Source organism: Serratia sp. K1WW1 (assembly GCF_055790865.1).
In genome coordinates this window covers 2304439-2361228 of record NZ_CM147697.1, presented here as the reverse complement: position 1 = coordinate 2361228, position 56790 = coordinate 2304439, and the positions used below count along the sequence as shown (strand labels likewise).

Genomic DNA, 56790 nt, shown 5'->3' with positions numbered 1-56790 from the left:
ATATCTTAATATTAATCACAATGAATGACATTTAGGTTTCCGGATTAAAAATTGAGCACATAAAAAAGCGCAGCCTTTGTGCTGCGCTTCTCTGTTATGCTGAAAACTTAGCTGTTCAAGCCTGCAGCAAGCCGCTGGCCAAATAATCACCACTCGTCTTGACGCCCGGTAACACAAAGAAATAGCCGCCACCGATAGGCTTGACGTATTCCTCCAGCGCTTCGCCGTTCAACCGTTTCTGCACCGTCAGAAAGCCCTGCTCCAAGTCAGCCTGGTAACAGACGAACAGCAGGCCCATCTCCAGTTGCCCTGAATTGGAAACGCCCAGCGAATAGCTGTAGCCACGGCGCAGCATCAGGCTGCTCTGGGTCTGCGGCGTTCGCGGGTTGGCCAACCGAATATGGGCATCCATGCGGATCAGCTTACCTTCCGGGTCTTTGGCATAGTCCGGTTCGTCGTGCTCGTGCTTCATCCCCAACGGCGCACCGCTGTGTTTTTCACGGCCAAAGATGGTTTGCTGCTCCTGCAACGGCGTCCGATCCCAAAATTCGACGTGGAAACGAATAATACGCGCGGCCTGATAGCTACCGCCAACGGCCCAGGCAGGTTCCCCCGCTTTATCACCGACCCACACCACCTGATCCATCAACGGCTTATCGCTGGTTTTTGGGTTGGCCGTGCCATCTTTGAAGCCCAGCAGGTTAATCGGCGTCTCTTTGCCCCGGCTGCGGGCCGAGTGAGCCGAGATAAAACCTTCCCGCTTCCAGCGCACGCTGAGCAAGTCTGGCGAATGCTTGATGATATCGCGCAGCGCGTGGATCACCGTTTCATTGGTATTGGCACAGATTTGCAGCAGCAGGTCACCATGACACAGGGCAGCATCGAGTGAGTCGTTGGGGAAACGCGTCATGGTTTGCAGGTGCAGCGGTTTCTGCGCCTGTAAACCAAAGCGCTCATCAAACAGCGAGGTGCCAACGGAAACGGTGATGCTCAGGTTATCGGGGTAGATCTCTGGCCCCATAATGCCCGAATCCAACGGTGGCAGCTTGGGATCGACCTCCGGTGCCTTACCGCCGCTGGTGAGGAACGCGATACGGCTGGTTAACAGACGAAATAGCCGTTCAAGATCCTGCTTGTTGGTCGCCAACACGTCGAAAGCCACCAGCATCATGGCCGCTTGCTGCGGCGTCAAAATACCGGCTTGGTGCTGGCCGTAGAACGGTTGTTTTTGCCAGCGTTCGTCCTGCGAGGTAGCCAGCGGCTCTTCTGCTGCCCGGGCCAAGGATGGCCCTGCCAACGCCAGAGCTCCGCCCATCATGCCCAACCCCTGCAACAACCGCCTGCGCGAAGGCGAAGCGGCCTGCTCATCTTGAGGAAACGGCCCGTTATGCGGGCCGGTCTTGTTGTTCATCATGCTAAGCCTTAATCCAGACCCAGCACGCCACGCAGCTGTGACAGGTCTTCTGCCAGCGTAGTGATCGGCCCTTTCAGCGCATTACGATCCGCGGTGGTCAGCTTCTCGTAAGACTCATAACCCTCTGCGGTCTTGTATTTAGCCAGGATGGTGTCGACGGTTTTAAAGTTGGCGTCGATCTCCGCCAGCAGTGGCTGGTTGGCCTTTTCCAACAGCGGACGCAACAGGTTGACAATCTTCTGGGCGCCATCGACGTTGGCCTGGAAATCCCACAGGTCGGTACGGCTGTAGCGATCCTCTTCACCGCTGATCTTGCTGGCCGCGACTTCTTCAATCAGGCCAGCAGCGCCACCCACCACTTTGCTCGGCGGGAAGGTCAATTCACCGATGCGTTTTTGCAATTCCAGCGTGTCTTTGTACAGTCCATCGGCATACTCATTCATGCCCTTGGTGGTGTTGTCGGCAAACAGCGCTTTCTCCAGACGGTGGAAGCCGGTGAATTTCGGATCTTCGGCTTTTTTCTCGTAGTCGTCTTCACGGGCGTCAATGCTGCCGTCCAGATCGGAGAACAGCTCGGCAATCGGTTCGATACGCTCGTAGTGCTGACGGGTTGGCGCATAAAGCTTGCGGGCCTGGGCCACATCACCGGCTTTGATCGCATCGGTGAACAGCTTGGTCTGCTTGACCAGCCCTTCAACTTCCTTGGTGACATAGACTTTATATTCGGCAATCGGGCCAACCAGATCCATCACATTCGGTTTGCCATCAGCTACCGCACCCGCAGCCGTGATGACAAGCTTGCCTTTAGGGTTGCTCAGCAGCCCACAGGTCATATCGTATTCACCCGGCTCGAGGTTTGCCGTCATTTTCTGGGTGAAACCCGGCGCGATATTTTCACGCTCTTCCACCACCATCACGCCTTTGAGGATTTCCCACTCCAGGTTCTTCTGGCTGGTGTTATGCACCACAAACTGGGTTTTACCGGCGGGCAGGGTCAACTGCATCGGCTCACACTGTTTGTCGTTAACGGTCACCAAAACCCGAGGGATATCCGCCGCCAGCGCGTTGAGGCTCAGCGCGAAAGCAGGAACGGCCAGTAATGCGGCATGCAGTGCCTTGCGGCGAAATAACGGAGTAGACATACGGAATTCCCTAGTAAATTAGTGATGTGTCTTGCGTTGCGCCGGGATCGCAGAGGACTCCGTACGCAGCGGCAGGAAAAAGAAAATCAGAGCAGGGATCAGATACAGGAAATAGACCGCCACTTCGCTGACCGATGGCGCTTCCTGATAGCCGAACATTCCCTCTAACAGGGTGCCCAGCAGTGAATGCGTGGATAGCTGGTTGCTGAGGTCGAACGCGATGTCCTGGAAGTGGTTCCACAGTCCAGCCTCGTGGAAGGCACGGATCGCCCCGGCGGCCAGGCCCGCAGCCACGAACAGAATAAACAGGCTGGTCCATTTGAAGAACTTGGCCAGGTGCAGTTTGATGCCGCCCCAATAGATCAGCATACCCACCACGATGGCGCACGCCAGCCCGAGCATCGCACCGATTGGCGCGGCAATGCCCACATCCTGCTGAAACGCAGCCAACAAAAAGAAAACCGACTCCAGCCCTTCACGGGCAACGGCAAAAAACACCATCGCCACCAGCGCCCACCCTTGCCTTTTGCCTGAGTTGAGGGCGTTATCGATCGCCCCTTCAAGATGCACCTTCACCGAGCGGGAAACCTTGCGCATCCAAAACACCATATAGGTCAGGATGCACACCGCCACCACCGCGACCAGCCCTTCAAACAGCTCTTGCTGTTTTTGCGGAAACTCGCCGGTGGTTTCATTGATGAAGATACCTAACGCCAGACACAGAGCAACGGCGACGATTACCCCAATCCATACCACACCAAGCCATTGACCGCGTTGAGTCCGCTTCAGATAGCTGGCGATCAAACTGACGATCAGCGCAGCCTCCAGCCCCTCACGGAACATGATAAGGAAAGGAACAAACATAGAATATTAACCCCTGAAAAGGCGTTTGTAGTCAGCCGCTGGCGCTGAGTCGACCAGGCTGCGGCAATGTAAAGAAAAGTAAACCAGAACGATAGTGATTATCATTCTACTGAAAAGAAAAACAAGAGGCGGAAGTGTGATTTTTATTAATCAAATGTCGCTAGTTGTTACAGCTTGGTGAGCGTAATGAGGAGGAAAGCAGATCTCTCCCCGATTGCCGGGGAGAGATTAAGGCGGATTTAGACCGTTTTGAACTCGGCCTCTGCCAGATCAAAACGTTTGGTGATGGTTGCCGAAGGCTGGCGACCCATCAGGCTAACCACCACGATGGCGATGCTGCCAAACACAAAGCCTGGAATGATTTCATACAGATCCAGCCAGGCGTAATGCTTCCAGACGATCACGGTGATCGCCCCCACCAGCATACCGGCCAGCGCGCCGTTACGGGTCATACGCGACCACATCACCGAGATCAGCACCACCGGGCCAAATGCGGCACCAAAACCGGCCCAGGCATAGCTGACCAGACCCAGCACGCGGTTCTCCGGGTTAGCCGCCAGGGCAATCGCCACCAGCGCCACCACCAGCACCATCGCACGCCCTACCCACACCAGCTCACGCTGGCTGGCCCCTTTGCGCAAGAAGGCTTTGTACAGGTCTTCGGTGATCGCACTCGAACAGACCAGCAGCTGACAGCTCAGGGTGCTCATCACCGCCGCCAGAATGGCCGACAGCAGGATCCCGGCAATCCATGGGTTAAACAGCAACATGGCCAGTTCGATAAACACCCGCTCGCCGTTTTCCGCCACGTTACCCGCTTGATCCGGGTTATTGGCAAAGTAGGCAATGCCGAAGAAGCCAACCGCAATGGTCCCCGCCAGGCAGAGGATCATCCAGGTCATACTGATGCGGCGAGCGCTACGGATGGTGCGGTGGGAGTCCGCAGCCATAAAGCGCGCCAGAATATGCGGCTGCCCAAAGTAGCCCAGGCCCCAGCCCAGCAACGACAGGATCGCCACCAGATTCAGCCCTTTCATCATATCCAGATTGGCCGGGTTTTTAGCCGCGATCACCAACATCGAACTGTCGATGCCGCCCACGGCGATAATCACAATCACCGGCGTAAGGATCAGCGCAAAAATCATCAGGCTGGCCTGCACGGTGTCGGTCCAACTGACCGCCAGGAACCCGCCGATAAAGGTATACAGGATGGTGGCTGCCGCCCCGGCCCACAGCGCAGTGGCGTAGGACATGCCGAAGGTACTTTCAAACAGGCGCGCACCGGCCACAATGCCGGAAGCACAATAGATGGTGAAGAACACCAGGATCACGATGGCGGAGATCACCCGCAGCAGTTTGCTGTTATCTTCAAAACGGCTGGTGAAGTAGTCCGGCAGGGTCAAGGCGTTGTTATTGGCTTCGGTATGCACGCGTAACCGCCCTGCCACCAGCTTCCAGTTCAGGTAGGCGCCAATGGTCAGCCCGATGGCGATCCAGCTCTCCGAAATGCCGGAGAGGAAAATCGCGCCCGGCAGGCCCATCAGCAGCCAGCCGCTCATATCGGATGCCCCGGCAGAGAGCGCGGTTACCACGCTGCCCAAGCTGCGGCCACCAAGAATGTAGTCGTCAAAGTTGTTGGTGGCACGATAGGCCAGCAGGCCGATCACCACCATCCCAAGGATGTAGACCACGAAGGTCACCAGCATAGGTGTGTTCATTATCTTAAACTCTCCATTTTTTATTCCCTTCTCCCTTTCAAGCCGCCGTATGTTAGCAGCCTATTGAAAGTTATCGGGTATTTTTATGTCAGTAATTTCACCCGCCAGGCGCCGGAACGGGGCGCATTGCGATGGTGGCGGGCGAACAGCGTTTATACCCATCATGGTCTGAACGCTGGCTATCCTAGATGAGGCAATCAACAACCAACAAGACATTTAACAAAAAAGTCACACGAAACTCACGCCAGGTCACATTTATTCGCTGCCAGGGTTGCACTCGTCATAGTCGAAATGAGTTGCACTTCTTACTTAACCCTGATTAATACAGGGAAATAGGCCCATCCAGCACAGCAACCCGACTTATCAGGCCGTCGTCCGTAGCGCTCAAGATGTTAAAAGATCGATTGGAGTCACACTTCGCCACCAGCCACATTTAACAAGGTTGCACAAAGTTGCAACATGCAGGATATTGTCGGCATCAATAACCTCATTACACTCTGGAGCGCCCCTAATCTGGCAGGTTGGGAGGAGTTCCAAACACAGGAGCTGGATTGGCATGGGCACTACCACAATGGGCGTGAAGCTCGATGAAGCAACCCGCGATCGCATCAAGAGCGCGGCACAACGAATTGACCGCACGCCACACTGGTTAATCAAGCAGGCTATTTTCAATTATCTTGAACGTCTGGAGAGTGGTTCCGATCTGCCAGAAATTCCGACGCTGGCCGCTGCCGGCCAGGCAGAAGCGGATGACGTCACGCCACAGGTGCCAGAAGAGTCCCATCAACCCTTCCTTGAGTTTGCCGAACAGATCCTGCCGCAGTCCGTCACTCGTGCGGCTATCACCGCCGCCTACCGCCGCCCGGAAACTGAAGTGGTGCCAATGCTGCTCGAACAGGCGCGTTTACCTGCCGATCTGGCGCAGGCCACCCATAAACTGGCCTATGGCATTGCCGAAAAGCTGCGTAACCAGAAGAGTGCCAACGGCCGTGCCGGTATGGTGCAAGGGTTGCTGCAGGAGTTCTCACTCTCTTCTCAGGAAGGGGTGGCTCTGATGTGCCTGGCCGAAGCGCTGCTGCGTATTCCAGACAAGCCAACGCGCGATGCGTTAATCCGCGACAAAATCAGCAACGGCAACTGGCACTCCCACCTTGGCCGCAGCCCTTCGCTGTTCGTCAACGCCGCGACCTGGGGCCTGCTGTTTACCGGCAAGCTGGTGTCTACCCATAATGAAGCCAATCTCTCCAGCGCACTGAACCGCATCATCGGTAAGCGCGGCGAGCCGTTGATCCGCAAAGGGGTCGATATGGCGATGCGCCTGATGGGCGAGCAGTTTGTGACTGGTGAAACCATCGCCGAAGCGCTGGCCAACGCGCGCAAGCTGGAAGACAAAGGCTTCCGTTACTCTTACGACATGCTGGGTGAAGCCGCGCTGACCGAAGCCGATGCGCAGGCCTATCTGGTTTCCTATCAGCAAGCCATCCACGCTATCGGCAAAGCCTCCAATGGCCGTGGCATCTATGAAGGCCCAGGCATCTCGATCAAACTTTCAGCGCTTCATCCACGTTACAGCCGCGCCCAGTACGATCGCGTGATGGAAGAGCTGTATCCTCGCTTGCTGTCGCTGACGTTGCAGGCACGTCAATACGATATCGGCATCAATATCGACGCCGAAGAGGCCGATCGCCTGGAGATCTCCCTCGATCTGCTGGAAAAGCTGTGCTTTGAGCCACAGTTGGCCGGTTGGAACGGCATCGGCTTTGTTATTCAGGCTTACCAGAAGCGCTGCCCGTTTGCCATTGATGCGGTGATCGACATGGCCAGCCGCAGCCGTCGTCGCCTGATGATCCGCCTGGTTAAAGGCGCTTACTGGGACAGCGAAATCAAGCGCGCCCAGATGGATGGCCTGGAAGGCTACCCGGTGTATACCCGCAAAGTGTATACCGACGTTTCCTATCTGGCCTGCGCCCGTAAGCTGCTGGCGGTGCCGAACCTGATTTATCCGCAGTTTGCTACCCACAACGCCCACACCCTGAGCGCCATCTATCATCTGGCAGGCAATAACTACTATCCGGGCCAGTACGAATTCCAGTGCCTGCACGGCATGGGTGAACCACTGTACGAGCAGGTGGTAGGCAAAGTGGCCGACGGCAAGCTGAACCGCCCTTGCCGTATTTATGCGCCGGTCGGCACGCACGAAACGCTGCTGGCCTATCTGGTACGCCGTCTGTTGGAAAACGGGGCCAATACCTCATTCGTTAACCGTATCGCCGATGCCACCCTGCCGCTCGATGAACTGGTGGCCGATCCGGTCAGCGCGGTCGAGGCCATGGCGGCTAGCGAAGGCCGCATAGGTTTGCCACATCCGCGTATTCCGTTGCCGCGTGAGCTATATGGTGAAAAACGCGTTAACTCCAGCGGTCTGGATCTCGCCAACGAACAGCGGCTGGCTTCGCTGTCCAGCGCCCTGCTCACCAGCGCAAGCCAGCAATGGCGTGCTGAGCCGATGATCGATGCTCCGTTGGATGAAGGAGTTGAACAACCGGTGATCAACCCAGCCGAACCGGGTGATATTGTCGGCTATGTGCGTGAGGCCACCGAAGGTGAAGTCAGCCGGGCATTAGATTCCGCTGCCGCAGCCGGGCCGATCTGGTTTGCTACCCCACCTTCCGAACGTGCCGCCATTTTAGAACGCGCGGCAGAGCTGATGGAAAGCCAACTGCAAAGCCTGCTGGGGATCCTGGTGCGCGAGGCGGGTAAAACCTTCAATAACGCCATCTCAGAAGTCCGTGAGGCGGTTGATTTTCTGCATTACTACGCTGGCCAAGTGCGTGACGACTTCGCCAACGACAGCCATCGCCCATTAGGCCCGGTAGTCTGCATCAGCCCGTGGAACTTCCCGCTGGCCATCTTCACCGGCCAGGTTGCCGCCGCCCTTGCTGCCGGTAACAGCGTGCTGGCAAAACCGGCGGAACAGACGCCGTTGGTCGCCGCCCAGGCGGTGCGCATCCTGTTGGAGGCTGGCATTCCTCAGGGCGTTCTGCAACTGTTACCTGGCCAGGGTGAAACCGTAGGTTCCCTATTGGTCAATGATGCACGCGTACGCGGCGTGATGTTCACCGGTTCTACCGACGTTGCGGGCATTCTGCAACGCAATATCGCAGGCCGTCTGGACCCTCAAGGCCGCCCGACCCCGTTGATTGCCGAAACCGGCGGTTTGAACGCGATGATCGTCGACTCTTCTGCCCTGACCGAACAGGTGGTGACCGACGTTGTGGCCTCTGCCTTCGACAGTGCCGGACAGCGTTGCTCTGCCCTGCGCATCCTGTGTGTGCAGGAAGATGTGGCAGAACACACCCTGAAAATGCTGCGCGGGGCGATGGCAGAATGCCGGATGGGTAATCCAGAACGCCTGTCTACCGACATTGGCCCGGTGATCGACGCCGAAGCCAAAACCGGCATTGAACGCCATATCCAGGCCATGCGTGCCAAAGGCCGCAAGGTTTATCAGGCGGCAAAAAGCCTGGGAGATGATGAGAAAGAGTGGGCTCGCGGCACCTTTGTGAAGCCAACGCTGATCGAACTGGAAAGCTTTGACGAGCTGCAAAAAGAGATCTTTGGCCCGGTGCTGCACGTGGTTCGCTTCCAGCGTGCCAATCTGGGCGCGTTGGTCGATCAGATCAATGCTTCAGGCTATGGTCTGACGCTGGGTATCCATACGCGTATCGATGAAACCATCGCTAGAGTCACCGATCATGCCAAGGTCGGTAACCTGTATGTTAACCGCAATATGGTTGGTGCAGTGGTAGGCGTGCAGCCGTTTGGCGGTGAGGGATTGTCTGGCACCGGGCCGAAAGCCGGTGGTCCACTCTATCTGTACCGCCTGCTGGCCAGCCGTCCACAGGATGCCGTGCAGCGCACTCTGAATCGCCAGGATAACGAGCGTCCTCTGGAAGCCACCGTACGCCCTACGCTGCTTGTGCCGCATCAGGCCTTGGAACAATGGGCCGTTGCGGAGAACCATCGCGAGTTGGCAGTCCTGGCGCAACAATACGCCGAACTGGGCCAGGGTGGCACCGTACGTCCGCTGCCAGGCCCAACCGGGGAACGCAACACTTACGCCCTGTTGCCACGCGAACGCGTGCTGTGCCTGGCGGACAACAACGCCGATGCGTTGAACCAGTTGGCCGCCGTGCTGGCGGTTGGCAGCCAGGCGCTGTGGCCGGAGGCAGAATTGCAGCGTACGCTGTATCGCAGCTTGCCAGCCGCCGTACAAGCACGGATCGGTTTCACCAAGGATTGGGCGCAGGATAAAGTCGAGTTTGATGCGGCCATCTATCACGGCGACGCCGATCAACTGCGTACCCTATGTGAGCAGATTGCTCAACGTAGCGGTGCTATTGTCTCAGTGCAAGGCTTCGCTCGCGGTGAAACCAACATCCTGTTGGAACGCCTGTTGATCGAACGCTCATTAAGCGTCAACACCGCCGCCGCCGGGGGTAACGCCAGCCTGATGACGATCGGCTAATCGCCAAATTCGAGTAACATCACCAACCCCGCATCAACGCGGGGTTTTTTATTGTCTGAGGTATGAGACAGCTAAAACCGACAGGATGTGGAAACCGCTTGCCATTGATCCATAAAGATATCTACCAACCCAGAGAGCTCTTCTCGGGTTGCGCCATTGCGGGCTTGCACAGACATGCCCTGAATGACATTGGCAATGTACTTACCCAAAAGAGCGCAATTGGTGTTTTCCGGCAGGTCTCCCCGGCGGACACGCAGCTCCAGGCACTCGACAATTTTTTTCTCTGCGGAATTTCTTGGCTGACTAAGCTGGTTAAATAACGCCTCATCCTCAGCAGACATCCCAAAAGTGGCAACAACCATAAAACAGCCGGTGGGAGTCTCTGTGTCGGTAAACCAATCAACGCAGGTACGCAGCAACTGCTCAATCACCTGTGGCAAAGGGAGATCGTCCTGTTCAAGGATCACATCTCTGGCGTGGCCGTAAGTGGCCAGATACTTATCCACCGCAGCACAAAATAGGCCTTCCTTGCTACCAAACTCAGCATATAGCGAAGAGGGTTTGGTACCTGTTTCCTCAATCAGTTGAGACATCGACGTGGGTTCATAACCAAAGCGCCAGAACAAGCCCATAGCCTTCTCCAGCACATCATCGCGATCGAGTTTTTTAGGCCTGCCCCGTGCAGGCCGCTCCGGTAGGTCCTTTCTCATGTATAGGGCTCCTGGGCCTTGGCGACACCATTTATGTAACGATCACTATAAAATATTGCCCCAGTATATACCATGGTGTCACTTAAAATAACGATCATTACAAAATATGATTGCATCATCGCCACTCTGCGCGTATGGTCATTAAATAACGATCGTTACATAACCTGTAAGGGTCGTCCTGCGCAGTACTTTACTAAGGAATGGGATCATGAAATTACAGAGTTTATTGGCGATCGAAACACCGGTTATCCAGGCCTCCATGGTGTGGCTGAACTCAGCCGAACTGGCCGCTGCGGTATCCAACGCCGGGGGGCTGGGAGTACTAGGCCCGAATGCCGGACGCCAGGTTGCCAACGGCGGAATAGTGGCGACCGTAGAGGCTTTCCGCCAGGAAATAAGGAAAACCAGAAGCTTAACGGGTAAACCCTTTGCCGTTAATTACCTCCTGCCCATCGAAGGAGTTGATATCAGTTTTAAATACGCCGAGCCGTTACTGGAGGTCATCCTGCAGGAAAAGATTAACATCGTCATAACCAGTGGTAAGGATATTACCCAAGGTGAAGCGTACATCCGCAGGCTGAAAGAGGCTGGAGTTATCGTTATTCACCGCGAAATCTCGCCGACGGTTGAGAACTCCATCATGGCGGAAAACATCGGGGTAGATGCGATCATTGTCACCGGCCATGAGGCAGGAGGACACCTGAGTGAACACCGTATCAGCACCCTGGTTCTCCTGCCACAGGTCACCGATGTGGTCAAAATTCCGGTAATTGCCGCCGGAGGTATCTATAACCTGAAAACCGCAAAGGCCGCCATGGCAATGGGAGCTGCCGGGATCTATGTCGGCACACGCTTTATCACCACGTTTGAATCCCCTGCCAGCCTCAATACCAAACAAGCGATTGTCGACGTTCGCTCTGAAGAGTTGCTCGAAATTAATACCCCGGCAGGAGATATTCGCGTCATCGCCACCGAGAGTATCCGCGCCGGACGCGGCGAGAGCGAAGTGGGCATCATCAAGACAGGTATGTTAGACGGAGATCACCAATATGGTGTGATCACGGTGTCTGGTGCCGCAGGCGGCATTGGTGAAATTAACAGCGTTAAGGAAGTGGTCTGCGAATTCTCTTCCGCCTTTCATTAATTGATTCTGTTGAGTAATCGGTAACACCCCGAACATCCAAAGAGACCCTGCAAAATGAAGATGGCTGCCCCTATTGCGAGCCTCTTCGCAAACCCCGCATTGACGCGGGGTTTTTTATTGCCTGCATAAAAATCAGCCGATAACGTATTCACCTCCTTGCCAATAAATGTGTATAGTATGTATTATAAGGAATGAACAGGTGAACAGTTCAGAACTGATTAAACGACTCGAAAGCCATGGCTGGGTTTTACAACGGATCAAAGGCAGCCACCATCAATTCAAACACCCCAACTCATCGTTGGTGATCACCGTGCCTCATCCCAATAAGGAGGTGAAATTGGGAACGCTGCGGCAAATCATGAAGGATGCAGGGTTGCTTGATTCCTAGACCATTTCGCAACGACGAGGTAACACTATGTTTTATCCCGCTTATATACATGCCGAGCCAGATGGCAGCGCCAGCGGCTTTTTTCCCGATGTGCCCGGCTGCTACTTTGCCGGAGACAGTCTCGATCAAACCTTCCAGGACGCCAAAAGCGCTCTGGATGCCCACTTTGAATTATTGAGTGAAGATAATCAGGCCATTCCACGCCCGCAGGCGGTGTCCTTCCATCTGGCTCAGGGCAACGACGCCCTCAACGGCGGCCAGTGGTTGCTGGTGGATATTAATATGGACAAGTTCGATGGCCGGGCAGAACGCATCAATATCACGTTGCCCCACAGGCTGCTCAACCGTATTGATTCGCTGGTGCAACAGCATCCGGGCTATGGCAGCCGCAGCGCATTTCTCGCCGCCGCAGCGCGTAATGAGTTGTTAAAGGCAGGATAACGAGGTTAAGGGGGCATCGCCCCCTGACAAGATCACTGATTGAGAAACTTATCCAGAAACTGCTTGGTGCGCTGATGCTGCGGGTTGGCGAACAACGCCTTCGCTGGCCCCTGCTCGACAATGCGGCCATGATCCATAAAAATGGCGCGATCGGCTACGTCACGGGCAAAGCTCATTTCGTGGGTAACGATCACCATGGTGCGTTTCTCTTCTGCCAAGGCGCGAATGGTATTGAGCACTTCGCCAACCAGTTCAGGATCCAGCGCAGAGGTCGGTTCATCAAACAAAATGACCTCGGGCTGCATCGCTAACGCCCTGGCAATGGCTACGCGCTGCTGCTGACCGCCGGACAAACGTTTAGGATAGGCCTGCTCTTTACCGCTCAGCCCCACTTTTGCCAACAGGACACGCGCCAGTTTTTCAGCGCTGGCCTTGGCTTCTCCTTTAACAATCACCGGTCCTTCGATGATGTTTTCCAGCACCGAACGGTGGGGAAACAGGTTGAAGCTCTGAAACACAAAGCCCACCTGCTGGCGCAGGGCCCGTACCTGATTTTTTTGTTTGCTCAGCGGGCGAGCGCTGTCGATCAAGATGTCACCGACACGGATAGTGCCAGAATCCGGCACCTCCAGCAGGTTGATACTGCGTAGCAAGGTCGTCTTACCGGAGCCACTCGGCCCGATAATCGCCACCACTTCACCCGCGTTCACCTCAAGATCGATGCCGTGTAATACGGTCTGCCCTTTGAACTTTTTAACCAACTGTCTGACTTCGATGGCGCTCATCGGCTACTCCTGATCCTGACGGTTAACGTGCGCTTCCAGGCGGTTCTGCAACGCGGAAAGCAAGGTGGCCATCACCCAGTAGATCAGCGATGCCGCCAGATACATGGCGAACACTTCCAGCGTACGTGAGGTGATCAGTTGCGCCTGACGGAATAGCTCCGGCACCTGAATGGTCGCCGCCAGCGAGGTATCCTTGACCAAACCGATAAAGCTGTTGCCCAGCGGAGGCAGCGCGGTGCGAGCCGCCTGCGGCAGGATCACCCGGCGCAGGGTCTGCCAAGGCGTCATGCCGATACTGGCCGCCGCTTCCCACTGCCCTTTATCGATCGAGGAAATCGCCGCACGCAGCGTTTCCGACGTATAAGCGGCGGTGTTTAACGAAAGGCCGATTAACGCCGCCGGGAACGGATCCAGCTCGATGCCAAACTGCGGTAAACCGTAATAGATCATAAACAGCTGGGCGATCAGCGGCGTACCGCGAAACAGGGAAACGTAGATGCGTGACAGCCAGGAGATCGGCCATAACGGCGAAAGGCGCATCAGCGCCAGCAAAAACCCGAGGATTAAACCGAGCGCCATGCCACCCAGACTGAGCTGGAGGGTCAACAGCGCACCCCGTAATAAAAATGGCGCTGAATCCAGCGCCAGTTGAATACTCTCTTGCATTATTTAGTTACGTCCGCGCCAAACCATTTCTCAGAGATCTTCGCCAACGTCCCGTCTTTCTGCATTTCGGCAATCGCCTGATCGATAGCGGCCAGCAGTTCCGGATTGTTTTTACGCACCGCTACGCCAGCTTCCTGGCGAGAGAATGCCGGGCCAGCGACGGCCAGCGTATCACCGGTTTTCTTCACCAGATCCAACGCCGCCAGACGGTCGACCAAAATGGCATCGATGCGGCCTACGCGCAGATCCTGATACTTGGTTGGGTCATCGTCGTAGGTACGCACATCAACACCCTGCACATTGTCACGCAGCCACTGTTCGTAATTGGTGCCCAGACCCACGCCGACCTTCTTGCCCTTCAGATCGTCGGCCTTGGTAATAATGCCTTCGTTGCCTTTCTTCACCAGCGCCTGGATACCGGAAACGGTATATGGGGTAGAGAAATCGTACTTTTTCTTACGCTCATCGGAGATGGTGACCTGGTTGATTACCACGTCGATACGCTTGGACTCCAACGAGGCCAGCATGCCATCCCATTTGGTTGGATTGAGCTTGGCCTTCACCCCCAGATGTTCCGCCAGTGCATTTGCGAAATCCACCTCGAAGCCGGTCAGTTTGCCGTCCTCACCCTGGAAGCTGAACGGCGGATAGGTGCCTTCCAGCCCAACGATCAGCGTGCCGCGCTGCTTGACCTGATCGAGCAGGTTATCGGCCGCGTAGGTTTTCACGTTCAAGCCGGTGGTCAGCGCCACGGCCATCACACCCAGCAGCAGTTGACGACGAAATTTTGAAAAGACCATAGACACCCCATCTGTTGTTTATCTTTTTGATTTCATGACTTTAACAGTCATAAACACTTCATAAAGGAATATAACCTAATAACTATAGTTCTAAATGGAATAACAACTGTGCTCGGCATCAGACCTGCGGGTGATAGGCGAACAGCGCCGGTGCCCCACCGGTGTGCACAAACAGGATCGGACCTTCATCGCGAAAACGTTTCTGGCTGATGCCATCAATCAACCCCGCCATCGCCTTACCAGTATAGACCGGGTCCAGCAGCACACCTTCCTGCTGCGCCAACAGCTTCACCGCCGCCATACCTTCGTCATTCGGCATACCGTACTGCGGGGCAAAATAGTCATCCCACAGGGTTATGGGGGCCAACTCGTCAATATCCAGCGAACAGGCGACCGCTTTTTGCAACTGTTCAACCTTCGGTAACTGATCGATCACCTTGCGGGAAACGGTCACGCCAATCAGTTCGCTCTCCGGCAGCAGTTGCTGTAGCCCCACCGCCAGACCGGCGTGAGTCCCGGCACTGCCGGATGCCACCACGATCGAACTGAAGGCGACGCCATGGCTTTGCGCAGCAATTTCCAGCGCACACTGTACATAGCCCAATGAGCCGAGCGCATTGGAACCACCTACGGGGATGACATAAGGGCGGAAACCCTGGGCTTCCAAACGTGTGGCCAGATCTGCCAGTTGTACCTGCGGATCGTGCAAGGCATCGCACATCACCACTTCAACATTGAACAGATCGAGCAGCAGACGATTACCGTTACTGAGGTAGTTTTCCGCTTTGGTATCGATGGGGTTTTCCAACAGCGCAACGCATTGCAGGCCGAGCTTGGCCGCTACGGCGGCGGTCTGACGAACGTGGTTGGATTGAATGGCACCGGCGGTAACCAGGGTATCGGCCCCTTGGCGTACCGCGTCGGCGGCCAAAAACTCCAGCTTTCTCAGCTTGTTGCCACCCATCGCCATCGGTGTGACATCGTCACGTTTGATGTAAATTTCGCGGCCAAGGTAGTCTGAAAGGCGGGATAACTTTTCGAGCGGCGTGGCAGAGCCAACCAAATCCAGGCGCGGGAATTGCGCCAGTTGCTGTTGCAGATCCACAACTTCCCCCAGGGAATAAAATAACGGTGTTTGAGTGATAGATTTATCAGATGTGCTCTGAATAATCACTCTTTATTCGTGGGGAAGTCTGCGGGATAACCCGGCCAACCGACCGGGTCAGGTCGCTCAATAACTTTTTTGCCAGGCCAGGTACTGGTCGTATTTACGCAGCGCAATGCGGTAGTTATCGCTCGCCGCCGGTGGCAGATCGTCAATAATACGCTGATGGTTGAACGCGCTGGCAAACTGATCGGCAGGATAGTTGTGTGCCACCAGCATTTCATCCAGGCGTCGCAGGCGTACGACATATTCGCGGATGGTGCTGTGGTTCATCTCGGTCTGTTCAAACAGATACTGTTTAAACGCCATGATGTCGAAGTAGCTGGGGTGACTATTACAGGAGATTTCACTACAAAACCGGCATAGCGCGGTCAACTCGCTTTGCACGTTTTGCCAGACCAGATCGTCAATCGGCTGATCCATCCGGGCGATGGCTTCCTTATTGATGATCTTGCCACGGAACACCAGCGCCATGCGGTCGAGCACCTTCTCGCACTGGGAGCAATGGGTTTGGCTGTGTTTATAATCTTTCAGGTAGCGGCTGAGTGGCCGTTTCTTCAACTGTTTTCCTGGCATCATTTGCAGTCCATTTATTGCGGCAGTAATCAGGTTGGTTAGGGAGGCAGGCTTTGGGGTTCAGCTGTCCTGGGCCAGACGTGCCCGCAGGCGTTTAATTGCCTGGCTGTGCAACTGGCTGACTCGCGACTCACCCACATCAAGCACTGCGCCAATTTCCTTCAGATTCAACTCCTCCTGGTAATACAACGTCAGCACCAGTTTTTCGCGTTCCGGCAGCGCCTCGATGGCATCGATCACCCGCTGGCGCAGATTGCCTTCCAACAGTTGATGCAACGGATTGGCAGCTTCATGACCTTCCAGCACCGGTTCGGCGCTGTCGCCATGCTCTTCCTGCCATTCGTCGTAAGAAAATAGCTGGCTATTATTGGTGTCCAACAGGATCTGGCGATACTCGTCCAGCGAGACATCCAACCCCTGTGCCACCTCCATTTCGCTGGCCGGGCGGCCAAGCCGCTGTTCCAACTGCTGCATCATGCGCGCCACTTCCCGAGCGTTGCGGCGCACGCTGCGCGGCACCCAGTCGCGGCTACGTAACTCGTCGAGCATCGCACCGCGAATACGCTGCACGGCATAGGTCGTGAAGGCCGTTCCTTGCAGGGCATCGTAACGCTCAACGGCGTTCAACAGCCCGATCCCCCCTGCTTGCAGCAGATCGTCCAGTTCCACGCTGGCGGGCAGCCGAACCTGCAGGCGTAACGCCTCGTGGCGCACTAGAGGAACGTAGCGCAACCAGAGAGAATTTTTGTCCATGACGCCTTCGGCGGTATACAGATCGCTCACTATGTCTAACCTGCGGATAACGGAGTCATGGCTATTATCCGTAGCAGGCGCAATACCAATCGTCTGAACAGCCGCACAAAACGGGCTTTATTTGTGCCATGTAAAAAGCCAGACGGCAGCGGAAGACAAAAAAACCCTGCCGAAGCAGGGTTTGGATGACAGGCTAATCTGAAAGAGTCGATTAACGCAGCAGGGTCAGTACGTTCTGGGTAGACTGGTTAGCCTGGGCCAGAACAGAGGTGCCAGCCTGTTGCAGGATGTTGGCACGGCTCATGTTGGACACTTCGGTCGCGTAGTCAGCATCCTGAATACGAGACTGGGAAGCAGACAGGTTGTTCACGGTGCTGTTCAGGTTGTTGATAACAGAATCGAAACGGTTCTGTACCGCACCCAGGGAAGAACGCAGGCCATCAACTTGTGACAGAGCTTTGTCCAGTACTGCCAGTGGATCGGTGGTTTTCGGTTCGGTGCTCATTTCTGCACCTTTGGTGACTTTACCGTTGCTATCGGCAGTCGCTTTAAAATACTTAGCATCTGTACCAGTGCCTTCCTGGATGATGTAAGACTTACCGCCATCGTAAGATTTCAAGCCAGTGGTATCACCAGTAGCAGTGACTTTCTCAGCAGTCTGAGATACTGTTTTTGCATTTGTCAACGTGCTGACAGCACCTGAATCAGCGGCCAAAGCAGTAACTTTTCCGTCTGCACCCACCGTAGCTTTAAAGGTCTTATCACCAGTAGCCGTTGTTGCGTAGATATCACCGCTATCATCTTTAACAAAGTGATCGAAAGTGTCACCACCTGGAACTGCGGTACCATTCAGGTCCAAGTTAAGCATTTTACCGGTTGCAACTTCAGTGGTGTCACCGTCGATCTTACTAACATCAATTCCATTCGCTACGCTGAATTTATCCAGGCCCAAAGTGCTGGCATTGATATTTTTCAGATCGATATCGATGGTTTCACCATCGTTGGCACCAACTTGAATGGTCAGTTTTTGGTCGCCGCTCAGCACTTTCACGCCGTTGAAATCGGTCTGCTCTGAAATACGATTGATTTCGTTCAGACGCTGGGTGATTTCGTCCTGGATTGACTGCAGGTCGCTGGATGAGTTAGAACCGTTCTGAGACTGCACGGTCAGACGACGGATGTTCTGCAGGTTGTCGTTGACTTCGTTCAGTGCGCCTTCAGTGGTCTGCGCCAGAGAGATACCGTCGTTAGCGTTACGGGAAGCCTGAGTCAGGCCCTTGATGTTAGCGGTGAAACGGTTAGAGATCGCCTGACCCGCAGCATCATCCTTCGCGCTGTTGATACGCAGACCGGAAGACAGACGCTCTATAGCGGTCCCCAGAGAAGACTGAGATTTGTTCAGGTTGTTCTGCGCCATCAACGACAGGCTGTTGGTATTAATTACTTGTGCCATAATTTGCTTTCCTTACGAATCAGTTGCGACGTTCGCATTCACAATTAAAGGGTTCGGACCTTGTTGGTCCACGGCGTCAACCACCGTCTCCTCAGGTATCGGCGCTCCCCCCACAACCTTTAGATTTTTTTTCCGTTTTTTTCACTTTTCGCCAATGGCGCGAATAACGCTGTTTTTCCCTCTTCTACTGCGCCATCGTTTTTTCTATTTATCCGTAAACTTTTTCAATACTGAGCCGATAACGCATAGAGCGTAAAAGTCATTGACCATAGGAGAATCACGAATGGCATCGATTAGTTCATTAGGCATCGGCTCAGGGCTGGACCTCAACGGCTTGCTGGACAAGCTGAGCAAGGCGGAACAACAACGTCTGACACCTTATACTACCCAGCAAACCAGCTATAACGCCAAGCTGACCGCCTACGGCACGCTGAAAAGCTCGCTGGAAAAATTTGATAACCTGAGCAAGGATTTGGCCAAGCCAGAATTCTTTAACAATACGACCGCCACCACTCACGATCAGTTTAACGTGACGACCACCGCCAAATCGGTCCCGGGTAACTACAGCGTCGAGGTGCTGCACCTGGCACAGCCGCAAACCTTGACGACAAAGGCCGATATTAAAGATCAAGCGGAGAAACTGGGCACTAGCGGCGCCAGCGATCGTTCGATTTCAATCACCGCCGGCAACCCACCCAAAGAGGTCAAAATCCCGCTAGGTGACGATCAAACCTCACTGCTGGAAATGCGCGATGCGATTAACGGCGCCAAGGCAGGGGTGAACGCCACCATCATGCGCGTGGGCGACAACGACTATCAGTTGGCCATTAGCTCCTCCACCACCGGCGAAAACAATACGGTCAAGGTGCAGGTTAACAATGACGATAAACTGGGGGCGATCTTAAATTATGATCCTACCAGCACCAGCAACGCGATGAAGGAAACGGTCAAAGGCCAGGATGCTGAACTGACCATTAACGGCACCACCATCAAGCGCAGCACCAACTCGATCGCCGATGCCCTGCAGGGGGTGACGCTGGATCTGAAAACCATCACCAAACCGGGCGAACCGCAGAACCTGGTGGTCACCGCCGATAAAAGCGGCACCTCGGACAAGGTCAAGGCTTGGGTTGATAGCTATAACTCGCTATTGGATACCTTTAATTCCCTGACCAAATACACCCCGGTGAAGAGTGGCGAAGAACAGAGCGCCAAAAACGGGGCATTGCTGGGCGACAACACGCTGCGCGGCATCCAATCCTCAATCAAGAGCGCGCTGAGCGCCGCACAGGACAACCCGGAGCTGAAGGGCCTGGGTAACCTGGGTATTACCACCAATACCAAAACCGGCAAACTGGAATTAGACAGCGAAAAGTTGAAAAAAGCGATCGATGAAAAACCCGATCAGGTGGCCAATTTCTTCGCTGGTGATGGCAAGGAGAGCGGTATGGCAACGGAAATCCACAATGAGATCCAAAACTATATCAAGGCCGGTGGCGTGATTGAGAACTCGACCAAGAGTATCAATACCAACCTCGACCGTTTGAATACCCAAATCACCCGCGTGACCGAAAGCATTCAAAGCTCCATCGATCGTTACAAACAGCAATTTGTTCAGTTGGATACCATGATGTCGAAGCTAAATGGTACCAGTAATTATTTAACCCAACAGTTCACGTCTAAATAGGCGCGTTAACCAGGTAAAAATAGCATGTACAACCGCAGCGGAACCCAGGCTTACGCCCAGGTTAGTGTAGAAAGTGGCGTGATGGGTGCCAGCCCGCACCAGCTCATCGTGATGCTATTCGACGGGGCGCTCAGCGCCCTGCTTCGTGCACGCATCCTGATGGAACAGGGGAATATCGCCGGCAAGGGGCTGGCGATCTCAAAAGCCATTAATATCATTGATAACGGGCTAAAAAATGGCCTCAATCATGAACAGGGAGGGGAGATCGCCGATAATCTCGCAGCCTTATATGACTATATGAAACGCCGTCTGATGCAGGCCAACCTGCACAATGATGTCGCGGCCCTTGACGAAGTCAGCGGGCTGCTGGAGAACATTGCCGACGCCTGGCGCCAAATTGGCCCCAATTATCAACCCGTTCAGGACGGCGTATAATGGAACACCACCAACAACTGCTATCGGCCTATCAACAGATCCACACCCTGAGCGAGCAGATGATCACCCTGGCGCAGGCTGGCCAGTGGGATGCGCTGATTGACATGGAGATGATCTATGTCCAGGCGGTAGAAAAAACCGCCCAACTGGCGGGTATCCCTGAGCCATCGTCGAGCTTGCAGGATATTTTACGCGGTAAATTGCAGCAAATCCTCAAAAACGAAACCGAACTGAAGCGACTAATGCAGCTACGCATGGACGAGTTAACGGTTTTGATCGGGCAGTCTACCCGCCAGAGCGTGGTCAACAGCACCTACGGTCAATTCCATGACCGCGCTTTGCTGCTTGGTGAGCCGCAACCAAGATAAATCTTATGTTTTACCGTCTATCCCAAGTAATTAATAGGATAAAACACTATTATTATCCCGATGCACCATAATATAAACGCATGAGATTTGAATAATTCGTATGGCAGGTAATGCATGAAAATGCAAACCGCTGGCACTATTGCCGATTTAATGGATAACACTTATCCCGACACGGACGTTTTCTGTTCAACAGGAAACTGATTCTTGACAAGTAAATTACCGAGTTGTGATCGGCAACAGGCGAAAAAATGTTGCTCCATCCCCCAGCAAAGCGTAAAGATATTCGTAGATAATAACGATGAAATGAATATTGATGGAACGCTTAATTAATTTTTGTTCTGGGATCGGTGCCTCAGCACACATCATTCAGCATACTGAACTGCGACTTCCGTCGCTCTATTTTGAGCAGACGCATCTGTTTTTGATCCAGCAAGGGCAAACACGTATACGGTGGCAGCAACGGGAGGTGGTAGCTCGCGCTGGGGAGCTGTTGATCGTAGAAGGTGGGCTAACCGCCGACGTGATTAATAGCCTTTCAGACAGCGGAATATTCAGTTGCCAACTGCTGATTTGCGATCCCTTGCTGTTTGATACGGTAGCCAATACGCCTATCGCGCCGCCTATCCCTTTCACCGGCGTCACTACGCTGACGAAGCTGCCCTGCCCGTTCTTGCACAGTTTTGAAACCGCGGCGCTGGCACTGACGCTGCACGATCGTTTTCCGCAGATGATTATCCGCCATAAAATGTGCGAAATCCTACTGTGGTTGGCACACCTTGGGATCCGCTTCACGCATCAGGAAGCCAATAATCTGACCCAGCAGGTGCGCCGCTTGCTGGCAAGCGATCCGCAACGGATTTGGACCGCCGCCGAAGTGGCTGAACATCTGATGATGAGCGAGGTGGTGCTGCGGCGTAAACTGTCGGCAGAGAATAGCGCCTTGCGCAGCCTGATGATCGACGTACGTATGAGCCGCGCGCTGCTGTTATTGCAGGCCACAGACTGGCCGATTTCCGCCATTGCACAATATGTGAGCTATGAGAGTTCTTCTCGTTTTGCCGAACGTTTTCGTAAACGATTCGGCTTCGCACCTACCGCCATCCGTGGGCATCAGCGAATTATGCAGCCCACCGCCGCGCAGCCTCCGGCATATCCATGGCTAAATACGGTAGAGGAATAGATGCTGGATTTAACAACGGCAGGCTAAGGATGTGACTAAGGCCACCCTGAGTGGCCCTTACATCAGTTGAGTTTAACTAACACATAGGTCAATACGGCCAACACAATTAACATGACAATGCTGAAAAAACGCCATCTTACTTCACTTTTAGTGCTCATCACCTTTCCCGAATAAATACTATTAGCGCGATTATTTCCTGGAAAAAATAACATTCTTGCCAAAGCTGTGTATCGTTCACCTTATCCATAACGACATCAGCATACTCCAAAGCACGGTCGAAAAAATAACAACCACCGCACAACAGGAATTAGGTCGTTCAATAAAACAGAGATATTTCTTAAAGTTACACAGTTCGCATCTCTCTGCCAGTGCTTGAATGAGACTCAATCGCCCCACCGCCAGCCAATACTTTTTACGTGAGCGACAAGCGACAGACAACGACTCCATTTAAAAATATAAGATAGATCCTGGTCGATATAAGGATAAATCTAATTTATATCCCGGTTAATTGACATTTAGGACAATAACTACAAATATTAGCTTAATTAACCAATTTCAAGGAGGATAAGATAATGGAGTATTTGGTAGCATCGCTGACTGTTTTATGCCTTTTTTCCTTTAAGAAACACGCCAAAGTTATTGATAGTAAAAAGATTGGTGTTGCCCATAAAAAACACCGCCGACGCTCAAGACACCGGCTCGCCATGATTTATTGATTGGGCAAATGGGTCGAAAACCATAGAAAATCACATTAGGGGGGCTTACGCCAATACAGAACAGATTATCTGTTGTGCGTTATAGCCGCCCTGTATTTACCACTACACCGCCATATTCATCACGTCTTGATAAGCCGCAACCAGTTTATTACGCACCTGCACTCCCAGTTGCAAAGAAACTGAAGATTTTTGCAGATCGACCATCACGTCGTTCAAACTGATACCCGGCACACCCAATTCAAAATTCTGTGCTTGCTGGCGTGCAGTTTGTTGAGTCTCGCTGATCTTACCGAGAGCCGCCTTTAACTCATTGGCAAAGCTGGCTCCCTGCACCGGATCGTTTTGTCGCAGCGCTCCGGCCTGCACCGCCGTGGCTTGCAACTGCTGTAACACTCCTTCAATACCCTGAATTGCCATCATGCCCTCGTCACTTCATTCATACCCTATGGATTTCAAACGGCGGCCTGAAAGACGGCGGGAAAACCGCGCCTTCATTCGCCTGCATGATCCCGATGCTGCACACCCTACCACAGTGTTTTCCGGCTAAAGCGGCTAATTAACTGCAAAAACACCGGTTTATCGGGCCATCGAAATTGGCCCCAAGAGCAAATAATGGCATGCCCAAAAATGGGGGCGCTTTTGTTAGGCCGTAAAGAACTGTGTATTCAGGGAGTCTGTTTTGTCATCACACAACAACGCTAGCCATACCTCGAACCCACCAGAGTGGGTACCAGCATGAATGGTGAAAGCCGTGATAACGGCCTGCTGGCCCTATGGAATCGCCTGCGTGCCAACCCTAAAATTCCACTGCTGATCGCGGCCTCGGCGGCGATCGCCATCGTGGTTGCGCTGATGCTATGGGCCAAAAGCCCGGATTACCGCGTGCTGTACAGCAATCTCAACGATCGCGACGGCGGCGCTATCGTCACGCAACTCACGCAGATGAACATCCCCTATCGCTTTACCGAGAACGGATCGGCATTGATGATCCCGGCGGAAAAGGTGCATGAAACCCGCCTGCGTCTGGCGCAACAGGGGCTGCCCAAGGGAGGTGCCGTCGGCTTTGAGCTGCTGGATCAGGAAAAATTCGGCATCAGCCAGTTCAGCGAACAGATCAACTACCAGCGCGCGCTGGAAGGCGAACTGTCACGCACTATCGAATCCCTGGGGCCGGTACAGAATGCCCGTGTGCATCTGGCACTGCCTAAGCCTTCGCTGTTTGTACGCGAACAAAAGAACCCCTCTGCTTCCGTGACGCTCACGCTGCAACCTGGCCGCACGTTGGACGACGGCCAGATCAATGCCGTGGTGTATATGGTGTCCAGCAGCGTGGCCGGTTTGCCGCCGGGCAACGTCACGGTGGTCGATCAGGCTGGCCGCCTGCTGACCCAATCCGACGGCACCGGGCGCGATCTCAATGCCGCACAGTTGAAGTACGCCAATGAGGTTGAGAACCGCTATCAGCGCCGTATTGAAGCCATTCTGGCACCGATTGTCGGCAGCGCGAACGTGCGTGCACAGGTAACGGCACAAATCGATTTCTCCACCCGCGAGCAAACCGACGAACAGTACCAGCCCAACCAGCAGCCGGATAAATCTGCGATACGCTCCAGACAGCTCAGCCAGAGTGAACAGAACGGCGGGCAACAGATCGGCGGCGTACCGGGTGCCCTTTCCAACCAGCCGAGTGCAGCACCGACTGCACCGATAGAAACACCAAAAACTTCGGCTGCGGGCAATACTAATACGCCTGCCACGGCAAACAATGCCAATAACAGCACGCGTACCGGGGCTAGCGGTAACGTAGCGCAAAACAGTCGCCGTGATGAAACCACCAACTACGAGGTGGATCGCACCATTCGCCATACCCAGCACAAGGCTGGAACCGTGGAACGCCTGTCGGTTGCCGTGGTGCTCAACACCCTGGGGACCGATAAAGACGGCAAACCGCAGCCGATGAGCAAAGAGCAGTTGGCCCAGGTGGAATCGCTGGTCCGTGAAGCGATGGGTTACTCCAGCAGCCGTGGCGATACGCTTAATGTGGTCAACACTCAGTTCAACGATGTAGAGCAGACCGGCGGCGAGTTGCCTTTCTGGCAGTCACAGTCGTTTATCGATCAGTTGTTCAACGCAGGCCGCTATTTGCTGGTGCTGCTGGTGGCCTGGATTTTGTGGCGCAAGCTGGTTCGTCCGCAGCTGCAAAGCCGTCAGGTGGCGCAACAAGCTGCTGTGGCCGCTGCCAATACGCCAGCCATTCGCCCGGCTGAGGTGAACAAGCCAAGTCATGAAGAGCAGGCGCTGCATAAGAAATCACAGCAGCGCGTCAATGCTGAAGTCCAGGGCCAGCGGATCCGCGAACTGGCAGATAAAGATCCACGCGTGGTGGCCCTGGTGATCCGTCAATGGATGAGTAACGAACTATGAGCCTGACAGGTACCGAAAAGAGCGCCATCCTGCTGATGACGCTGGGTGAAGATCGCGCCGCCGAAGTCTTCAAGCACCTCTCGTCACGGGAAGTGCAGCAGTTGAGTGGCACCATGGCCAGTATGCGCCAGGTGTCCCACAAACAGTTGGGGGAGGTCCTCAGAGAGTTTGAAGACGATGCCGAACAGTATGCCGCGCTGAGCGTCAATGCCAGCGACTACCTGCGCTCGGTGCTGGTTAAAGCCTTGGGTGAAGAACGTGCCAGCAGCCTGCTGGAGGATATTCTCGAATCACGCGAAGACACCTCCGGCATGGAAACGCTCAACTTTATGGAGCCGCAGAGCGCGGCCGATCTGATCCGCGACGAACACCCGCAGATCATTGCCACCATCCTGGTTCACCTCAAGCGCGGCCAGGCGGCGGACATCCTGGCACAGTTCGAGGAGCGCCTGCGCAACGACGTGATGCTGCGTATCGCCACCTTCGGCGGTGTACAGCCAGACGCCCTGGCAGAGCTGACCGAAGTGCTGAACAATCTGCTGGACGGCCAGAACCTCAAGCGCAGCAAAATGGGTGGCGTCCGTACCGCCGCCGAGATTATCAACCTGATGAAAACCCAGCAGGAAGAGGCGGTTATCGGTGCCATGCGCGACTACGACGGCGAGCTGGCGCAGAAGATCATCGACGAAATGTTCCTGTTCGAAAACCTGGTCGAAGTGGACGATCGCAGCATCCAGCGCCTGTTGCAGGACGTGGAAAGCGAATCCCTGTTGATCGCCTTGAAAGGGGCCGAACAGCCACTGCGCGAGAAGTTCCTCAAGAACATGTCGCAACGTGCCGCCGATATCCTGCGCGACGATCTGGCCAACCGTGGCCCGGTGCGCATGTCTCAGGTGGAAAACGAACAGAAGGCTATCCTGTTGGTGGTACGTCGCCTGGCAGAAACAGGCGAAATGATCATCGGTGGTGGCGAGGACACCTATGTCTGATCGCCTCAACACCCTGCCCTGGCAGCCCTGGTCGCTTAACGATCTGGCGGATCCCAAACCGGTGCTGGAACCCGAAAGCCCACCTGAGGTGATCATCATCCCACAGGACGACAGCATCAACGAACAGCAACGGCTGGAGATGCTGCGTTTGCAGGCCCAACAGCAAGGTCAGCAACAAGGCTTTGCCGAGGGCCAGCAGAAAGGCTATGACGCCGGTTTCCAGGCCGGGCTGGAGGAAGGCCGTCAGCAAGGCATTCTGGCGGGCCAACAGCAGCAGCAACCGATCACGGAACATTGGCAGCAGTTGGTCACCGAGTTCCAGCACACGCTGGACGCGCTCGACAGCGTGATTGCCTCGCGCCTGATGCAGTTGGCCCTGACGGCGGCCAAACAGGTCATCGGCCAGGCGCCGGTGTGCGACGGCACCGCCCTGCTCGGCCAGATCCAACAGTTGATCCAACAAGAACCAATGTTCAGCGGCAAACCTCAGTTGCGCGTACACCCGGATGATTACGAACGGGTAGATCAGCAGCTTGGCATGACCCTCAGCCTGCACGGCTGGCGGCTGCTGGCCGACGGACAATTACACCCAGGCGGCTGCAAGGTCAGCGCAGAAGAAGGCGATCTGGATGCCAGCCTGGCCACCCGCTGGCATGAACTGTGCCGTCTGGCCGCACCGGGAGAGCTGTAATGACCGTTCGTCTCGGCCGTTGGCTGAACTCGCTGGACAGTCTGGAAAAACGCATCGCCCGTGCGCCCGCGGTGCGCCGCTATGGCCGTCTGACGCGAGCTACCGGGCTGGTACTGGAAGCCACCGGTTTGCAGTTACCGCTGGGGGCCACCTGCCTGATCGAACGCCATGACAGCGGTGTGGTGCAGGAGGTAGAAAGCGAGGTGGTCGGTTTTAACGGCCAGCGGCTGTTCCTGATGCCGCTGGAAGAGGTTGACGGCATCGTGCCCGGCGCCCGAGTCTATGCACGCGTCTCCCCCGAAGGGCAAAGCGCCAGCAAACAGTTACCCCTTGGCCCGGCATTGCTTGGCCGGGTGCTCGATGGCGGTGCCAAACCGCTCGATGGTCTGCCAGCACCCGATACCGGCTACCGCGCGCCGCTGATCACCGCCCCGTTCAACCCGTTGCAGCGCACCCCGATCGAACAGGTACTCGACGTGGGCGTGCGTACCATTAACGGGCTGCTCACCGTGGGCCGCGGCCAGCGCATGGGCCTGTTCGCCGGTTCTGGCGTAGGTAAAAGCGTGCTGCTCGGCATGATGGCGCGTTACACCCAGGCCGACGTGATCGTCGTCGGGCTGATCGGCGAACGTGGCCGCGAAGTGAAAGACTTTATCGAAAACATCCTCGGCACCGAGGGAAGAGCGCGTTCGGTGGTGATCGCTGCACCGGCAGACGTTTCCCCGCTGCTGCGCATGCAAGGCGCCGCCTATGCCACCCGCATCGCCGAAGATTTCCGCGATCGTGGCCAACACGTGCTGCTGATTATGGATTCCCTGACCCGTTACGCCATGGCGCAACGTGAAATCGCCCTGGCAATCGGTGAACCCCCGGCTACCAAAGGCTATCCGCCTTCGGTATTCGCCAAACTACCCGCGCTGGTAGAGCGTGCCGGTAACGGCATCAGCGGTGGCGGCTCCATCACCGCGTTTTATACCGTGTTGACCGAAGGTGATGACCAGCAAGACCCGATTGCCGATTCGGCACGCGCCATCCTCGATGGCCATGTGGTGCTCTCCCGGCGCCTGGCGGAAGCGGGCCACTACCCCGCCATCGATATTGAAGCGTCGATCAGCCGTGCCATGACCTCGCTGATCGACGAGGAGCATTACCGGCGGGTACGCAACTTCAAACAGATGCTGGCCAGTTACCAACGTAACCGCGATCTGATCAGTGTAGGAGCCTACGCCGCAGGCAGCGATCCGCTGCTGGACAAGGCCATGACGCTGTATCCGCAGATGGAAGCCTATCTGCAACAGGGCATTTTCGAACGTAGCGGCTACGACGATGCCTGCCAGCAGTTGCAGCAACTGATTGTTTAACCACGGAGCCTGAGCACCATGAAACCACAGTCACCGCTGATTATCCTGCGCGATCTGGCGCAGGATGCCGTAGAACAGGCCGCACAGCACCTCGGCCAGGCACGTCAGGCGCAACAGGCGGCGGAGCAACAGCTTGCCATGCTGCTCAACTACCAGGATGAGTATCGGCAAAAGCTGAACAACACCCTGTCTAGCGGCATGGGTTCCGCCAGTTGGCAAAACTACCAGCAGTTTATCGGCACGCTCGAGCAGGCCATCAGCCAGCATCGCCAGCAGTTGCTGCAGTGGAGCGAGAAGGTAGAGCGGGCGGTCAAACAGTGGCAGGACAAACAGCAGCGGCTGAACGCTTTTGAAACGCTCAACACCCGTGCCCTCAGCGCCGAGCTGATGCTGGAAAACAAGCGTGATCAAAAACTGATGGATGAGTTCGCTCAACGCAGTTCACAAAGGAATCTAAACCCATGAACCTCAACGTTCTCTCTGGCTTGCCCGCGACAGCTGATGGCACGGAGACTGGCCTTACCGCGCTGTCGTTGGATGATGCCGGACTGTCTGCCAGCTTTGCTCAACTGCTCGGCGAGCGTTTCATGCCGGACGGTCAACTGAAAGGTAAGCCGAACGTGGCCCAGCTACTGGCCGAAGATCCACAAATCTCAACCCTCAGCCGCCAGCAGCTTAACCAACTGCTGACCTCGTTGAGCGATCGTGGCCGGTTGCTGGCCGCTCCGCAGGAACTGGATGCGGCAGGCGATAGCCAAACCCGGTTAACCAAGCGCGATGACGAACAGCCGTTGCACTCTGTAGATACTTTGGATGCGGCCAGCTTGCAGGCCCTGTTTGCCATGCTGCCTGCCGCCGTAGTACAGCCGTTACCGGGGAATGGGGTCGCAACCGCCGCTGAGCCAAGTGGGGACGAAGCGACGCTGACGGGAGCCGCATCACTGTTAGCCCCCCTGAGCGAAAAACCAGCGTTATCCACTGCTGGCCTGCCAACGTCAAAATCACAGCTGAACGCAGACGATAAATCCGCCTTGGCCACCAAAAGTGACGCGGCGTCAGTACTGTCTTCTCAGGCCGATAACAATCAGGATAGCGGCACCACCCCACTGAAACTGGCAGTTGAATCGGCGCAATCTTCTGCAACGCCACAGCACGCGGCCCCTGCGCCAGTTTCCAGCCCGGTGATAGCCAGCCAACCCGTCAGCGCGACGGTGAGCGCACCGGCAACGCCACAGTTGAACGCTCAACTCGGCAGCCCTGAATGGCAACAGGCGCTAAGTCAGCAGGTGCTGATGTTCCACCGCAACGGCCAGCAGAGCGCCGAATTACGCCTGCATCCGCAGGAACTGGGTGCCTTGCAAATCACGCTGAAGCTCGACGATAACCAGGCCCAGTTGCATATCGCCTCGGCACACGGCCAGGTTCGTGCGGCGGTGGAAGCCGCGCTGCCCCATCTACGCCATGCGCTGGCGGAAAGTGGCATCAACCTTGGCCAGAGCAGCGTTGGCGGTGAGTCACTGCCGCAGCCGCAACAGTCACAGCAGCAGGCCTCTCACCAAGGCGGGCAGCCTTCTTACCGTGAACAACACGGCAGCGCCGAAACCGGCGTTGAAGCCCTGAGCGCCCCAGCAGCGCTGCAGGCGATGGCCCGTTCGGTCGACGGCGTTGATATTTTCGCCTGACGGCGTGCAAACGCTCAAGCTGGCACGCTTTTCCCCGCCTATTCTGGCTATTGCAGCCATGAATAAGCGGGATAATGGAATTACATGTATTGCGTGCTGCCTATCTGCACGCAGAGAACAGGATTTGGCTTAGTAATGTCTCAGAACTCTCTTCCAACAGCAGCAACAAAAAAACGCCCATTACTGGTGATCCTGCTGGTACTGATCGCCTTGGGCGCATGTGGTGCCGCAGGCTATAGCTGGTGGTTGATGCAGCAGCATAAAAACGGTCAACCCGCCGCCGAGGAAAAAAAGCAGCCACCTCCGGCACCGGTGTTTATGCCGCTGGATACCTTTACCGTCAATCTGGTGACGCCGGATAACAACCCGGACCGTGTGCTATATATCGGCCTGACGCTGCGCCTGCCAGATGAAGAAACACGCCGCCGGCTGAACGATTTTCTGCCGGAAGTGCGTAGCCGTCTGCTAATGCTGCTTTCACGACAGGAAGCAAGCCAACTGGCCAACGAGCAAGGGAAACAGCAACTGGTGGCACAGATTAAAGACGTGCTCAGCCCACCGCTGGTGACGGGACAACCGAAGCAAGTGGTCAGCGATGTGCTGTTCACTGCCTTCATACTGCGGTAATTAACCATGGGCGACAATATTCTTTCACAGGCCGAGATCGACGCACTGCTCAATGGCGACAGCGCGGGGGATGAACCCGCCGCCGTCATCGGTCATGAAAGCGAGGTCAAACCTTACGATCCCACCACCCAACGCCGCGTGGTGCGTGAGCGCCTGCAAGCGCTGGAGATCATTAACGAGCGTTTTGCCCGTCAGTTTCGCATGGGGCTGTTTAACCTGTTGCGCCGTAGCCCGGATATTACCGTCGGGGCGATCAAGATCCAGCCATACCATGAGTTTGCCCGCAACCTGCCGGTGCCGACCAACCTGAACCTGGTCCACCTGAATCCATTGCGCGGCACGGCGCTGTTTGTGTTTGCCCCCAGCCTGGTGTTTATCGCCGTGGATAACCTGTTCGGTGGCGATGGCCGTTTTCCTACCAAGGTCGAAGGCCGGGAATTTACGCCAACCGAACAGCGGGTGATCAAGCGCATGCTGCGCTTGGCGCTGGACGCCTACGGCGATGCCTGGAGCGCCATCTACAAGATCGACGTGGAATACGTACGTGCCGAAATGCAGGTCAAGTTCACCAATATCACCACCTCTCCCAACGATATCGTGGTAACCACGCCGTTCCAGGTGGAGATCGGGGCGCTGAGCGGTGAGTTCAATATCTGTATTCCATTCGCCATGATCGAGCCACTGCGCGAGTTGCTGACTAACCCACCGGTGGAGAACTCCCGCCAGGAAGACAGCCAGTGGCGAGAAACGCTGGTGAAACAGGTTCAGCACTCCGAACTTGAACTGATAGCCAACTTTGTCGATATCCCGATGCGCCTGTCGAAGGTGCTGAAACTCCAGCCGGGCGACGTGTTACCGATCGATAAACCAGAACGCCTGATCGCCCATGTTGACGGCGTCCCGGTCTTGACCAGCCAATACGGCACCTTGAACGGGCAGTACGCCCTGCGTGTTGAACATTTGATTAACCCTATTTTGAATGCCCTGAGTGAGGAACGGCCCAATGAGTGATCCTAAACAACCGTCTGGCGAAGAGAAGGACTCCGTAGACGATCTGTGGGCTGATGCGTTTAACGAGCAACAGGCGACCGAAAAATCCGCCTCTACCGAGGGCGTATTCAAGTCGCTGGAAGCTCAGGATGCGTTGGGTAGCCTGCAAGATATCGATCTGATCCTGGATATCCCGGTCAAGCTGACCGTGGAGCTGGGCCGCACCAAGATGACCATCAAGGAGTTACTGCGCCTGTCGCAAGGCTCGGTGGTGGCACTGGATGGTCTGGCCGGTGAGCCGTTGGATATCCTGATTAACGGCTATCTGATTGCACAAGGCGAAGTGGTGGTGGTCGGCGACAAGTTCGGCGTACGCATCACCGATATCATCACGCCTTCCGAGCGCATGCGCCGCCTGAGCCGCTGATGAACCCCAACGCCAGCGTGCAGACGCAAAGCACTCAGCAGCCCGCCGGTACGGCGCTGCCCACCGGCTCGGTATTGATGCAGGTCAGCAGCGCGCTCGGCGCTATTTTGCTGCTGATCCTGCTCGCTGGCTGGCTGTTTCGTCGGCTGGGCTTTGCCCCGCAGGCCCGTGGCAATCAAAAATTGCTCAACCTGCGTGCCAGCTGTCAGGTTGGCCAACGCGAACGGGTGGTGGTGGTTGAAGTGGATAACACCTGGCTGGTGCTGGGCGTTACGGCTCAGCAAATCACCCCGTTGCACACCCTGCCCGCTCCACCGGCACAGGAAACAACCGATCACAAATCACCGGCAGATTTCCGCCAGCTGATGCAAAACGTATTAAAACGCCCGGATAAATCGGCATGAATCCATTCTCCCACCGCCGGGCTTTTGGCCCGCTGCTGGCCGCTGGCCTGCTACTGCTCAGCCCTGCCGCTTTGGCACAGTTGCCGGGGCTGATTAGCCAACCTACGGCCAACGGCGGCCAAAGCTGGACGCTGCCGGTGCAAACGCTGGTACTGATCACCTCACTCAGTTTCCTGCCAGCGATGCTGCTGATGATGACCAGCTTCACCCGCATCATCATCGTGCTGGGGCTGCTGCGTAACGCCCTCGGCACCCCGTCGGCACCGCCCAATCAGGTGATGCTGGGGCTGACGCTGTTTTTGACCTTCTTTATCATGTCACCGGTGTTCGACAAGGTTTATCAGGATGCCTACCTGCCGTTCAGCCAGGACAAGATCAGCATGGAGGTAGCGATCGATAAAGGTTCGCAGCCGCTACGCGAGTTTATGCTACGCCAGACGCGGGAAAGCGATCTCGCCCTGTACGCCAGGCTGGCTAACCTGCCTGCATTGGAAGGCCCAGAGGCCGTCCCGATGCGCATTCTGTTGCCCGCCTATGTCACCAGTGAGCTGAAAACCGCCTTCCAGATTGGTTTTACCGTGTTTATTCCGTTCCTGATCATCGACCTGGTGGTGGCCAGCGTGCTGATGGCGCTGGGGATGATGATGGTACCGCCCGCGACCATCTCGCTACCGTTCAAGCTGATGTTGTTTGTGCTGGTGGATGGTTGGCAATTGCTGTTGGGATCGCTGGCGCAGAGTTTTTATAGCTAGATCGGTGTGACTTCCCCCACCCACAGGGTGAGGGGATAAAAAGCTCCCCCCTATTGGAGAATAAAGATGACACCAGAGTCGGTAATGGCGCTAGGTACGGAAGCGATGAAAGTGGCCCTGGCGCTGGCCGCCCCGCTGCTGCTGGCCGCGCTGTTCAGTGGGCTGATCGTCAGCCTGTTGCAGGCCGCTACGCAGATCAACGAAATGACGCTGTCGTTTATTCCTAAAATTCTCTCCGTGGTCGCCACCCTGATTATCGCCGGGCCGTGGATGCTCAACCTGTTGCTGGACTATATGCGCATGCTGTTCAGCAATCTGCCGAACCTGATCGGTTAACCGTGCTGACCTTTGACAGCGCCCAGCTTAGCGTCTGGCTCAGCCAGTTCTTCTGGCCTCTGCTGCGCGTCCTGGCGCTGATTAGCACCGCTCCGCTGTTCAGTGAAAAGCAGATCTCCAAGCGAGTGAAAATCGGCCTGGGCGGCCTGATCGTTTTGCTGATCGCTCCCACGCTGCCCACCAGCAATATCCCCCTGTTTTCCGTCACCGGCCTGTGGCTGGCCGTGCAGCAGATCCTGATCGGCGTGGCGATCGGTTTGACGATGCAGTTCGCCTTTGCGGCGGTGCGCCTGGCGGGTGAGGTGATCGGCATGCAGATGGGGCTGTCCTTTGCCACCTTCTTTGATCCCTCCGGCGGCCCCAATACGCCACTGCTGGCGCGCCTACTGAACCTACTGGCGATGTTATTGTTCCTCAGCTTCGATGGTCACCTGTGGCTGATCTCACTGCTGGCAGACAGCTTCCATACCCTGCCGATCCAGGCACGGCCGCTGAACGGCAACGGTTTTCTGGCGCTGACCCAGGCAGGAACACTGATCTTCATTAACGGTATGATGTTGGCGCTGCCGCTGATCTGCCTGCTGCTGACGCTGAACCTGGCGCTTGGCCTGCTTAACCGCGTTACCCCGCAGCTTTCGGTGTTTGTGATCGGTTTCCCGGTCACGTTAACCATCGGCATGTTGACCCTTGGCATGATGATGCCGATGCTGGCCCCCTTCTGCGAGCACCTGTTCGGTGAGTTTTTCGATCGGCTGGCGGCGGTGATCGGCGGTATGTCCCCTTAACGCTAAGGTTAGCCGCGAGACAAACTAGCAGGGAAAGATATTTCCCGAGATAAAAAGTTGAAAAAGCGAAATTAACCAGATTTAGCGGCGATTATCTGCCCGGGCTTGAATAATAAATTACCCGCCTTAGAATGGCCTCATTAAATAAATCTCTCAGCGTAGCAATACGGTAAAAAAGTCATTAATTTGGCTGGCGATTTATTGAAAACAACCAACAATCCGAAAAATAAAATAACCGTGCCTGCGGGCTGCGGCATTTTATTTATCTCGCTTTATCTACCTAAACATGGCCAGGAGCATGGAATGAAGATGAAAAACAGGAAAGCACGCAGAGCCTTAGGCATGGCACACTGGGTCACCAATCGCATTCAGATCACGCCATCCGAGTGCGGTAAAATCTGGACCGTAACCAAAAAGAAAAAATAACGCATCGTTAAATACGTAGCACAAAAAATATAACGGTAACTTATCCAGCCTGAATATCCTGACGTTTCCCGCCGTTAAATCAGGCTGTGTAAAACGGTGCTGCGCTCTATATCCACGTTATAGGGCGCTGTACCCTACCCTATGAATATATATATTATCTAGAATTAATACCCTATGGATTTCAAGTTGCAGCTAGGCGACAAACTATCTCATCCCCAGGAGCTTACTTTTAGTAAGTGACTGGGGTGAGATAGTGCAGGTAACAACGCTGCAGCTTGAAAGACGACGGGTATTAGCGGTTTATTTGGAATAACGACATACCTTGCATATCGCTGAAGGTCTTATACGACGCCTGCAAAGCCGCCTGTTGCATGTAGTAAGACGAGATCGCCTCCACCACATCCGCATCAACCAGCGCGCTCAGCTGATTTTGGTTAGCCGTATTGTTTTCGATGCCGATGCTGTCCAGCACGTCCAACTCTTGCAACTGAGTCCCTAGCACCGCATTGGTGCTCAGCACGTTGTTATAGCTGTTATCCAGGCCACGGGTTGCCTTATCGAGCGCCGCAGTCACCTGCTCACGGGTAGCCTCATCGGCCCCCTGCAGCGGGGTCTTCAACGCTTTCAACGCCATGTCGATGCTCTCGAACACGTTTGTTTCGGAAGGGCTGCCGTCCGGTTCGGGTTTGATATTGCTGGTCAGCGACATAAATATCGAGCTGCCGGTGTGGCCCACGGTCATGGTGCGGTTGGCATCCACTTTCTGCTCAATGGCCGAGCTGCTGCCCTGGTAAACCACCTTGCCACCCTGCTCGACAAACGGAGCTTTGTCATTGGCAAAGCCGGCAAAAATAAAACGGCCGTTACCGTCGGTGCTGTTGGCCTGGCTGAGTAGCTGATCTTTCAGCCCCTGCAACTGGGTGGCCAAAGAGTCACGGTCATTGTCGCTGAGCGTGCCGTCACCGGCGTTGACGATCAGCGTTTTCATGTCCTTGATGCCGTCGGCGGCGCTACGCAACACGGTTTCTTCCATCGAGATATTCTGACGGGCAAAGGTGCGTGCCAGCGCGTACTGGCTGTTTTCTGACATCGACTGCGAGATCATCACCGCCTGTGACGCCGCTAACGGATCGTCCGAAGGGTAAAGCACGCGCTTGCCGCTGGAAAGCTGCTGCCCGGACTGCATCCACAGAGACTGGTTATTGGTGACCCCCGACAGATTCTGCTGGTAGATCATGCTGGTGCTCATGCGCATGGGTTGGGTTCCTCACTAAGGGCATCCACAGCCGGCATACCGGCTGCGGTTAACGGTAAAATCAACGAATATTCAGTATGGCGTCAAACAACGAGCTGGCGGTCTGGATCACCTGCGCATTGGCCATGTAATACTGTTGGAAACGCAGCAGTTCGCCGTACTCTTCGTCCAGGTTAACCCCGGAGATGGACTGCTGTTGGGTTTGCAATTGGGTCACAATATTGGTTTGTGCGGTGGCGTTGACCTTGGCGGTGGCGGTCTGGTTACCCACGCTGCTGACCAATCCGGCATAGGCGCCGCTCAAGGTTGCTTTACCATCCACCACTTTGGCGGTTTGCAGATCGAGCAGTTTCTTGACGTTGTCGTTATCGCCCTTACCGCCATCTTCCGTTCCTGCGGCAGCAAACTTGGCCGAGTCGCTGATGGCGACCTTCAGGGTACCGGCCACATCGCTAACCGGCTTCACGGTAAAGCTGTCGTTCTTTTTCGCGTTGCCCGTCACGCCGATCTGCAGGCCATCAAAGCTCAGCGTCGGTTTGCCATCCGCATCGGTGCCTGCAGTGGCAGGCACTTTGACGTTGTCGGACAGGCGCGTGACCTGCCAGTTGGCACCGTCAAACTCCATGCGGTAGTCACTGGCCTTGACCTTGCTGGTATCAGTGAAGGAGACCGACAGCGAGGCATTGCCGGTGTTGTTGGTATTGTTGACCGTACGCCCACCTGAGAAGCTGAAGAAATCCTCCCCCGGATCGCCGTTGATATCAAAGCCTTCGCGATGTTGCTGGTTAAAGCTATCTGCCAGCGCCAGGGCCAGTTGCCCCAACTGGTTACGTGCGCCATCCAGTGATTCACTGCGGAATTTCAGCACGCCGCTGACGCTGCCGCTGCCAATCTGGCTTTCCGGAATTTCGTTAGCGCCATTGCCGCGATCGTAACCGAGCGTCAGGCGGGACGGGTCTTTGCTGGAAGGCATCGCCGTCACCTGATAGGAGGAGTTGCCCTGCACCAGCGTCAGCCCGTTGGCGAAGGTCACGGTATAGGCATCACCGTCCTGCTGGGTGACCTGAACGCCGACCACCTTGTTAAGCTCCGTCACCAACTGATCGCGCTGATCCAGCAAGGCGTTTGGCTCGCTGCCGCCGCTGCTGGCCCGCACCTGGGTGATTTCGTTATTCAAGCGGGCGATTTGCTGGCTGTAAGTATTGATCTGGTTGGCGCTATCGCTCAATTGCTGGTTGACGCCCGCATCCATATCGCGCAGATACTTGTCCGCATTGTTGAACTGATTCACCAGGCCGTTAGCCTTGCCTAACACGGTCTGACGGGCTGCGTCATCCCCGGCATTGCTGACGACGTTTTGCAGGTTTTTGAAGAAATCTTCCATCCCCGATGCCAGGGTGTTGGTTTTAGACGCCAGCAGGTTATCGATCTGGGAGACTTTTTCGAAGTAGCTGCTCTGGGCCGAAGCTTCGCTTTGCGCTCCGCGCAGCTGGGTCATGATGAACTGGTTATACTCGCGATTGACCGTTGTCACGGTGGCTCCGTTGCCGATAAAACCGTTCATGGTGCCCAGGCCGCCGTTCTGCGCCAGGATCGCGGTCTGGCGGTTATAGCCCGCCACGTTGTAGTTGGAAATGTTATTACTGACGGTGCTAAGCGCAACCTGCGCCGCATTCAGGCCACTCATCGCGGTATTGATTAAACTGTTGGACATAGAGGTTCCTTATGCTGCGGTGCCAGCGGCCCACAGAGGTCAAAAATTGTGCCGGGCGTTACCATCCAGCCTGTTTGGGTTATCGGCCACGATGGAGAAAACTTGAGGAAAATAGTAGTGACTCACCTTGGCTAAACAGGCACTCGAGTTTGTTGAGATTATCGATTTACTTCCAAAAGCACTGGGGCTATCAACTCCCTCTCCCTGTGGGAAAGGAGGCATTCGAGTTTGTTGAAATCACCGATTTACTTCCAAAAGCGCTGGGGCTATCAACTCCCTCTCCCTGTGGGAAAGGAGGCATTCGAGTTTGTTGAAATCACCGATTTACTTCCAAAAGCGCTGGGGCTATCAACTCCCTCTCCCTGTGGGAAAGGAGGCATTCGAGTTTGTTGAAATCACCGATTTACTTCCAAAAGCGCTGGGGCTATCAACTCCCTCTCCCTGTGGGAAAGGAGGCATTCGAGTTTGTTGAAATCACCGATTTACTTCCAAAAGCGCTGGGGCTATCAACTCCCTCTCCCTGTGGGAAAGGAGGCATTCGAGTTTGTTGAAATCACCGATTTACTTCCAAAAGCGCTGGGGCTATCAACTCCCTCTCCCTGTGGGAAAGGAGGCATTCGAGTTTGTTGAAATCACCGATTTACTTCCAAAAGCGCTGGGGCTATCAACTCCCTCTCCCTGTGGGAGAGGGTTGGGGTGAGGGGCCACTAAAACAGATCCTGCAAATCGTGGGTATAGGCTTTGGTTACCTGCTCCCCAGCGTTTTTCATCTGCTGGATCATGCTGACCAGCTTTTTGGCATACAGCGGATCGGTAGCATAGCCGGCCTTTTGCAGCGCATGTGCCGCCTGCTCGGGGCTACTGGCACTGGCAACGTTGGCGTAGCGCGGGTTGTTGGTCAGCAATTTGACGTAATCCCCAATCGCTTCCATATAAGAGCCATAGACGCGGAAGCGGGCCTTGATCTTCTTCGCCACCCCTTCCTCGAACTCGGTAGTGGTGATTTCCGTCACCGGGCCGTCCCAACTGCTACCGGCCTTGATACCAAACAGGTTGTAACTGCGTGAACCATCCGCCGCCGGGATCTCGCGTTGCCCCCAGCCAGACTCCAGCGCAGCCTGCGCCATGATCAGCTGGTGCGGAATACCGCTTTGCTGGCTGGCAACCCGTGCCGGAATGGACAGCTGCGCCACGAAGTTGCCGTTGCTCAGCGGCAAGGGAGGCGCCGTAGGTATTTTCGGCACCGCCCGGCGTACCATCTGTTCCAATGCCTGACGCGGCAAGGTCTGCAACACTTCGTTGTCCAGCGCCATCGGCACCGTCCCTGCGGTTTCGCTTGGGCGGCTGTTTCCGGCGGAGAGCTGCTTGACCATCATATCCGCCAGCCCCAGGCCTTTCTGCGACATCTGTTGGGCGATCTGCTGATCGTACATCGAGGTATACAGCCGCGTCTGATCGCTGCTCAACACGCCGTCCTGCGGCAACGCCGCACGCATGCTTTTCAGCATCATCTGCACGAACATACCTTCCACCTGCTGGGCCACCTGTTTGATATTGCCCTGCGGATCGGCGGCAACATCGCGCTTCAAGCCGTTCAGCGACTGGGTGTCATAGGCCGCACCCGACATGGCCATCAGATCGCTGCTCATCAGATAATTTCCAGTTTGGCACGCAGGCAGCCAGCGCTCTGCATCGCCTGCAAGATAGACATCAGGTCGATCGGCGTCGCCCCCAGCGCATTCAGCGCGCGAACCACGTTATTGAGATTGGCGCTGGCGTTCACTTTTTGCAGTGAACCGCCCTGCTGCTGCACGGAAATCTGGGTATTCGGCGTCACCACGGTCTGGCCACCGCCGAATGGCGTATCCGGCTGGCTGACGGTGTTTTGCCGATCGACCACCACCGACAGGTTCCCTTGTGCCACCGCACAGGAATCCAGTACCACATCGCGGTTCATAACCACCGAGCCGGTACGCGAGTTGATGATCACTTTGGCATCCATTGCCCCAACGTTAATGCTGATATTCTGGATATCTGCCAGGAAGCGCACTTGCGAACTATTGCCGCGTGGCACCAGCACCTGCACGGTACGGGAATCGAGCGGTGAGGCGGTGCCGCTGCCGCGCTGGCGGTTGATGGCATCGCTGATCTGTTGTGCCAGGGTGAAATCATCGTCGTTCAGTTGCAGGTTGATCACGCCATCCTGGCCGAAGGTGGTAGGCAATTCGCGTTCGATGGAAGCGCCGTTGCTGATACGGCCACCGGCCAACTGATTGACCTGCACGCTGCTGCCACCGGAGGACGCACCGGCCCCGCCGACCAGCACGTTGCCCTGTGCCAACGCATAGACCTGATTATCAACGCCTTTGAGCGGTGTCATCAGCAGTGTCCCACCACGCAGGCTTTTGGCGTTACCCATTGAGGACACTACCACATCAATGCTCTGCCCTGGACGGGAGAACGGCGGCAGCTTGGCAGTTACCATCACCGCTGCCACGTTTTTCAACTGCATGTTGGTGCCTGGCGGTACGGTGATCCCCAGTTGCGACAGCATATTGCTCAGGCTCTGGGTGGTAAACGGGGTTTGCATGGTCTGGTCGCCAGAGCCGTCCAACCCCACGACCAGGCCATAGCCAATCAACGCGTTGTCACGTACGCCCTGTACCGTCACCAGATCGCGGATGCGTTCCGCCGTCGCGGGCAGGCAAACCAGCATCATGGACAGTGTGAGAAGTAACTTTTTCAACATCGGTCAATCCTTAGAACGGTGAAACATTTAAGAAGAAGCGCTGTAGCCACCCCATGGTCTGCGCTTCATTGATATAGCCGTTGCCGACGTATTCAATGCGCGCATCCGCCACCTGGGTGGACGTGACCGAGTTATTGCCACTAATGGTGCGGGGGTTAACCACACCGGAAAAACGGATGAATTCGGTGCCCTGATTGATGGCAATTTGCTTTTCGCCCACCACGTGCAGGTTGCCGTTGGCCAAGACCTGATTGACCGTGACGGTAATGGTGCCGTTAAAGGTGTTGTTAGCGTTGGCCCCGCCCTTGCCGCCGAAGGTGCTGTCGCCGGAGATATCCATGTCGGCGCGCGCGTTACCGAGCAGCCCGTCGAGATAACGCGGTGAAGTGGCTACGCCAAATTTGCTGGATCCGTTGCGGCTGGCGTTGGCGGATGAGCTCTTGCTGGCGCTGACGTTTTCTTGCAGCACGATGGTCAGGGTGTCGCCGATATTACGCGGGCGACGATCCTCAAACAGCGGCTGATAGCCGTAGTTCATCGGCTGCACCGTCTGGAAAATCGAACCGTTCGGCACCGGAGCGCCTGCCGGAGCGGGCTGAGCCGTGGTAGCCCCGTCAACCAGGGGGGTATGCGGAATATAGGCACAGCCGCCGACTGTCAGCATCAGCAGCCCGGCCAGGACGCGTTTGCCTTGCTGCGGCACGCTGGCCGCTAAAAAGGTGGTTACCACGGGTATCGCCTTTGTTGCTCTGGATAAGGATTACGGGCGCAGCAAGCCGCGCCCGTCGATTACAGTTGCGTCAGCTTTTGCAGCATCTGGTCAGACGTTGATACCGCTTTGCTGTTGATCTCATAGGCGCGCTGGGTCTGGATCATGTTGACCAACTCTTCCGCCACGTTGACGTTAGAGGTTTCAACATAGCCCTGATACAACAGGCCTGCCCCGTTGAGGCCGGGGGTACTTTCGTTAGGCGCACCGGAGCTTTCGGTTTCCTGGTAGAGGTTTTCACCCATGCTTTCCAGGCCGCTATCGTTGATAAAGGTGGTCAACGTCAGTTGCCCGACCTGCTGCGCCGCCGTCTGGCCCTGCTGGGTCACGCTGACGATGCCATCACGGCCCACGGTAATGCTCAGGGCGTTGGCCGGAATGGTGATCGCCGGTTGTACCTGAAAACCACTGGCGGTCACCAACTGGCCATTCTGATCGATCTGGAATGAACCATCGCGGGTATAGGCCTGGGTGCCATCCGGCAACACCACCTGGAAGAAGCCCTGCCCCTTGATCGCCACGTCTTTGCTGTTGTTGGTCTGCGACAGGTTGCCCTGGCTGTGGATGCGCTCGGTCGCCACAGGACGTACGCCGGTACCAATCTGCAAACCGGAAGGCAGCGTGGTTTGCTCGGAAGACTGAGCCCCGGGCTGACGCATGGTCTGGTACAGCAGATCTTCAAACACCGCACGTTGGCGTTTAAACCCGTTGGTACTGACGTTCGCCAGGTTGTTGGCGATCACGTCCATATTGGTCTGCTGCGCATCCAGACCGGTTTTGGCAATCCATAAGGATGGGATCATGATTTATTCCTCTGCACTCAGCTCATTGACAGCAATGAGTTGGCGCGCTGTGCGTTTTCATCCACGCTGTGGATGACCTTCATTTGCATTTCGAACCGACGAGCGTTGGCGATCATATCCACCATCGTCTCCAGCGGTTTGACGTTGCTGCCCTCCAACACTCCCGGCATGATCCGCACATCGGGATCGTTCGGTAGTTGGTTGCCACGCTGCTGCTGAGCCTCGGCAGTCAGATGGAACAGGCCGTCGTCGCCGCGCACCACTTCCCGCGCATCGGCCTTCACCAGCTTCAGGCGGCCAATCTGGGAAATGGTGTTAGGCGGATCGCCCGGATTTAACGCCGAGATGGTGCCGTCCGCCGCCAGCGTCAGTTCCGCCTGCGGCGGGGCTTCGATCGGCCCGCCATCGCCCATCAGCGGCACGCCCTGCACCATCAACTGCCCGGTGGAGGAGATCTGGATGCTGCCGTTACGGCTGTAGGCTTCGGTGCCGTCCGGCAGCCTTAGCGCCAGAAACCCGTCCTGCTGCAATGCCACATCCAGTGGCCGCCCGGTGTAGTTCAGCGGCCCTTGGCTCATGTCTGCCCCCGGCGTCGAAGCAGCCACCAGCGTACGCGTTTGCATGCTTGGCCCATCAACCGGCACCGCACGCAGCGCCGAAAGCTGTGCACGGAAACCAGGAGTGGAGGCGTTGGCCAGGTTGTTGGCCGTGACCGACTGCTGCTCCAGCGTCTGCCGGGCCCCCCCCATCGCGGTATAAATCGCGTGATCCATAAATCAATCCTATTAGCGCAGGCTGACCAGCGTTTGCAGGATCGAATCCTGGGTTTTGATGGTTTGCGCGTTTGACTGGTAGTTACGCTGCGCGACGATCATGTTCACCAGTTCCTGACTCAGATCGACGTTGGAAGACTCCAGCGCACCGCTGGTCAGTGAACCGAAACCGCCACCGCCCGCCAGGCCCACACGTGGCTGGCCTGAAGCACCGGTTTCCTTCCAGACGTTATCCCCCTGTGCGGCCAGGCCTTCCGGGTTGGAGAAGTTGGTTAACACGATCTGCCCCAGCAATTGGGTCTGCTGGTTGTTGTATACCCCGACCACGGTGCCATCTTTGTTGATCTGGAACCCCTGGTATTCCCCGGTGGCATAGCCGTCCTGGGAAATCTTGCTGACAGAGTCGCTGCCGACGTTCTGTTGCAGGCTACCGGCAAAGCTCAGGTTAAAGTTTTGCGCCAGCGCGCCGTCTTTCGCCGACATTGGCACGACCAGGTTGAATGGCATGGTGCTTGGTGTGCCATCTGGCATCAACGTGCCGGTCAGCGTACCGCTGTTGTCAAAGTTCAGGCTGCCCGCTTTGGCCGACGGAGCACCCGTCACGCTGCCGTCCTGGGTGTAAACGTCCCACTTGTTATCAGCCGTCTTAACAAAGTAGGCGTTGATGTTATGAGCGTTGCCCAGGGTGTCATAGGTAGTAATGGTGTTGACGTAGTTAAACGAGTCGGTCTTGTTGGGATCGAACGGCGTCACCGCCGGTGGCTGATGGGTTGATTTCAGGTTGGCCACCATATTGCCGCTGGTGCTGGCTTTGGCGTTCATCATGCCTTCAGGAATGCTCAGCGGTACCGGATCGGCCCCCTGCTGGATGGTTGGCGGCGAGCCAGCCGCCGGGTAACCTGTCAGGCTCAACCCTTGCATGTTGGTGATGTTGCGGTTGGCATCCATGATGAACTGCCCATTACGCGTATAGAAGATGCCGCCGTCGGCGTCTTGCATACGGAAGAAGCCGTTCTGGCTGATGGCGATATCCATTGCCCGGTTGGTGTTGGTAGTAGTACCGCCGTTGAAGTTCTGGGTGATCCCCGCCACTTTCACCCCTAGCCCGACCTGCGAGCCGGCAAACATATCGGCAAAGGATACGCTGCCGGATTTGAAGCCGTAGGTGGCGGAGTTGGCGATGTTGTTACCAATCACATCCAGGTTGGTTGCAGCCGCGTTTAAACCGCTGACCGCTTGAGAAAAAGCCATGTCGTTCTCCGAAATAGGTCATTAAAAAAGTGTCTTCAGGATCGAGGGATCCATTGCCGACGTGGAAAATCACTGCGCTTAGTTTGACGAACCCAGTTTGGACAGGATCAGGCGCACGTCATCCAGCGTTGAAGTCCCCGCCACGCCCAGATCCAGTTTTGCCCCGTCCGTACCGCGCGTGACGCCGTTAACCATGGCGAAACGCAGTGGCTGCGCCACCAACTGCTCACCGCCGTTTTTGGCGTTGATCGCCACGGTGTAAGAACCGTCGGGCGCATTGGTGCCATCTTCCAGCGAACCGTCCCAGGAGAAGGAGTGCACACCAGCGGTCAGCCCGCCCAGTTCGATAGTGCGAACCACTTTGCCGGTGGCATCGCTGATGGTCGCCGTCACCGAATCGGCGGTGCGTTCCAGCTCTACGCCAAACGGCGTGGTGCTGACCTTGCCTTCGTCATTACCCACCAGGATCTCCTTGCCCGGCACCATCACGCCGTGGCCAATCAGCGAACTGGCCTGGATTGACTGGTTGCCGCTGATCTGGCCGGAGATCGATCCCAGTGTGGTGTTGAGCTTCTCGATCCCGCTGACCGTGTTGATCTGAGCCAACTGAGTGGTCAGTTCGTTATTTTGCATCGGGTTGGTAGGGTCCTGGTTTTTCAACTGGGCCACCAACAGCGTCAGGAAGTTTTTGTTCAAATCCTGGCTGGCGCTGTTACCATTCACGCCATTCTTGGCGTTGGCACCGGCGATGCTGTTGTCGAGTGATTCATTAGTAGTGGCGGCAATGGCCATAAATAAAAGCTCCGGTTACTGACCCAGCGTCAGGGTTTTCATCAACATGGATTTGGTGGTATTCAGCACTTCGACGTTGGCCTGATAGCTGCGCGAGGCCGAAATGGTGTTGACCATTTCCCCTACTACATCGACATTGGGCATCCGCACATAGCCTTTGGCATCCGCCAGCGGGTTGCCCGGCTGAAAGACCAAACGCTCCGGTGAGGGATCGTCTACCACCTGAGCGACGCGCACGCCGCCTGTCGACTGGCCCGGAGCTGCTGCAACCTCAAACACCACCTGTTTGGCCCGATAAGGCTGGCCATCCGGGCCGGTGGCGCTGTCGGCGTTGGCCATATTGCTGGCGCTGACGTTAAGACGTTGAGATTGTGCAGACAGGGCCGAGCCGGAAATATCAAAAATATTCAATAACGACATGGGAATTATCCTCCTTGCAGCACGGACATCATGCCTTTGATCTGGCCGTTCAACAGCGTCAGGTCGGTTTGATATTTCAGGCTGTTATCGGCAAAGTTGGTGCGTTCACGGTCCATATCCACCGTGTTGCCGTCCAGGGAAGGCTGATCCGGCACGCGGAACAGGAGATCCAGCGACGGTGGCTGCATATTCTGCGCCGGGATATGGCGCGCCGAGGTCAGATTCAGCGCCACGCCGCTGCCGTTGACGCGCCCCTGTTCCATGACCTTGTTCAGTTGGCTGGCGAAATCGATATCACGAGCCTGATAGCCCGGCGTATCTGCGTTGGCGATGTTGGCCGCCAGGATTTCCTGCCGCTGGGCGCGCAGGTTCAGCGCCTCCTGGCCAAAACGCAGAGCAGCGTCCAATTTGTCGAGCATGCTCCCTCCGCGAGGTTAGAATTTGGAGCCGACAGCATAAACGCCCTACCTGTCAGCCTATCGTGGGAATAAGGGCAAAATGCGTCGCTATTTGTCTGCTTAGCCTGCGCGCGTAACGGTTACACTTGTTCCCCTGTGGTCGCTGCGTCTGTGAGGCAAAATATGAAAAGGATCCTGCTGTTGGTCGGCTTGCTGATCGGCCTGAACGCGCACGCCGAGGACCTTGACGGGCAGGTGGAGAGCTTTATCAAGTCACAATTTGCCACTAGTGCCAACGTGACCGAAGTCAAGGTGCTGGTGCGCACGCCAGCAAGCCGTTGGCCGCAGTGCGAATTGCCGCAGCTTTCGATGCCTCAGAATGCTCGCCGCTGGGGTAACATCAGCATCTCGGCCCGTTGTGGCCAGGAGCGGCGTTTCATTCAGGCGCAGGTGCAGCTGGTGGGGCATTATCTGGTGGCCGCTCGGGGGATCAGTGCGGGCAGCAGACTCACTGCAGATGATATCAAGCTGAGAACCGGCCGATTAGACACCCTGCCGCCACGTACCCTGACCGATAACGCCAAAGCGATCGGTGCCGTCAGCCTGCGCAATATCAGCCCTGGACAACCATTGAACACGGTCATGCTAAGACGGGCCTGGGCGATCAAGGCAGGGCAAACGGTGCAGGTGTTGGCGCAGGGCGATGGATTTAATATCAGCGGTGCTGGGAAAGCGATGACCAACGCCGCCGCCGAAGACAGCGTGCGCGTGCGCATGGCCTCCGGGCAAATTGTTAGCGGCATTGCCAATATTGATGGCACAATTCGTATTACTCTATAAAAAAATAAAGCTTTGCCACAGCTTGCCGATAAGAAAGTCATAGCAGCATTTATCCGGCCACTCGTGCCACAGATTTGATTCCCCGTTGCCGAGGCGGCGGTACAGATGGAGATTGAACATGAGTATCGATCGTACCCAACGGTTGCAACCCGTGCCCACGGTGCAGCCGCGAGAAACACAGACAGACAGCACGTTGCAAGCACGTAAAAAGGTCTCGGCGGAAACTTCGGTCAGCGGCACCCAGGTTAAGCTGAGCGATGCACAGGCTCGCCTGATGCAGCCGGGCAGCCAAGATATCAATATGGAGCGTGTGGAAAGCATCAAGCAGGCGATCCGCAACGGCGAATTGAAGATGGATACCGGCAAGATTGCCGACGCCTTGTTACAAGACGTGCAAAGCGAATGGCAGTCCGGCGCCGATCGGGGTTAACACCAAGGGTGAGTCATTGATATGGAAAACCTGGCACAACTGCTGGATAAGCTGCTGGACACCTTGCAGGCGTTAGGCACGGTGCAGACGGAAGAGCACGCTTTACTGTGCTCGAAAACCTTGGCTGGCGTGGCTTTGCAGCGCGTAACCGATGCTAAAAGCCAACTGCTGGCGACGGTCAATTATCTGGACCAACAGCGGCTGGAGATGGAACGGCTGCAACACTGCCAAGCACCTTATGAGGGCCAGCCACAGTTGGCAGCCAACTGGCAGCAAGTGCAACAGCTGAGCCTGCAACTGCGCGAACAGAATCACCATAACGGCATGCTGCTCAGTCATCATATTGAGCACAATACGCAGGCACTGGCGATTTTAAACAAGCAGAATAAATCGCTGTACGGGCCCGATGGTCAGTCCCGCGCGGGGAGCCTGTTGGGCCGTAAGATTGGGGTTTGAACACCATCAACCAGCTAACACCGGCTATTTCCCACAGATGTTAGTGGTGAAGTTGTGCCAAATCGTCTGCGGAAAGGCCGGTTAATTTCATCACTACAGCACGGTCAAAGCCATCGGCCAGCATGGCACTCGCAATGTTCAGGATGGTTGCCCGTGCCTGCTCCATACCCTTCTCAATACCTTGTTCGATACCTTGCTCCATGCCTTTCTTGAAGCCTTTTTGCTCGAGATATTCTGCAATGGTCATCAATTCCTCCTCGTGCCGTGGCGTACGACGGGCCAACTCACGGATCAGCTTATCCGGTTCGGTCGTGTTCCCCACCTGCAACATGTAGTTCACCAACGAGATCAATTGCTCATTGGTAGTGTACCCAAACGATAATAATGTGACCAGTCGTTCCTTTATTTCGAATAGGTCACGCTGGCGCACGTGTTTTTGCAGCAGTTCCAGGGTAGCCATACGGCGGTGCTGCATGATGTCATCGTCCGGTATGACGGTGACGTCAACCAATGGGAAATGTCCAGCATAAAGCTGCCTGGCCAAATCAGGTTCACTGAATTCTTCCAGCCAGCTCATCGAATAGGGATAAGGCGTCACCTGGCCGTGATAAAACAGGGTTGGGATCACTAGGGGAAGTTGATCGTGACCCGTATCAAGGTGGCGTTGCATTGCAGCGATCGCATAACGTATTAAACGAAATGCCATATGCTTATCAGGGCTGCTTTGGTGTTCGATCAAAACGTACACATACGCGTCTCCCCTCTCAGTACGTAATGAGTAGAGCACGTCAGAGTAACTGGCTCGCAGATCGCTTTCGATAAAACTGCCGGATTCAAGTTTTAGCGTACTCAAATCGCAATATTGCAGCAAGACCGACGGCAGGTGTAACTCCAGAAAGTCTCTGGCCGTGTCTGGGTTAGTGAGGAACTTTTTAAATACCGCGTCATGCGATACCGAGGTGGTTTTTTTCATGTTGGTCATCCTGGACTTAACATGAAAAAACCTACCACAGGCTTTTATTACTTCACATTACTGCCGCCTTAATGCTGGATCCGACTCGCAACTCATTGGTAATTCACAATCACCTGATTAGAGATCGCCCGCAGCGGAGGGTTTAACGCGCCGCGAGACTTCACGTAATAAATGAAGCGGAACTCGCTGTCTGCGGGAATACCGTTGAAAGCCTCACTGCGGCCACTGCCCGCGCCGAGTGGTAGGCAGCGTGACGAGGTGCAAAGCTGTACCTCTAATCCGGCAGGCGCCCCTGCCAGCAACTGATAACGCCAGCTTACACTGGTCACCCGAGCCTCGGCCGCCGGTGGATTAGCTGGCCGCAGGCTGGGGGAGACATCACGCACGCTCCCCGTTTCCAGCGTGACGCCGCTGGCATCGGCGGCCCAAGAACCCGACACCGCCTGGGCGGCCAGCGGAGCGAACAACACCAACAAAGGAAGGAAAGCTTTCATCATGCGGCTCCTATGGTTGAGGTCATGCGGATCTGACGCTCATCGTTGATTTCCAGGTTCGACAGCACCACCAACTGCGGCAAGGTGCGGCGCAGGAAGCGCGCCAGCAGGGCACGTAACGCATGGTTTACCAGCAGCACCGGCGGTGCACTGAGCATCTCCTGACGTTGCAGCGCCTGCTTGGCCTGATCTAACAAGCGGTCCGCCAGGCCCGGCTCAAGGCCACCGCCGCCTTGCAGGGCCTGCAACAACAGGCGCTCAAGCGGCGTATCCAGACCAATAACCTGGATCTCACCGTTACCTGGGAACCACTGTTGGGTGATGGCCCGTCCAAGCGCCACGCGCACCACGGAGGTCAGTTCGAAAGGATCGCTTTGCGTTGGCGCATGTTCCGCCAGCGTTTCGATAATGGTACGCATATCGCGAATCGACACCCGCTCGGCCAGCAGGTTCTGTAGCACCTTGTGCAACGTGGTCAGCGAAACTACGCCTGGTACAAAATCTTCCGTCAGCTTCGGCATCTCCTGCGAAACACGATCCAACAGCTGCTGGGTTTCCTGGCGACCAAACAGCTCGCTGGCAAACTGACCAAGCAAATGGTTGAGGTGAGTGGCAACTACGGTGCTGGCTTCCACCACCGTGAATCCCTGGATCTGCGCCTGTTCACGCAGTGCGCTATCGATCCACACCGCCTCCAGCCCGAAGGCCGGATCGACGGTTTTGTCACCGGCCAGCTCACCCACCGCATTGCCCGGATTTATCGCCAGCCAGCGCCCCGGATGTGCCTCACCGTTACCGATCTCCACCCCTTTCATCAGAATGCGATAACTGGCCGCCGACAGTTCGAGGTTGTCGCGAATATGCACCACCGGTGGCAAATAGCCCGTATCCTGCGCGAATTTTTTACGGATGCCACGAATACGCCCCAGCAGCTCGCCGTTTTGCTGAAAGTCCACCATGGGGATCAGGCGGTAACCGACTTCCATACCCAACGGATCCTCCAACTGTACATCAGACCAACTGGCCTCCACAGCCTGCGGATTTTCCTGCGGCAGCGGCGGTTCTTTGACTTTCGGCGCCTGCTGTTCACGCCCGCGCAGCCGCCAGGCCAACGCCAGCAGTGCCGCCGTAAACAGCAGGAACACCAGGTTTGGCATACCCGGAACCATCCCCAACAGCCCCAACACCCCAGCACTCAACACCATCACGCGCGGATTGTTGAACAACTGGTTGACCATCTGCTCGCCAACGTCCTCATCGGTCGCTACGCGGGTGACGATCACACCGGCCGCCGTCGAGATCACCAACGCCGGGATCTGGGCGACCAGGCCATCACCGATGGTCAGCAAGGTATAGGTTTCAGCCGCGGTACCCAACTCCATGCCGTGCTGGATCACGCCGACCAACAGGCCACCCACCACGTTAATCACCATGATCATCAAGCCTGCTACCGCATCACCGCGCACAAACTTGCTGGCACCGTCCATCGAACCGTAGAAATCCGCTTCCTGCGTCACTTCGGAACGGCGCTTTTTAGCCTCGTCTTCGCCGATCAGCCCGGCGTTCAGATCGGCATCGATCGCCATCTGTTTGCCCGGCATCCCATCAAGGACAAAACGGGCACCCACCTCGGCAATACGCCCGGCCCCTTTGGTGATCACCATAAAATTGATCAGCACCAGGATGATAAACACCACGATACCGATGGCGAAGTTGCCGCCCACCAGGAAGTGACCGAACGCTTCAACCACACGCCCCGCCGCAGCCGCGCCGGTATGCCCCTCCATCAGGATGATCCTCGTGGAAGCGACGTTCAGCGATAGGCGCAACAGGGTTGAGAACAGCAGGATGGTTGGGAAGGCGGCGAACTCCAGCGTCCGCTGGGTAAACATCGCCACCAACAGCACCATGATCGACAAGGCAATATTGAAGGTAAACAGCAGATCGAGGATAAATGCCGGTAATGGCAGCACCATCATCGACAGGATCATCAGGATCAGTATCGGGCCAGCCAGCACCTGCCACTGCGTATCTTTAAAATTACCCGGCAAACGAAGCAGGGAGGCCAAATTAGCCATCTGAGTTATTCTCTCCAGCAAAATCCAGTGCTTCCGGCACCGGTAAACGTTGAGGTTTTTTCGGGATCAGGCCACCTTCACGCTGCCAACGGCGCAGCTGGTAGACCCAGGCCAGGACCTCGGCCACGGCGGCATACAAGGTCGTGGGAATGTGTTGCCCAATCTCACTGTGACGGTATAGCGCCCGCGCCAGCGGCGGAGCTTCCAGGGTCGGGATACGGTGTTCATTCGCCAATTCACGGATACGCAAGGCAATCTCCCCGGCCCCTTTGGCAAGGACTTTTGGCGCACTCATGTTCTTGTCGTTGTATTGCAATGCCACGGCGTAATGTGTCGGGTTGGTGACAATCACGTCGGCCTTCGGCACGTCGGACATCATGCGGCGGCGAGAGATGGCCCGCTGTTGCTGGCGAATACGCCCTTTGACATGGGGATCGCCCTCCTGCTGCTTGTGTTCGTCGCGGATTTCCTGCTTGGTCATCTTCAATTTCTTGAAGTGGCTCCATAGCTGATAAAACACGTCGAAGGCCACCATCGGCACCAGTCCAAGGACGATCAGCATGCCGCAGAAAATCACGATCTGTAGCGCATTGCGCAGTGCGTCCTGCGGTTGCTGCGTAACCAGATGCAGCATCGCCGCCCAGTTGTGCCACAGGTAAAGCCCTGCCACCCAACCCACCAGCGTCGCTTTGAGAATGGCCTTCAGCAACTCTGCCAGCACCTGGGTGGAGAACATCCGTTTTAATCCGGAGATCGGGTTCATGCGCTTGGCATCAAACTTAAGGCTAAAGCCCACGCCGCCCAGCAGCATCGGGGCCGACAGCGCCACCAGCACCAATCCGGCCAGGATCGGCATCAGCGCCCACACCGCTTGACGCAGCAACATGGCAAACTGGCGCAGCATCTGCTTATCGTTGCTGACCATGTTGTGATCAAAGTGCAGCCCTGCCGATAACATCCTCGCCAACTGTTGCGCCATATGGCCACCCGCGACCCACAAGATCGACAACCCCGCAATCAGCATCAGGATCGAAGTCAGCTCGCGCGAACGCGCAATCTGGCCCTCTTCACGCGCCTTTTCCAGCCGGTGGGGTGTGGGGGCCTCAGTTTTTTCCATATCACTGTCTTCGGCCAAGGCGAGAGTTCCCATTGCGTGCGAAGAATAGAATTGCCGCCAGCATGCCAAAAAAATGCGGATTTCATTGCGGGAACAACGGCGCAAAAGGCCGGTTATTTCGGGGATGGGCTAGCGAAAAGATTTAGGGCGCAGTGTGCGCCCTAATAAATGATCAAAAACCCAGGCTGTCGAGCAGATCGTCCACCTGGGCCTGATTGGCAATTACGCCAGCCCCGTTCTGATCCAGCTGCGGGCCATTGAGCAGGCTGTCGTTCGGCCTTTTCTCTTTGGCTGGCTGATCCGGGATGTTTTCCATCAGTACCATCAGCAGTTGCTTTTCAATCTCCTGCACTACGTCCATCATGCGCTTGATCACCTGGCCGGTGAGATCCTGGAAATCCTGCGCCATCATGATCTCCAGCAACTGGGCGTTGGTGAATGCGGTGTGCTCCGGCACCCGATCCAGATACTGACGGGTATCCGTCACCAGTGAACGGGCATCAGCCAGCTCGATGGGGTTGGCAAACCACTCGTCCCAGCGCCCTTTTAGCATATTGGCCTGCGACTCCAACTCCGCCTGGCGGGGTTGTGCCGCTTCCACGCAGTTGAGCGCTCGTTCCGCCGCCTGCGCCGTCATGGTGACCACATAATCAAGACGGTCGCGTGCGTCCGGGATCGCTTCGGCAGCCTGAGCGATAGCCTGATCTAGCCCCAGCTCGCGCATGCTGTCACGCAGCATGCGGGTCAGTTGGCCGATGCGGGAGATGATCTCGCCCGCTGTCGCTGCATCGCTGGCAGGCATTGGAATATCTCTCATCGCCCTCTCCTTTTTTACATGCCCAGTTTTTCAAAGATCTTGTTGAGCTTCTCTTCCAGCGTCGCCGCCGTGAAGGGTTTCACCACGTAACCGCTGGCACCCGCCTGAGCGGCAGCAATAATGTTCTCTTTCTTGGCTTCCGCCGTCACCATCAACACCGGCATTGACGCCAGCGCGCCGTCAGCACGGATGGTTTGCAGCAGCTCGAGGCCATCCATGTTCGGCATATTCCAGTCTGATACCACGAAGTCGAAGCTACCGGCGCGCAGTTTGTTCAACGCATCCGCCCCGTCTTCCGCCTCTTCGACGTTGTTAAAACCCAGTTCTTTCAGCAAATTTCTGACGATGCGGCGCATGGTGGAGAAATCATCCACCACCAGAAATTTAAGGTTCTTATCTGCCATTATTGCTCCTAAGGTTAATCGTTTTTGCCCCGAGGTTCGGGGCATAACATCAAATACGCAGCGCCTGACCACCCGCGATCTGCGCCAACATGCGTTGGCTCATGCGCTCCAATTCCACTACTTCATTGACGCCGCCGGTGGCAATGGCCTCACGTGGCATGCCAAACACCACACAGCTGGCTTCGTTCTGCGCCAGGGTGTACGCCCCGGCACGGTGCATTTCCAGCATGCCTGCAGCACCGTCATTCCCCATGCCGGTGAGGATCACCCCCACCGCATTACGCCCGGCAAACTGGGCCACCGAGCGGAACAGCACATCGACCGAAGGACGATGCCGGTTCACCGGCGGGCCATCATGCAGCCGTACCTGATAGTTGGCGCCGCTGCGCGTCAGCTCCAGATGACGATCTCCCGGCGCGATATAGGCATGGCCCGGCAAGACGCGCTCGCCGTCTTCGGCTTCTTTCACCGTGATCTGGCACAGCTTGTTGAGCCGCTCGGCAAATGAACGGGTAAAGCCTGGCGGCATATGCTGGGTGATCAATAACGCCGGGCTGGTAGCCGGTAACGGCTGCAAGACGTGGCGGATTGCCTCGGTCCCCCCGGTAGACGCCCCGATAGCGATCAGCTTCTCACTGCTCAACAACGGCGTATGGCTGAGGATCTCCGGAGCCGGTGCCGTTGAACGCTGTGGCAGACGCGCCTTGGCCGCCGTGCGGATCTTTTCGGCAATCAACTCGCTATAGGCCAGCATGCCTTCGCGGATCCCCAGTTGCGGTTTGGTGACAAAATCCACCGCGCCCAGTTCCAACGCCCGCAGGGTGATCTCCGATCCCTTTCCGGTCAGCGACGACACCATCACCACCGGCATCGGCCGCAGGCGCATCAGTTTCTCCAGAAAATCCAACCCGTCCATACGCGGCATTTCGACGTCCAGCGTCAGCACCTGCGGGTTGAATTTCTTGATCAGATCGCGCGCCACCAGCGGATCGGGGGCGGTCGCCACCATCTCCATATCGGGATGGCTATTGACAATCTCGGTCATCAGCTGCCGCATCAGGGCAGAGTCGTCTACGCTTAATACGCTGATTTTATTCATTACCTCTCCTTGGTCAGGCCATACACGGTCTGCCCACGCAAGTAGAAATCCCGGCTGATCTGGCTGAAGTTTTCGGAATGGCCGGCAAACATCAGGCCCCCCGGTTTAAGCAGCGGCACAAAGCGCCGCAAAATGCGCTCTTGTGTTTCCTTGTCGAAATAGATCATCACGTTACGGCAAAATATCGCATCAAACTGCCCCGGCAACGCCCATTCAGGGGCCAGCAGATTGAGCGGCTGGAAATGCACCTGTGCCGCCAGTTCTGGCCGAACCCGCACCAGACCATGGTGAGGCCCGGTTCCTCGCAGGAAATAACGCTGCATCTGCGCCGGCGTCAGGGTGCGCAGATCTTCCTGGCGATACACCCCCGCTTCGGCCTTTTCCAATACCTGAGTATCAATATCGCTGGCCCACACCTGCGTCCCCGTCGCCCGCTGCCCTAGCGCCTCATTCAAGGTAATGGCGATCGAGTAAGGCTCCTCACCGGTCGAGGCGGCGGTACTCCACACGCAGTAGCCGTTGGGCCGCGAGCGCGCATGTTCCGCCAGGATCGGGAAATGGTGCGCCTCACGGAAAAATGCCGTCAGGTTGGTGGTCAGGGCGTTGACGAATGCCTGCCACTCGGCGCTGTTGCTATCGCTTTCCAGCAGCACCAGATAGCTACCAAAATCGGGTATTCCCAGTAGCCGCAGACGACGTACCAGACGGTTGTAAACCATCTCGCGTTTGTGCTCAGCCAACACAATACCGGCACGCTGATAGATCAACTGGCTGATCCGTCGGAAATGTACATCCGACAAAGGTAGCCGTTGCACCATCTGTGTCAGTAAAGACGCAGGCTCTTTATTAGTGGGTGAGGATGAGCCACTCATAACCCTTCACCCGAGTTGTTGTTACTTGCTATACAATTCGACACTAGTTGCTTCCTTTGCCACTGATAAAACTCCGTTGTTAAGACTTTCTGATAAGGTGATGTTGTCGTCCGCCAGGCGGAATACCGCTACCGCATCGGCCAGCGTAATAGCTTGTTCTTCCAATGCCGCCGCCGCAGAGGCCGCTTGCTCCACCAGCGCGGCGTTCTGTTGCGTCACCTGATCCATCTGGGTCACGGCCTGAGTCACCTGCTCGATACCGCGGCTTTGCTCATCGGATGCCGAGGAAATCTCGCCCATGATGTCGGTAACGCGAGTCACCGAACGCACGATATCCTTCATCGTGGCACCGGAGTCTTCGACCAGCACCGATCCTTGCTTAACACGGCCAACCGACTCATCGATCAGCACTTTGATTTCTTTCGCTGCCTGAGCGCTACGCTGTGCCAGATTGCGTACCTCTGCGGCCACCACGGCAAAGCCACGCCCTTGTTCACCCGCCCGCGCCGCTTCAACCGCCGCGTTCAATGCCAGGATGTTAGTCTGGAAGGCAATACCGTCGATCACGCTGGTAATGGCGCCAATTTTCTGCGAGCTGCTGGCAATATCGTGCATGGTGTTGACCACGTCGTCGGCCATTTCCCCGCCCTTGGCAGCGGTGGCTGAGGCATCGCGCGCCAGCTTTGAGGCCTGGCGGGCATTGTCGGCGTTCTGTTTTACCGTGGCGGTTAACTGCTCCATACTGGCGGCGGATTCTTCCAGCGATGCGGCTTGCTGCTCGGTGCGGGAAGAGAGATCGTCATTGCCTTCCGAAATCTCCTGTAGCCCGATCAGGATCGACTCGGCGCCTTCTCGCACCGCGCCGACTGTGCCAATCAACGAGTTCTGCATGCGGTGCAGGCTGGCAAACAACATGCTGATCTCGTTGCGGCCATACACCTGGACCGGCGTGGCCAGGTCGCCGTCGGCGATACGGTCAAAGTGGCTGCGCATAATATTCAGCGGCTGAACCAACATATTGCGCAACCACCACATGGCGCTGGCGGTCACCAGGATCAGCATCAGCACCGCACCACACACCAGCCAACCTGCCAGCGTGAAGGAGCGCTGGTTGGCCGCATGGGCCTCGGCGATATTTTCGTTGACCAGTTGCAGGTACTGGACGAAGTCGGCTTCAAACAGGTCCTGCATTTTCTGCGTGGGTTGATCCATAAAGCCCTGCAGGTTGCCGCCCTCCAGGAAGACGATCAGTTCGCGCAGCGCACCGCGTAGCCGTTCATAGCTGGCTTGGGTGGTTTCTGTCAGTTGCTGCTCCTGGTCGCTGTTACGCGAGACGGCCAGGAACTGATTAAAATAGAGATCGGCTTTCTGCAACGAACTGCGGGCGTTGCCCATCAGGGCATCGACCTGTTCTTGCGGTACTTTCAGCGCTGCACGGGTGCCAGCCCGGTTCAAGGTG

Annotated in this window: 58 protein-coding genes (1 of these 58 only partly in view); 25 read left to right on the top strand and 33 right to left on the bottom strand. The window is 56.1% G+C overall.

The features are described 5' to 3' along the window. Positions 1-115 precede the first annotated feature (115 nt). The 4 genes from efeB to putP all read right to left on the bottom strand — a co-directional run bounded on the left by efeB (position 116) and on the right by putP (position 5138). Positions 116-1411 carry an iron uptake transporter deferrochelatase/peroxidase subunit gene (gene efeB, locus ACX9GU_RS10660; protein WP_473195157.1) on the bottom strand — a complete coding sequence of 432 codons (1296 nt, stop codon included), beginning with the start codon at positions 1409-1411 and terminating at the stop codon, positions 116-118. An 11-nt stretch (positions 1412-1422) separates the two neighbouring features. Further along, positions 1423-2556: an iron uptake system protein EfeO gene (gene efeO, locus ACX9GU_RS10655; RefSeq protein ID WP_473194731.1), complete on the bottom strand. Its 1134-nt coding sequence runs from the start codon at positions 2554-2556 to the stop codon at positions 1423-1425. Positions 2557-2574: 18 nt separating this feature from the next. After that, on the bottom strand, positions 2575-3420 hold the full coding sequence (gene efeU, locus ACX9GU_RS10650; protein ID WP_473194730.1) for an iron uptake transporter permease EfeU: 846 nt from the start codon (positions 3418-3420) through the stop codon (positions 2575-2577). Positions 3421-3659: 239 nt separating this feature from the next. Continuing rightward, on the bottom strand, positions 3660-5138 hold the full coding sequence (putP, locus tag ACX9GU_RS10645; RefSeq protein ID WP_473194729.1) for a sodium/proline symporter PutP: 1479 nt from the start codon (positions 5136-5138) through the stop codon (positions 3660-3662). Positions 5139-5694: 556 nt separating this feature from the next. On the opposite strand from putP, the gene putA reads away from it, so the two are divergent. Then, positions 5695-9666, top strand: a complete 3972-nt coding sequence (gene putA, locus ACX9GU_RS10640; protein WP_473194728.1) for a trifunctional transcriptional regulator/proline dehydrogenase/L-glutamate gamma-semialdehyde dehydrogenase — start codon at positions 5695-5697, stop codon at positions 9664-9666. A gap of 71 nt (positions 9667-9737) precedes the next feature. Here the strand turns inward: putA and ACX9GU_RS10635 are convergent, their stop codons facing one another. Beyond that, positions 9738-10376 (bottom strand): TetR/AcrR family transcriptional regulator, encoded by a 639-nt coding sequence (locus tag ACX9GU_RS10635; protein WP_473194727.1) that lies wholly within the window; start codon positions 10374-10376, stop codon positions 9738-9740. Between the two features lie 208 nt (positions 10377-10584). Here ACX9GU_RS10635 and ACX9GU_RS10630 point away from each other — a divergent pair, with 208 nt between their 5' ends. The 3 genes from ACX9GU_RS10630 to ACX9GU_RS10620 all read left to right on the top strand — a co-directional run bounded on the left by ACX9GU_RS10630 (position 10585) and on the right by ACX9GU_RS10620 (position 12349). After that, entirely contained in the window at positions 10585-11520 is a 936-nt protein-coding gene (locus ACX9GU_RS10630; protein WP_473194726.1) for an NAD(P)H-dependent flavin oxidoreductase, read from the top strand. Between the two features lie 199 nt (positions 11521-11719). Beyond that, positions 11720-11908, top strand: coding sequence for a type II toxin-antitoxin system HicA family toxin (locus ACX9GU_RS10625; RefSeq protein WP_473194725.1), 189 nt, complete (start codon positions 11720-11722; stop codon positions 11906-11908). A gap of 27 nt (positions 11909-11935) precedes the next feature. Further along, entirely contained in the window at positions 11936-12349 is a 414-nt protein-coding gene (locus ACX9GU_RS10620; RefSeq protein WP_473194724.1) for a type II toxin-antitoxin system HicB family antitoxin, read from the top strand. Between the two features lie 32 nt (positions 12350-12381). Here the strand turns inward: ACX9GU_RS10620 and tcyN are convergent, their stop codons facing one another. The 7 genes from tcyN to ACX9GU_RS10585 all read right to left on the bottom strand — a co-directional run bounded on the left by tcyN (position 12382) and on the right by ACX9GU_RS10585 (position 18547). Then, complete coding sequence (tcyN, locus tag ACX9GU_RS10615) at positions 12382-13134, bottom strand: L-cystine ABC transporter ATP-binding protein TcyN (protein ID WP_021805696.1); 753 nt, start codon at positions 13132-13134, stop codon at positions 12382-12384. A 3-nt stretch (positions 13135-13137) separates the two neighbouring features. Continuing rightward, on the bottom strand, positions 13138-13800 hold the full coding sequence (gene tcyL, locus ACX9GU_RS10610; RefSeq protein WP_021180972.1) for a cystine ABC transporter permease: 663 nt from the start codon (positions 13798-13800) through the stop codon (positions 13138-13140). Further along, on the bottom strand, positions 13800-14600 hold the full coding sequence (tcyJ, locus tag ACX9GU_RS10605; RefSeq protein WP_021180971.1) for a cystine ABC transporter substrate-binding protein: 801 nt from the start codon (positions 14598-14600) through the stop codon (positions 13800-13802). Before tcyJ ends, tcyL begins: the two co-directional genes overlap by 1 nt. Positions 14601-14718: 118 nt before the next feature. Further along, positions 14719-15705 (bottom strand): D-cysteine desulfhydrase, encoded by a 987-nt coding sequence (locus ACX9GU_RS10600; protein WP_473194723.1) that lies wholly within the window; start codon positions 15703-15705, stop codon positions 14719-14721. 126 nt (positions 15706-15831) lie between these two features. Continuing rightward, positions 15832-16341 (bottom strand): flagella biosynthesis regulatory protein FliZ, encoded by a 510-nt coding sequence (gene fliZ / locus ACX9GU_RS10595; protein ID WP_065684264.1) that lies wholly within the window; start codon positions 16339-16341, stop codon positions 15832-15834. A gap of 60 nt (positions 16342-16401) precedes the next feature. Then, on the bottom strand, positions 16402-17124 hold the full coding sequence (locus ACX9GU_RS10590) for an RNA polymerase sigma factor FliA (RefSeq protein ID WP_473194722.1): 723 nt from the start codon (positions 17122-17124) through the stop codon (positions 16402-16404). A 181-nt stretch (positions 17125-17305) separates the two neighbouring features. Next, positions 17306-18547 (bottom strand): FliC/FljB family flagellin, encoded by a 1242-nt coding sequence (locus ACX9GU_RS10585; protein WP_473194721.1) that lies wholly within the window; start codon positions 18545-18547, stop codon positions 17306-17308. 283 nt (positions 18548-18830) lie between these two features. Between ACX9GU_RS10585 and fliD the strand changes: the two genes are divergently transcribed. From fliD to ACX9GU_RS10565, 4 genes are all read left to right on the top strand, one after another. Next, positions 18831-20234 carry a flagellar filament capping protein FliD gene (gene fliD / locus ACX9GU_RS10580; RefSeq protein ID WP_473194720.1) on the top strand — a complete coding sequence of 468 codons (1404 nt, stop codon included), beginning with the start codon at positions 18831-18833 and terminating at the stop codon, positions 20232-20234. A 24-nt stretch (positions 20235-20258) separates the two neighbouring features. Next, positions 20259-20669, top strand: coding sequence for a flagellar export chaperone FliS (gene fliS, locus ACX9GU_RS10575; protein WP_325983064.1), 411 nt, complete (start codon positions 20259-20261; stop codon positions 20667-20669). Continuing rightward, positions 20669-21037 carry a flagella biosynthesis regulatory protein FliT gene (fliT, locus tag ACX9GU_RS10570; protein WP_473194719.1) on the top strand — a complete coding sequence of 123 codons (369 nt, stop codon included), beginning with the start codon at positions 20669-20671 and terminating at the stop codon, positions 21035-21037. The genes fliS and fliT overlap by 1 nt, the downstream gene beginning before the upstream one ends. Before the next feature lie 313 nt (positions 21038-21350). After that, positions 21351-22217 (top strand): helix-turn-helix transcriptional regulator, encoded by an 867-nt coding sequence (locus ACX9GU_RS10565; RefSeq protein WP_473194718.1) that lies wholly within the window; start codon positions 21351-21353, stop codon positions 22215-22217. Positions 22218-23035: 818 nt separating this feature from the next. On the opposite strand, the gene fliE is transcribed toward ACX9GU_RS10565, so the two are convergent. Continuing rightward, on the bottom strand, positions 23036-23350 hold the full coding sequence (gene fliE, locus ACX9GU_RS10560; RefSeq protein WP_473195156.1) for a flagellar hook-basal body complex protein FliE: 315 nt from the start codon (positions 23348-23350) through the stop codon (positions 23036-23038). Between the two features lie 318 nt (positions 23351-23668). On the opposite strand from fliE, the gene fliF reads away from it, so the two are divergent. From fliF to sra, 14 genes are all read left to right on the top strand, one after another. Next, positions 23669-25357, top strand: a complete 1689-nt coding sequence (gene fliF, locus ACX9GU_RS10555) for a flagellar basal-body MS-ring/collar protein FliF (protein WP_473194717.1) — start codon at positions 23669-23671, stop codon at positions 25355-25357. Next, complete coding sequence (fliG, locus tag ACX9GU_RS10550) at positions 25354-26346, top strand: flagellar motor switch protein FliG (protein WP_021180960.1); 993 nt, start codon at positions 25354-25356, stop codon at positions 26344-26346. The genes fliF and fliG overlap by 4 nt, the downstream gene beginning before the upstream one ends. After that, a complete protein-coding gene (gene fliH / locus ACX9GU_RS10545) occupies positions 26339-27037 on the top strand; it encodes a flagellar assembly protein FliH (RefSeq protein WP_473194716.1) in 699 nt (232 codons plus the stop codon). Before fliG ends, fliH begins: the two co-directional genes overlap by 8 nt. Further along, complete coding sequence (gene fliI / locus ACX9GU_RS10540; RefSeq protein WP_021805706.1) at positions 27037-28398, top strand: flagellar protein export ATPase FliI; 1362 nt, start codon at positions 27037-27039, stop codon at positions 28396-28398. Before fliH ends, fliI begins: the two co-directional genes overlap by 1 nt. Positions 28399-28416: 18 nt before the next feature. Beyond that, positions 28417-28863, top strand: a complete 447-nt coding sequence (fliJ, locus tag ACX9GU_RS10535) for a flagellar export protein FliJ (protein ID WP_021180957.1) — start codon at positions 28417-28419, stop codon at positions 28861-28863. Beyond that, positions 28860-30080 carry a flagellar hook-length control protein FliK gene (locus tag ACX9GU_RS10530; protein ID WP_473194715.1) on the top strand — a complete coding sequence of 407 codons (1221 nt, stop codon included), beginning with the start codon at positions 28860-28862 and terminating at the stop codon, positions 30078-30080. The genes fliJ and ACX9GU_RS10530 overlap by 4 nt, the downstream gene beginning before the upstream one ends. Before the next feature lie 135 nt (positions 30081-30215). After that, positions 30216-30707 carry a flagellar basal body-associated protein FliL gene (gene fliL / locus ACX9GU_RS10525; RefSeq protein WP_473194714.1) on the top strand — a complete coding sequence of 164 codons (492 nt, stop codon included), beginning with the start codon at positions 30216-30218 and terminating at the stop codon, positions 30705-30707. 6 nt (positions 30708-30713) lie between these two features. Then, positions 30714-31718 (top strand): flagellar motor switch protein FliM, encoded by a 1005-nt coding sequence (gene fliM, locus ACX9GU_RS10520; protein ID WP_021180954.1) that lies wholly within the window; start codon positions 30714-30716, stop codon positions 31716-31718. Beyond that, positions 31711-32124 (top strand): flagellar motor switch protein FliN, encoded by a 414-nt coding sequence (fliN, locus tag ACX9GU_RS10515; RefSeq protein ID WP_021180953.1) that lies wholly within the window; start codon positions 31711-31713, stop codon positions 32122-32124. The genes fliM and fliN overlap by 8 nt, the downstream gene beginning before the upstream one ends. Continuing rightward, on the top strand, positions 32124-32528 hold the full coding sequence (gene fliO, locus ACX9GU_RS10510) for a flagellar biosynthetic protein FliO (protein WP_473194713.1): 405 nt from the start codon (positions 32124-32126) through the stop codon (positions 32526-32528). The genes fliN and fliO overlap by 1 nt, the downstream gene beginning before the upstream one ends. Next, complete coding sequence (gene fliP / locus ACX9GU_RS10505; protein ID WP_473194712.1) at positions 32525-33280, top strand: flagellar type III secretion system pore protein FliP; 756 nt, start codon at positions 32525-32527, stop codon at positions 33278-33280. Before fliO ends, fliP begins: the two co-directional genes overlap by 4 nt. A 66-nt stretch (positions 33281-33346) precedes the next feature. Beyond that, positions 33347-33616, top strand: coding sequence for a flagellar biosynthesis protein FliQ (gene fliQ / locus ACX9GU_RS10500; RefSeq protein ID WP_025121519.1), 270 nt, complete (start codon positions 33347-33349; stop codon positions 33614-33616). A 2-nt stretch (positions 33617-33618) separates the two neighbouring features. After that, positions 33619-34401, top strand: a complete 783-nt coding sequence (fliR, locus tag ACX9GU_RS10495; protein ID WP_179246498.1) for a flagellar biosynthetic protein FliR — start codon at positions 33619-33621, stop codon at positions 34399-34401. A 201-nt stretch (positions 34402-34602) separates the two neighbouring features. Then, positions 34603-34827 (top strand): stationary-phase-induced ribosome-associated protein, encoded by a 225-nt coding sequence (gene sra, locus ACX9GU_RS10490; RefSeq protein WP_473194711.1) that lies wholly within the window; start codon positions 34603-34605, stop codon positions 34825-34827. A 292-nt stretch (positions 34828-35119) separates the two neighbouring features. On the opposite strand, the gene flgL is transcribed toward sra, so the two are convergent. From flgL to flgB, 11 genes are all read right to left on the bottom strand, one after another. Then, a complete protein-coding gene (gene flgL / locus ACX9GU_RS10485; RefSeq protein WP_473194710.1) occupies positions 35120-36082 on the bottom strand; it encodes a flagellar hook-associated protein FlgL in 963 nt (320 codons plus the stop codon). A gap of 61 nt (positions 36083-36143) precedes the next feature. After that, a complete protein-coding gene (gene flgK, locus ACX9GU_RS10480; RefSeq protein ID WP_179250861.1) occupies positions 36144-37796 on the bottom strand; it encodes a flagellar hook-associated protein FlgK in 1653 nt (550 codons plus the stop codon). Positions 37797-38503: 707 nt separating this feature from the next. Beyond that, positions 38504-39445, bottom strand: coding sequence for a flagellar assembly peptidoglycan hydrolase FlgJ (gene flgJ / locus ACX9GU_RS10475; protein ID WP_473194709.1), 942 nt, complete (start codon positions 39443-39445; stop codon positions 38504-38506). Then, on the bottom strand, positions 39445-40545 hold the full coding sequence (locus ACX9GU_RS10470; RefSeq protein WP_473194708.1) for a flagellar basal body P-ring protein FlgI: 1101 nt from the start codon (positions 40543-40545) through the stop codon (positions 39445-39447). The genes flgJ and ACX9GU_RS10470 overlap by 1 nt, the downstream gene beginning before the upstream one ends. A 10-nt stretch (positions 40546-40555) precedes the next feature. Beyond that, positions 40556-41209 carry a flagellar basal body L-ring protein FlgH gene (flgH, locus tag ACX9GU_RS10465; RefSeq protein WP_046808516.1) on the bottom strand — a complete coding sequence of 218 codons (654 nt, stop codon included), beginning with the start codon at positions 41207-41209 and terminating at the stop codon, positions 40556-40558. 125 nt (positions 41210-41334) lie between these two features. Further along, positions 41335-42117, bottom strand: coding sequence for a flagellar basal-body rod protein FlgG (gene flgG / locus ACX9GU_RS10460; RefSeq protein WP_021180943.1), 783 nt, complete (start codon positions 42115-42117; stop codon positions 41335-41337). Positions 42118-42134: 17 nt separating this feature from the next. Then, the gene (locus ACX9GU_RS10455) at positions 42135-42890 is read right to left on the bottom strand and encodes a flagellar basal body rod protein FlgF (RefSeq protein ID WP_021180942.1); all 756 of its coding nucleotides are present in this window, start codon (positions 42888-42890) and stop codon (positions 42135-42137) included. A gap of 12 nt (positions 42891-42902) precedes the next feature. After that, positions 42903-44141, bottom strand: coding sequence for a flagellar hook protein FlgE (gene flgE / locus ACX9GU_RS10450; RefSeq protein WP_473194707.1), 1239 nt, complete (start codon positions 44139-44141; stop codon positions 42903-42905). 78 nt (positions 44142-44219) lie between these two features. Beyond that, positions 44220-44933 (bottom strand): flagellar hook assembly protein FlgD, encoded by a 714-nt coding sequence (gene flgD, locus ACX9GU_RS10445; protein WP_473194706.1) that lies wholly within the window; start codon positions 44931-44933, stop codon positions 44220-44222. Positions 44934-44948: 15 nt separating this feature from the next. Then, positions 44949-45353 carry a flagellar basal body rod protein FlgC gene (flgC, locus tag ACX9GU_RS10440; RefSeq protein ID WP_021180939.1) on the bottom strand — a complete coding sequence of 135 codons (405 nt, stop codon included), beginning with the start codon at positions 45351-45353 and terminating at the stop codon, positions 44949-44951. A gap of 5 nt (positions 45354-45358) precedes the next feature. After that, positions 45359-45772, bottom strand: coding sequence for a flagellar basal body rod protein FlgB (gene flgB, locus ACX9GU_RS10435; protein ID WP_024528903.1), 414 nt, complete (start codon positions 45770-45772; stop codon positions 45359-45361). Between the two features lie 162 nt (positions 45773-45934). On the opposite strand from flgB, the gene flgA reads away from it, so the two are divergent. The 3 genes from flgA (at position 45935) to ACX9GU_RS10420 (ending at position 47477) form a co-directional block, all read left to right on the top strand. Continuing rightward, positions 45935-46591 carry a flagellar basal body P-ring formation chaperone FlgA gene (gene flgA, locus ACX9GU_RS10430; RefSeq protein WP_473194705.1) on the top strand — a complete coding sequence of 219 codons (657 nt, stop codon included), beginning with the start codon at positions 45935-45937 and terminating at the stop codon, positions 46589-46591. Positions 46592-46709: 118 nt separating this feature from the next. Continuing rightward, the gene (gene flgM, locus ACX9GU_RS10425; RefSeq protein WP_202671446.1) at positions 46710-47021 is read left to right on the top strand and encodes a flagellar biosynthesis anti-sigma factor FlgM; all 312 of its coding nucleotides are present in this window, start codon (positions 46710-46712) and stop codon (positions 47019-47021) included. 21 nt (positions 47022-47042) lie between these two features. Then, on the top strand, positions 47043-47477 hold the full coding sequence (locus tag ACX9GU_RS10420) for a flagella synthesis protein FlgN (RefSeq protein WP_473194704.1): 435 nt from the start codon (positions 47043-47045) through the stop codon (positions 47475-47477). Positions 47478-47517: 40 nt separating this feature from the next. On the opposite strand, the gene ACX9GU_RS10415 is transcribed toward ACX9GU_RS10420, so the two are convergent. The 9 genes from ACX9GU_RS10415 to ACX9GU_RS10375 form a co-directional block, all read right to left on the bottom strand. Beyond that, entirely contained in the window at positions 47518-48459 is a 942-nt protein-coding gene (locus ACX9GU_RS10415) for an Rpn family recombination-promoting nuclease/putative transposase (RefSeq protein WP_473194703.1), read from the bottom strand. An 83-nt stretch (positions 48460-48542) separates the two neighbouring features. Next, positions 48543-48944: a flagellar protein FlhE gene (locus tag ACX9GU_RS10410; protein WP_021180933.1), complete on the bottom strand. Its 402-nt coding sequence runs from the start codon at positions 48942-48944 to the stop codon at positions 48543-48545. Then, positions 48944-51022, bottom strand: a complete 2079-nt coding sequence (gene flhA, locus ACX9GU_RS10405; RefSeq protein WP_473194702.1) for a flagellar biosynthesis protein FlhA — start codon at positions 51020-51022, stop codon at positions 48944-48946. Before flhA ends, ACX9GU_RS10410 begins: the two co-directional genes overlap by 1 nt. After that, a complete protein-coding gene (flhB, locus tag ACX9GU_RS10400; RefSeq protein ID WP_473194701.1) occupies positions 51015-52157 on the bottom strand; it encodes a flagellar biosynthesis protein FlhB in 1143 nt (380 codons plus the stop codon). The genes flhA and flhB overlap by 8 nt, the downstream gene beginning before the upstream one ends. Before the next feature lie 154 nt (positions 52158-52311). Further along, positions 52312-52956, bottom strand: coding sequence for a protein phosphatase CheZ (gene cheZ, locus ACX9GU_RS10395; protein ID WP_021180930.1), 645 nt, complete (start codon positions 52954-52956; stop codon positions 52312-52314). 14 nt (positions 52957-52970) lie between these two features. Beyond that, positions 52971-53360, bottom strand: a complete 390-nt coding sequence (cheY, locus tag ACX9GU_RS10390) for a chemotaxis response regulator CheY (protein WP_021180929.1) — start codon at positions 53358-53360, stop codon at positions 52971-52973. A gap of 49 nt (positions 53361-53409) precedes the next feature. Next, complete coding sequence (locus ACX9GU_RS10385) at positions 53410-54459, bottom strand: protein-glutamate methylesterase/protein-glutamine glutaminase (RefSeq protein ID WP_021180928.1); 1050 nt, start codon at positions 54457-54459, stop codon at positions 53410-53412. Then, on the bottom strand, positions 54459-55331 hold the full coding sequence (gene cheR, locus ACX9GU_RS10380; RefSeq protein WP_473194700.1) for a protein-glutamate O-methyltransferase CheR: 873 nt from the start codon (positions 55329-55331) through the stop codon (positions 54459-54461). The genes ACX9GU_RS10385 and cheR overlap by 1 nt, the downstream gene beginning before the upstream one ends. A 21-nt stretch (positions 55332-55352) precedes the next feature. Continuing rightward, a protein-coding gene (locus ACX9GU_RS10375; RefSeq protein ID WP_473194699.1) for a methyl-accepting chemotaxis protein crosses the window boundary here: on the bottom strand, positions 55353-56790 show its 3' portion. The gene runs 194 nt beyond the window's last position; the window shows 1438 of its 1632 coding nt (coding positions 195-1632); its start codon lies beyond the right edge, outside the window; it ends in the stop codon at positions 55353-55355.

Coding starts and splice junctions, on each gene's coding strand:
- fliM (WP_021180954.1), top strand. CDS start 30,714: ATGGGCGACAATATTCTTTCACAGGCCGAGATCGACGCACTGCTCAAT.
- ACX9GU_RS10620 (WP_473194724.1), top strand. CDS start 11,936: ATGTTTTATCCCGCTTATATACATGCCGAGCCAGATGGCAGCGCCAGC.
- flgH (WP_046808516.1), bottom strand. CDS start 41,209: ATGCTGACAGTCGGCGGCTGTGCCTATATTCCGCATACCCCCCTGGTT.
- fliE (WP_473195156.1), bottom strand. CDS start 23,350: ATGGCAATTCAGGGTATTGAAGGAGTGTTACAGCAGTTGCAAGCCACG.
- efeB (WP_473195157.1), bottom strand. CDS start 1,411: ATGAACAACAAGACCGGCCCGCATAACGGGCCGTTTCCTCAAGATGAG.
- flgM (WP_202671446.1), top strand. CDS start 46,710: ATGAGTATCGATCGTACCCAACGGTTGCAACCCGTGCCCACGGTGCAG.
- fliP (WP_473194712.1), top strand. CDS start 32,525: ATGAATCCATTCTCCCACCGCCGGGCTTTTGGCCCGCTGCTGGCCGCT.
- flgB (WP_024528903.1), bottom strand. CDS start 45,772: ATGCTCGACAAATTGGACGCTGCTCTGCGTTTTGGCCAGGAGGCGCTG.
- ACX9GU_RS10565 (WP_473194718.1), top strand. CDS start 21,351: ATGGAACGCTTAATTAATTTTTGTTCTGGGATCGGTGCCTCAGCACAC.
- flgA (WP_473194705.1), top strand. CDS start 45,935: ATGAAAAGGATCCTGCTGTTGGTCGGCTTGCTGATCGGCCTGAACGCG.
- fliN (WP_021180953.1), top strand. CDS start 31,711: ATGAGTGATCCTAAACAACCGTCTGGCGAAGAGAAGGACTCCGTAGAC.
- ACX9GU_RS10385 (WP_021180928.1), bottom strand. CDS start 54,459: ATGAATAAAATCAGCGTATTAAGCGTAGACGACTCTGCCCTGATGCGG.
- cheZ (WP_021180930.1), bottom strand. CDS start 52,956: ATGAGAGATATTCCAATGCCTGCCAGCGATGCAGCGACAGCGGGCGAG.
- flgD (WP_473194706.1), bottom strand. CDS start 44,933: ATGGCCATTGCCGCCACTACTAATGAATCACTCGACAACAGCATCGCC.
- flgG (WP_021180943.1), bottom strand. CDS start 42,117: ATGATCCCATCCTTATGGATTGCCAAAACCGGTCTGGATGCGCAGCAG.
- fliJ (WP_021180957.1), top strand. CDS start 28,417: ATGAAACCACAGTCACCGCTGATTATCCTGCGCGATCTGGCGCAGGAT.
- fliF (WP_473194717.1), top strand. CDS start 23,669: ATGAATGGTGAAAGCCGTGATAACGGCCTGCTGGCCCTATGGAATCGC.
- ACX9GU_RS10455 (WP_021180942.1), bottom strand. CDS start 42,890: ATGGATCACGCGATTTATACCGCGATGGGGGGGGCCCGGCAGACGCTG.
- ACX9GU_RS10635 (WP_473194727.1), bottom strand. CDS start 10,376: ATGAGAAAGGACCTACCGGAGCGGCCTGCACGGGGCAGGCCTAAAAAA.
- fliZ (WP_065684264.1), bottom strand. CDS start 16,341: ATGCCAGGAAAACAGTTGAAGAAACGGCCACTCAGCCGCTACCTGAAA.
- ACX9GU_RS10530 (WP_473194715.1), top strand. CDS start 28,860: ATGAACCTCAACGTTCTCTCTGGCTTGCCCGCGACAGCTGATGGCACG.
- flgE (WP_473194707.1), bottom strand. CDS start 44,141: ATGGCTTTTTCTCAAGCGGTCAGCGGTTTAAACGCGGCTGCAACCAAC.
- flgK (WP_179250861.1), bottom strand. CDS start 37,796: ATGTCCAACAGTTTAATCAATACCGCGATGAGTGGCCTGAATGCGGCG.
- fliS (WP_325983064.1), top strand. CDS start 20,259: ATGTACAACCGCAGCGGAACCCAGGCTTACGCCCAGGTTAGTGTAGAA.
- fliD (WP_473194720.1), top strand. CDS start 18,831: ATGGCATCGATTAGTTCATTAGGCATCGGCTCAGGGCTGGACCTCAAC.
- fliG (WP_021180960.1), top strand. CDS start 25,354: ATGAGCCTGACAGGTACCGAAAAGAGCGCCATCCTGCTGATGACGCTG.
- flgJ (WP_473194709.1), bottom strand. CDS start 39,445: ATGAGCAGCGATCTGATGGCCATGTCGGGTGCGGCCTATGACACCCAG.
- efeU (WP_473194730.1), bottom strand. CDS start 3,420: ATGTTTGTTCCTTTCCTTATCATGTTCCGTGAGGGGCTGGAGGCTGCG.
- fliL (WP_473194714.1), top strand. CDS start 30,216: ATGTCTCAGAACTCTCTTCCAACAGCAGCAACAAAAAAACGCCCATTA.
- ACX9GU_RS10420 (WP_473194704.1), top strand. CDS start 47,043: ATGGAAAACCTGGCACAACTGCTGGATAAGCTGCTGGACACCTTGCAG.
- cheY (WP_021180929.1), bottom strand. CDS start 53,360: ATGGCAGATAAGAACCTTAAATTTCTGGTGGTGGATGATTTCTCCACC.
- putP (WP_473194729.1), bottom strand. CDS start 5,138: ATGAACACACCTATGCTGGTGACCTTCGTGGTCTACATCCTTGGGATG.
- ACX9GU_RS10585 (WP_473194721.1), bottom strand. CDS start 18,547: ATGGCACAAGTAATTAATACCAACAGCCTGTCGTTGATGGCGCAGAAC.
- flgL (WP_473194710.1), bottom strand. CDS start 36,082: ATGCGCATGAGCACCAGCATGATCTACCAGCAGAATCTGTCGGGGGTC.
- putA (WP_473194728.1), top strand. CDS start 5,695: ATGGGCACTACCACAATGGGCGTGAAGCTCGATGAAGCAACCCGCGAT.
- flhA (WP_473194702.1), bottom strand. CDS start 51,022: ATGGCTAATTTGGCCTCCCTGCTTCGTTTGCCGGGTAATTTTAAAGAT.
- fliQ (WP_025121519.1), top strand. CDS start 33,347: ATGACACCAGAGTCGGTAATGGCGCTAGGTACGGAAGCGATGAAAGTG.
- cheR (WP_473194700.1), bottom strand. CDS start 55,331: ATGAGTGGCTCATCCTCACCCACTAATAAAGAGCCTGCGTCTTTACTG.
- fliO (WP_473194713.1), top strand. CDS start 32,124: ATGAACCCCAACGCCAGCGTGCAGACGCAAAGCACTCAGCAGCCCGCC.
- ACX9GU_RS10415 (WP_473194703.1), bottom strand. CDS start 48,459: ATGACCAACATGAAAAAAACCACCTCGGTATCGCATGACGCGGTATTT.
- flgC (WP_021180939.1), bottom strand. CDS start 45,353: ATGTCGTTATTGAATATTTTTGATATTTCCGGCTCGGCCCTGTCTGCA.
- fliH (WP_473194716.1), top strand. CDS start 26,339: ATGTCTGATCGCCTCAACACCCTGCCCTGGCAGCCCTGGTCGCTTAAC.
- efeO (WP_473194731.1), bottom strand. CDS start 2,556: ATGTCTACTCCGTTATTTCGCCGCAAGGCACTGCATGCCGCATTACTG.
- ACX9GU_RS10630 (WP_473194726.1), top strand. CDS start 10,585: ATGAAATTACAGAGTTTATTGGCGATCGAAACACCGGTTATCCAGGCC.
- fliI (WP_021805706.1), top strand. CDS start 27,037: ATGACCGTTCGTCTCGGCCGTTGGCTGAACTCGCTGGACAGTCTGGAA.
- fliT (WP_473194719.1), top strand. CDS start 20,669: ATGGAACACCACCAACAACTGCTATCGGCCTATCAACAGATCCACACC.
- tcyL (WP_021180972.1), bottom strand. CDS start 13,800: ATGCAAGAGAGTATTCAACTGGCGCTGGATTCAGCGCCATTTTTATTA.
- ACX9GU_RS10410 (WP_021180933.1), bottom strand. CDS start 48,944: ATGAAAGCTTTCCTTCCTTTGTTGGTGTTGTTCGCTCCGCTGGCCGCC.
- ACX9GU_RS10470 (WP_473194708.1), bottom strand. CDS start 40,545: ATGTTGAAAAAGTTACTTCTCACACTGTCCATGATGCTGGTTTGCCTG.
- tcyN (WP_021805696.1), bottom strand. CDS start 13,134: ATGAGCGCCATCGAAGTCAGACAGTTGGTTAAAAAGTTCAAAGGGCAG.
- tcyJ (WP_021180971.1), bottom strand. CDS start 14,600: ATGGTCTTTTCAAAATTTCGTCGTCAACTGCTGCTGGGTGTGATGGCC.